The organism is Hymenobacter negativus (assembly GCF_016056375.1).
GTDB classification, from domain to species: domain Bacteria; phylum Bacteroidota; class Bacteroidia; order Cytophagales; family Hymenobacteraceae; genus Hymenobacter; species Hymenobacter negativus_A.
Genome location: NZ_JAEDAE010000011.1, coordinates 56630 through 114300, shown reverse-complemented (window position 1 = coordinate 114300; position 57671 = coordinate 56630). Strand labels below are relative to the sequence as shown.

Sequence of the window (57671 nt, the reverse complement as noted above, 5' to 3'; positions counted from 1 at the left end):
AACATAAGCGCCTTGAAGAAGGCGTGCGTGAGCACGTGGAACAGGGCCGTAGAGTAACCCATCACGCCCAGCGCCAGGAACATATAGCCCAGCTGCGAAACGGTGGAGTATGCCAATACCTTCTTGATATCGTTCTGCGCCAGACCGATTGTAGCGGCAAACAGCGCCGTGGCCGCGCCCACGATGGCGACCACCTGCAACGTATCGGGCGAGAGGGTGAACAATACATTAGCACGCAGCACCATGTAAATACCAGCCGTCACCATCGTGGCGGCGTGGATAAGGGCCGACACCGGCGTGGGGCCAGCCATGGCGTCGGGCAGCCAGGTGTAGAGCGGCAACTGAGCCGACTTGCCCATTGCGCCCACAAACAGCAGCAGCGTGATGGCCGTGCAGATGCCCACGCCATACGTTCCGAACTGGCCAAGCGAAGCTTTCTGGAACACTTCGGCGTACTGCACCGAGTTGAAGGTCAGATAAATCAGAAAGATACCGAGCAGGAAGCCCAGGTCACCGATGCGGTTGATGATAAAGGCCTTCTTCGCGGCGTTGTTGTAGGCGGTGTTCTTGTTCCAGAAACCGATGAGCAGGTAGGAGCACAAGCCCACGCCTTCCCAACCAATGAAGAGGATAACAAAGTTGGCGCCCATCACCAGCAGCAGCATGCTGAAAATGAATAGGTTCAGAAAGCTGAAGAATTTGCCCACGTTTTCGTCGTGGTGCATGTAGCCGATGCTGTACACGTGAATCAGGAAGCCCACGCCCGTCACGAGCAGCAGCATAATCAGGCTGAGCTGGTCAATCTGGTACTGGAAGGGAATCTGCAGCGAGCCCACGGTAATCCAATCGAACAGCTGCACGGTGTACTGATACTGGAAATTCAGGAACAGCATCACCGCAATCAGGAACGAGCCCAGCACGGTCGCGCTGCCGATAAGGCCGGCCACAGTGCCGGAAAGCTTCTTGTTCAACAGTCCATTTAGCAGAAAGCCCAGAAAGGGCAGCAGCGGAATCAGGACGTAAATGAACGTAGAATAAGGGGCGTTGGCGCCGGGGAGAACAGTTTCTTGCATGAGAGAATGACTGAGCGACGGAGTGACTGAGTGATAGGACAAATGCAGTGGCGACCAACTGAGAAGAGAAACGGACTGACGTAAACACTCAGTCACTCTGTCACTCAGTCGCTCGGCTACGCTACCACTTCAGCCGGCTCAATAAATTGACGTCGGTGGTCTGGAAGTTGCGGTAAATCATGACGATGATGCCCAGGCCCACGGAGACTTCGGCAGCGGCCACGGCCATGATGAAGAACACGAAAATCTGCCCGTTGGGGTCGGCGCGGTAGGCCGAAAAGGCTGTCAGCAGAATATTCACCGCGTTGAGCATCAGTTCGACGCACATGAAGATGATGATGGCGTTGCGCCGCACCAGCACGCCCGTGACGCCGATGGCAAACAGGGCCGAGGCGAAGAAAACGTAGTACTGAAGCGGAACGGTCCGAATGACTTCGGGGATGGTCTGGGAAACGGTTGGGTCCATACAGGAAGGGCCGGTGAATGGGCAACGTGCAGCCGGCCGGCCGGCAAAGGTACCCTGAAAAACGAAAAATCAGGGGGTGAATTTGCATAGTGAAAACTTTGTAGTGCGCATTCCGGGGGCGCTTGAAATTGTCTGGCGATGCGAAGCACCAAGTTTGCGCGGCGTCGCTACGGAACATTCGCCAAAAAGATTAAAGTAATTTCACCGGGCCCGCGTCTGTTTGTTCAGAATGACAACCATGGCACTTTCGCTCCCCACTCCCCTCCTGCCGATGACGGCTTCGCAGCAAGACCGCCAGATTGCCGAAGCCGTGCGCCAGCAGCGCCCGCGCCTGCTGCAATTCATCCGGCGGCGCATTCCCGACGAAGCCGAGGCCGAAGACCTGCTGCAGGACGTCTTCGCCGAGCTTGTAGAAAGCTACCGGTTGCTCAAGCCCGTGGAGCAGGCGGCGGCCTGGCTCTTCCGGGTGGCCCGCAACCGCATCACCGACCTCTACCGCCGCAAGCGGCCGGTGAGCCTGGAAGCGGCCTTCGGTGCCGCCGAGGCTTCCGATGACGGCGAGGGCCTGTTGCTGGCCGACCTTCTGCCGGCCCCCGACGACTCGCCCGAAAACCGCCTGCTGCGCGAAACCCTCATGGATGCCCTTAGCGAGGCCCTGGCCGAGCTGCCGGCGGCCCAGCGCGAAGTATTTGTGTGGCACGAGTTGGAAGACAAAACCTTCCGCGAAATGGAAGAAGAAACCGGCGTACCGCTCAAAACCCTGATTTCTCGCAAGCACTACGCCGTGCTGCACCTGCGCAAGCGCCTGCAAAAGCTTTACACCGAATTATTCACCGACTAATTGGTGGATTGGTGGATTAGCGGGATGGTGAATTGACGTTCTGCCGGCCCGTGCTGGCGGCGCTATCATCCCGCTAGCTCACCACCCTACCAATCCACCATCCCACTATCTCACCCATCATGGACCGTAAATTCTGGCTGCTGCGCGGCCTCCGTTTCTTTTTCTTCGCGGCGCTGTTTCTCGTCGTTATCGGCTTTGCCACCCAGGCCCTTTGGAACTGGCTGATGCCCTCCCTATTTCACTTGCCCGCCATCACCCTAGGCCAAACTTATGGCCTGCTGCTGCTGAGCCGCATTTTGTTCGGTTTCAAGCCCGGCGGGCGGCCCGGCGGCTGGGCCCGCAAGCGCCGCGAGTGGAAGCTGCGCATGGCCGGCCGCATGGAGCACCTCAGCCCCGAAGCCCGCGAGAAATTCCGCCAGCAGATGCAAAACCGCTGCGCCGCCTGGGGCCGTCGCCCCGAAACCACCGCCGATGCCACGGCGCAGCAACCGGCCTAACGGCCAGCCCTGCAAAATTATTTTTGCCGCGCGGCTCCTTTCGAGGGGCCGCGCTTTTTTATTTCGATTTTATTTAGACATTTGCCTAATCATTGAAACACCACCGTATGAATGCACTCTTCAAAGCCCTGAACGACCCCACGCGGCGCGCCATTCTGGAGCGGCTGCGCAGCGGGCCGGCCACCGCCGGGGCCATTGCCGAGCAGTTCCAGTTCTCGGCCCCCACCATCAGCCACCACCTCGACCTGTTGCGCCAGGCCGACCTCGTCACCAGCCAGAAGCAGGGCCAGTTTGTGGTCTACACCCTCAACATGACCGTGTTTGATGAATTGCTGGGCTGGCTTTATCAGTTCAAATCCTAATTTTCCCCACTCCTTTTTTCGCGGTACTCATGAAAAAGAATCTGCTCCTGTGGCAATTGCTCACGCTCGTAGCCGTGCTGGCCCCGTCGCTGTACCTGCTCTATGTGTGGCCGCAGCTGCCTGCCCAGGTGCCCTCGCACTTCGATGGCAGCGGGCAGGCCAACGGCTACACCAGCCGCGACCACATGTGGCTGCTCACGCTGGGGGCGCCATTGGGCATGGCCCTGTTTTTCAGCGTCCTGCCCTACCTGGACCCCAAGCGCCGGCTCGACAGCAACAGCGTGAACTTTCAGAAGCTGCGCCTCGCCATGGTGGTCATGCTGGGCGGGCTGGCCTGCTACGGCCTGTACATGGCGCTGCACCCCGGCACGCAGGGCCGCGGCCTGATGGTGCTGCTGGGCCTGTTTCTGGCCTTTATGGGCAATTACCTCACCACTGTGCAGCCCAATTATTTTGTGGGCATCCGCACGCCCTGGACGCTGGAAAGCCCCACCGTGTGGGCACGCACGCATCGAGTGGGCGGCATCGGCTTTTGCCTGGTCGGGCTGCTCATTGCCGGGCTGGCGCTGATGCTGCCCACCCAGCACATGCACCTGGTGATGGTGGGGCTGTTGCTGCTCACGGCGGCATTTTGCTACGGCTATTCCTACGTCATTTTCCGGCAGGAGGAGCGGCTGCGCAACATGGCCTAAGGCGGCACTCGCTACGGCAGGCTTAGCGCGCCAGCCATTTACTTATTATAAAGCTCTTAGCCAGAAGCCTCCGCAATTGTATTGCGGAGGCTTTTTAGTTGATTATCAATTAATGGTCAACTATTAATTGCGCTTATCCAATAATAAAAGTGAATTTATTATTACAAATACTTGCAACATACAATGATTTTATTGTACGTTTGTATCCTCCAATAAATAATGTCATTAGTGCAATACGCTATGAAATCCGGCCTCACTTCCACCGTTGTAGCCATTGTTTTTTTGCTGACTGCCATGCCCAGCCAGGCGCAATACGCTTACACGCAATCAGGTGGCAAGCCGGAAGATGCCACCAGCACCGACCCAGAGGAAGGCGCCAAAACCGCTACTACCAAGGTCATCCATGGGGTGGTGCAAGGCCGGAAAGGCGCATTGCCCGGGGCTACGGTATGGCTGCACGGCACCCGCACCATTGTGGTAACCAACTCGGAAGGCGAGTTTGAGTTGCGTGTGCCCAGCAACGTAAAAGAAGTGGAGCTGACCTGCGGCTACGGTGGCCTGCGCGAAGAAGTGGTACGGCTGGGAGCCGTGCAGGCGCTGGGCTCAGTGTACCTGCTTCGCGAAATAGCCCCGGCGGCCAACTAATTATTTCCCATCCACTTTCCGATTTCTACGGTTTACCATACCTTTTTTCTGCAACTCGTTTTTGAAGAAGCCCTGGTCTTTGAGGCCGGGGCTTTTTGGTTTTGGGGGCCAGTCAATCCACTGATTTGGCAAATCCAGTCATTCGCCGGGAGATTGGCGTTGTTGAACGAGGCAGGCATTTACCCCATAAATACAATACGACATTTGTATCATTCAAAACCACCTGATACTTCTTCACTTACTGCAATGCGCTTCTTCTCTGTACTCGCCGCCACCGTTTTCGCTTGTGTTGTCAGCCTGACTTCGTTTTCGGCACAAGCCCATCAGCGTTTCACCAACACGGCCGATGCCATGGTAAACGCTGATAATGATGGAGATATCAAACCGGAGAAAACGCTGCTCATCGGCAAAATCACCAATCCGGCAGGTCCGCTGCCCGGTGCCGTGGTTATCCTCACGGGCACCAAGCAGATGGCCGTGACCAATGCCGACGGCGAGTTTGAGTTTGAAGTGCCGGCCAACGCCGGAGCCCTCGATGCCGTGGTGACCTACGCCGGCTACGCCGACGAGAAAATGACCCTGAACGCGGCCGCCACCGAGTCGACGGTGAGCCTGACCAACGCCCGCGTTATCGTGGTATCGCGCAAGCAGCAACTCAAGCGTTACCTCAAAACGGCTCACAAACAAGTGAAACACGACCTGCGCCTGGCCCGCCAATAAGAAGCCAAAAAGGCTCTAAAAAACGAAAATCCCCGGCCAGCGCGGCCGGGGATTTTTTGTGCGTTCGGTATTTGATTGGCCGCGACTGATGCCGGCTACTGGCCGCCCTGCTTGCTGCCGCCACCCTTCACATCGTCGTTCGAGATGGACTTGCGCTGCTTGGTTTGCTGAGCCTGGCCGAAGCGGTAATTAAAGCTGAGACGGAACGAGCGTTGGTAGGCGTAGTTGCGGTTGGTTTCGCTGAAGGTGGGCGTGTCGGTGGTGTTGCGGTAGAGCCAGTAGTCGTTGAAGGGCGCAGCGAAATTCAGCACCAGGTCGGCCTTGTCATTGAGGAAGGTTTTCTTGGCTCCCACCTGGTAATAGAGGTTGGCCGAGCCGCGGCCCTGCAAGTCGGGCGAGGGCAGCGAGCCGAACATGAACCCCTGCAGGGTGAATTTTTTGGGCAACTTGTAGGAGGTGTTGAAATTCAGGCTCGCCGTGAAGCCGCGCCGCTCGATGCCCAGCGAGGGACTGCGGCGCACGATGTACTGAATATCGGGCCCGCCGCTGATGTCCCAGCCCTTGGCCGGCTTGGCCGAGCCGTAGAAATTCAGCTGGTAATAGGCGTTCGAGGCCACGTTGGCGTAGGTCTGGCGGGTTACGCCGTTGGCGTCGGGGCCGAGGCGAATGGACTCGATGGCGTTGCCGGTGCGGCGCATGGAGGCCGCGACGTTGAGCGAGCCGGCTTTGCCGTTGGTGTTGAAGCTCAACTCATAGGAATCGGTGAGTTCGGGGTTCAGGCCGGGGTTGCCGTACACGAGGTTCTTCGGGTCGGAGCGGTCTATGAAGGGGTTGAGGTAGTCGATGTAGGGCCGGGTGATGCGGCGCGAGTAGGCGGCGCGCACGCTGTTGTTGTCGCTGAAAGCGTACTGGGCGTTGCCGTTGGGCAGCAGCGTGAGGTAGCTGCGCACGAAACTGGTGTCGTTGGTGCGGAAATCGGCGGAAAGAGCGGTGCGCTCCAGGCGACTGCCTACGCTCAGGGTCAGCTTCTTGGTGAGCTTATTGGTGTAGGTGGCGTAGGCCGACTGCACGTTCTGGTCGTAGCTGAAATCGGTGGAGCGGCCGGGTAGGCGCACGAAATCATCGGTCACGCCCCGGGTCAGGCCGTCCACGTTGGCCACCGAGCCGGTGCTGCGAAAAATGCCTTTAAGGCCGGTTTCGAGGGTTTGCTTCTCGCCAAAGGGCTGGGTGAGGTCGGTTTGCAGGGTTACTTCCGAGCCCGGGGTGCGGCCCCGGCTGCGCTCGCGGTAGCTGGCGCTGCCCACTTCCAGGTTGGTGTAAGAGTTGAGGTACTGGTCGAAATCGTAGCCAAAGGTGCCGTCGTTGCGGGCGTACTGGCCCAGCACGCTCCACTCCTTGCGGGGCAGGGCGTAGGTTTTGGTGTAAGTACCGGTCAGCTCGCCGTTAAAGCCGCTGAACTTGCTGTTGGTGGCGCGAGTGAAAAGCTGATTGGTCTGTGGCTGGGTGGGCGACACGTAGTCGTTCAGCAGGTTGTTGTAGTCGTGGCCGGCGTAGCGGTTCACCGAGGCCGCCAGCGACAGGCTCTGGTGCTCGTTCAAGTCGTAGTCGAGGCCCAGCGAGCCAAACATCCATTGCCCGCCGTAGTTGCCCACGCCCTGTTGGGTCAGGGTCGAGCCATCGGTTTTGCCGAAGCGTACCCGCTCCGACTTATTGGGCCCGTACCAGCCGCCGGTGCCGCCCGAGGAAGTGAAGCCCAACTTCTTGGTCTTGAAATTGAGCGAACCGTTCACCCCCGAATTTCGGCTGCCGAGCGAAGTACCGATGCGGCCATTCAGTCCCTGCTCCACGCCTTTCTTCAGCACGATGTTGATGATGCCGGCGGTGCCTTCGCCGTCGTACTTGGCGGGGGGCGTGGTAATGACTTCCACCGACTTAATCTGCTCGGCCGGAATGCCCTTCAGGGCTTCGGCCAGGTTGCTGGCCAGCGTGGGCGAGGGCTTGTTGTTCACCAGCACCTTAAAGTTGCTGGAGCCGCGCATTTTCACGTTGCCGTCGCCGTCCACGGCCAGCAAGGGGGCTTTGCGCAGCACGTCGGCAGCGGTGCCGCCGGCATTGGTGGCGTCCTGGTCGGCGTTGTACACCATGCGGTCGGGGCGGATTTCCACCACCGGCTTCTGGCCGATGATGACGGCCTCGGCCAGCGCGGTGCCGGCCGTGGGCAAGCGGAAGGTGCCCACATCGGTGGCCCCGGCCGTCACGGTCACGGAGCGCGTCTGGGTGCCGTAGCCCACGTAGCTCACCCGCAGCCGGAACGGGCCGGGTGTGAGCTTGGTGAGCGAGAACTTGCCGGCATCGTCGGCGGCCACGCCCGTAATGGCCTTGTCGCCGGTAGCGGGCAGCAGCACCACGGTGGCGTAGGGCACGGGCTCTTTCTTGAGGGAATCGAGCACGGTGCCGGTGAGCGAGCCGGTGCCGGCGGGCAGCGCCGGAGCGGCGGGGGTTTGGGCGGCGGCCGGCCGGGTGGCGGCCAGGAGCAGGCACAGCAGGCCCGCCGCAACGTGTTGCGTAAATAGTCTCATCGGTGCAGGAAGGAAAGGGAAAGAAGGTGTGTGCCCTAACAGATGGTCCGGCCGGGGTCGGGGTTGCCTGTCGGCGGTATTAAATTGAGGTGAAGGCGCGAGGAGTATCGGCCCCGGGGTCCAAACGTTACATGGTCCCATATTATTTGTTGGGGAAGTGCTGCCCCCGGCGCAAGACCGGCAGACGGGCTATGATTGGGCTCAAAGGTCTGGCCAGGCAGGAAGCCCCGCGCCCCACATCCTAAGTTGGGACGTGCCAATGGCGGATTTGGGACGGGTGAGGCAGGTAGTGCAGAAGCGCAACAGCTACTGCCACAAACAAGACAATCTTGTTATATTAACAATATTGCAGTCAGAATCAAGCCAAAACCCGAGCCAACTCATGGAGTGTATGATTTTGGCATATAAGGTGTTTAGTTAAACGGTGGGTCGTAACTTTACCGGTGCCAAGCCCGCGCGTTGCCGGCATATAATTCAATTAACTACGTGAAGCACTTCTTTCGCACCACTGCAGATATGGCTGCAGCCGGGCTTTTCACGCTTATTCTTTTGTTGCTGGTACCGGGCCGGGCCGGGGCGCAGGCGCTGCGCGGCACCATCGCGGCGGGCAGCAGCTACTCGCTCAGCATTCACGCCGACGGCAGCCTCTGGGCCACCGGCCGCAACAGCAATGGCCAGCTTGGCACGGGCACCACCACCAACAGCACCGTCTGGGTGCAGGTGGGCCACGATACCGACTGGGTGCAGGTGGCAGTGGGCACCAACCACAGCCTGGGCCTGAAGGCTAACGGCACCGTCTACGCCTGGGGCGTGAATACCTACGGCCAGCTCGGCGACGGCACCACCACTCAGCGCCTGGTGCCTACGCCCATAAGCGGGGGCGGGGGCTACACCCAGATAGTGGCGGGCACCTACCATAGTTTGGGGTTAAAAGCCGACGGCACGGCCACCGCCTGGGGCTACAACGGCGACGGCGAGCTCGGCGATGGCACCTCCACCAACCACTTGGTACCCAACCAGGTAAGTGGTGGTGGCCTATACACTCAATTGGCCGCGGGCACTTACCACAGCCTGGGGCTGAAGGCCGACGGCACGGCCTATGCCTGGGGTTATAACGGCGACGGCGCGCTCGGCGACGGCACCACTACCCTACGCAACAAGCCCACCCTGGTGAGCGGGGGCGGACTGTACATCCAGCTGGCGGCGGGCACCTCCCACACCTTGGGCTTGCGGGCCGATGGCACGGCCTACGCCTGGGGCCGCAACATCACCGGCGAGCTTGGCGATGGCACTACGACCCAGCGCCTGGTGCCCACCCCCGTGAGCGGAGGCGACCTGTACACGCAGTTGGCGGCGGGCGCCAACTTCAGCCTGGGACTGCGGGCCGACGGCACGGCCACTGCTTGGGGCCATAACGCCGGCGGCGCGCTCGGCGATGGCACCACCAATCAGCGCCGGGTGCCCACGCCGGTAATCGGAGAGGGCCGGTACATCCAATTGGCCGCGGGCCAATACCACAGCTTGGGCCTGATGGCCGACGGCACCGCTTACGCCTGGGGCTATAACGGCAGCGGCGAACTGGGGTGTGGCAACACCACGCAGCGCAACACGCCCACCGCCACGGGCACGGCCCTGCCCACGCGCAGCACGGCCGCGGGCGCCTCCTTCGGCCTGGCCGTGCGGGCCGACGGCACTCTTTGGGCTTGGGGCGACAATACCTTCGGGCAGCTGGGCATCGGCACTGAGGGCTCCGCCACCAACCGAAACAGCCCCGTGCAAGTGGGCACTGATAAGGATTGGGTGCAGGTGGCCGCCGGTTCCTACCACAGCCTGGCCCTGAAAGCCGACGGCACCGCTTACGCCTGGGGTTGCAACGGCAACGGCCAGCTCGGCAACGGCACTACCACCAACCACAGCGTGCCCACACTGGTGGGCACGGCTACCGACCGCTACACCCAGCTGGCGGCCGGCTCCTTCCACAGCCTGGGCCGGCGGGCCGACGGTACGGCCTACGCCTGGGGCCAGAATGGCTTCGGCCAGTTGGGCGACGGTACCACCACCGGCCGCACCGTGCCTACCGCGGTAGGCGCCGCCACCGACCGCTTCACCCACCTGGCGGCCGGGGCTTACCATAGCCTGGGCCTGATGGCCGACGGCACCGCTTACGCCTGGGGCTGCAATGGTTCCGGCCGGCTCGGCGACGACACGACTACAAACCACAACGTACCCACGCTGGTGAGCGGAGGCGGTATTTACACCCAATTGGTAGCGGGCCAGTACCACAGCTTGGGCCTGATGGCCGACGGCACCGCTTACGCTTGGGGCTGCAACGGCAATGGTCAGCTCGGCGATGGTACTACTGCCGACCACGGCGTGCCCACGCCAGTGGGGACGGCCACCGACCACTACACCCAGCTGACGGCGGGCGGGGCCCATAGCCTGGGCCTGCGGGCCGACGGCACCATATACGCCTGGGGTCGCAACGCCGAAGGCCAGCTTGGCGACGGCTCCACTACTAACCGCACCACTCCTGCTCAGGAAGCCACCCTGGGCACCAGCTGGACCTCACTGGCACCGGGCCCAACAGCCTACTTCTCGCTGGTTCGCACCCCCTCGGGCTACAACTTCGCCAGTACCGGCCAGAACCCCAGCGGCCAGCTCGGCGATGGGACTACCACCAGCGCCAGCCGCTTCGACCGGCTGAACCCGCTGCGCTCCTTGCAGCCCCTGCCCGTGGAGCTGGTCAGCTTCAGCGCCCGCCGCACCAGCCCCACCGCCGTGGCCCTGGCCTGGGCCACGGCTTCGGAGAAGAATAATGCCGGCTTCGCGGTGGAGAAATCCGCCGACGGCCTGGCCTTTGCCCGTCGGGGCTTCGTGGCCGGGGCCGGCAGCAGCACGGCCCCCCACGCCTATACCTTCGCCGATGCCGATGCCCCCGGCGCCGCTTATTACCGCTTGGCCCAGACCGACGCCAACGGCGCGGTGACGTATTCGCCCGTGCAGTTCGTGCCCGCCCTCGATGCACCGGCCACGCTGGTGCTGGTGCCCAACCCTGCCCACGGCGCGGTGCAGGTGCTGGGCGTACCGGCTGGCACCCAGCCGGTGGTGTACAACAGCCTGGGCCAGCTGGTGCGCCCCGCCGCCCCGGCCCTCGATGTGAGCGGCCTGCCCGCCGGGGTGTACGTGGTGCGCGCCGGGAGCCAGGCTGCCCGCCTCGTGGTGGAGTAGCACGGTTTCGGTCTTGCACCCAGCCCTTGCTATGCCGTAGCTTTGAGATAAGCCGGTTGCCGGCCGGCTCTGTCCCGCTCCTTCTTCATGCAGCACCTCCACCGCACCCCGCTCGACCAGCTTTTTGTCATCGACATCGAAACGGTGCCCTGCGTAGACTGCCACGATAGCCTCGATGAGATGCTGCGCCAGCTTTGGGAGCATAAAAGTGAGAGCCTGCGCCGCCAGCAGGGCTACACCGGCCGCCCCCAGGCCGCCGAACCTTTCCCCGAGCACCTCACCGCCGCCGGCCTGTTCGAACAGGCCGGCATTTATGCCGAATTCGGCAAGGTGGTATGCATCTCGGTGGGCTATTTCGTGTTTGACAAGGAGGATGAATTGTGGCGCTTCCGCGTGAAAAGCTACGCCGACCACGACGAGAAGCAGCTGCTGCGCGACTTCGCCGGGCTGCTTGCCAACAAGCCGAAATTCCTGCTCTGCGCCCACAACGGCAAGGAGTTCGACTTTCCCTACCTCGGCCGCCGGCTGCTTGTGAACGGCCTGCCCCTGCCCCCGCAGCTGGACATGGCCGGCAAAAAGCCCTGGGAAATTCCCCACCACGACACCATGGAACTGTGGAAGTTTGGCGACCGCAAATCCTACACTTCCCTGAATCTGCTGGCCGCCCTGTTCGGCATTCCCACCCCCAAAGACGACATTACCGGGGCCGATGTGGCGCGGGTGTACTGGGAAGAAAACGACCTGGCCCGTATTGCGCACTATTGCCAGAAGGACATCATCACCACGGCCCGCATCCTGCAAAAATTCCGGGGCGAAGAGCCCGTGCGCGACGAGCATATTGTGTACGCCGACGCAACCCCGGTGCCCATGCGGCGGGTCATCTGAGGACGAAGCGTTTTTTAACCGTCCTCAACCCATTTGCGCATGAATTTCTCTTTCCCGTTGGCCCGCCTGGCGGTGGTGCTGACCACGCTGGCCCTGCCCGCCTGCCAGCAAGCCTGCCCCCTCAACATGAGCCCGCCGCCCACGTTCATGTTGGCTTTCAGCACCGACACCACCAAAAGCAGCGGCCTTGGCTTTCGCCGGGCCGAGGTGCGCTCGGCCTACCTGGTGCATTACCGCACGGCCGATTTTCAGCAGCCGCTCGATACGCTCCGCCAGCCCGGCCCAAATGTTTCGCCGGGCAGCACGAAGCCGGAGTTGGCCATTTATTATCCGGCCGGGCACCCACCGCAGTTTGCCGTGCCCGACTATGCCACCGCGCAGGCCGGGCAGAGCTGCCGCCTGATAGTGCCGGCGGCCAACCGCACCTACGACATCGGCAACGTGGTGCTGCAGCAGGAGCCCGGCGAAACCCGTTGCGCCGGCTACCGCATCACCCGCCGCGAGGCCACCGTGAACGGCCAGCTGCGCGATGGCCTGAATGCTCCCCCCGAACTCACCCGCTAATCGGGCCGCTGGCCGCCAGTGGCCTCGGCCGTCATTCCGGGCTTGCTTAGCTTTGAGCCGGCTGCAGTATCCTGGGGTATTGCAGCCGGCTTTTTTTCGACTTTTCCTGATTCCTGATGCGCTTTTCCGTTTTTATGGCTGCGCTGGCTTCGGCCGCAGCCTTTGTTTCTCCCGCTCACGCCCAAACGGCCGGACACGGCTCCAGCACTGCTGTCGGCAACGCCTTCGTGCGCGACAGCCTGGCCAGCTATGTGCAGCGCGGCCTCAAGCTTTGGAACATCCCCGGCCTGGCCGTGACGGTGGTGAAGGACGGACAGGTGGTGGTATCGCAGGGCTTCGGCGTGAAAGCCGTGGGCAAGCCCGAGCCCGTAGACGGCAACACGCTCTTCCTCATTGCCTCCAACTCCAAGCTCTTCACCGGCACCGCCATTTCGCAATTGGTGGAGGAGAAAAAGCTGAAGCTCGACGACCCGGTGCGCCAGTACCTGCCCGATTTCCGGCTTTACGATTCCGTCAGCACCCGGCTGGTTACCATCCGCGACGTGCTGGGCCACCACATGGGCACCAAAACTTTCCAGGGCGATTTTACCTTCTGGGATTCTAATTTGAGCCGGGCCGAAATCCTGCAAAAGGTGCGCTACCTGAAGCCCACGGGCCTGTTTCGGCAACAGTACGGCTATAGTAACTACGGCTTCCTTACGGCGGGCGAAATCATTCCCGTGGCCACCGGCGGCACCACCTGGCAGGACTTCGTGCAGCAGCGCATCCTCACCCCGCTGGGCATGGCCAACACCTACCCCAGCACGGCCGGCGCCAGCCAGCGGGCCAACATTGCCTTGCCCTACACCACGGCCTTCGGCCCGCTCACGCGGGTGCCGTTCGACGAGGTGGACAACTTTGGGCCGGCCGCCGGCCTGGTTTCCAACGTGAACGACCTGGGCCACTGGCTGCGCTTCCAGCTCGACAGCGGCAAATACAACGGCCAGCGCATCATGTCCTGGACCACGCTGCGCCGCACCCGCGAGGGCAACACGCTGATGAGCAGCAATAAGTCGCCCATCTACCCCAGCCACTTCCGCACCTACGGCCTGGGCGTCACGTCAGCCGACTACAACGGCCGCCAGATTTACTGGCACACCGGCGGCGCCAACGGCTTCGTCACCAACGTGTGCTTCGTGCCCGAGGAGGGCCTGGGCATTGCCGTGCTCACCAACCAGGATAACCAGAGCTTTTTCGAGGCCCTGCGCTACCAGTTGCTCGACGCCTACCTGGGCGTGCCCTACGTGGACCGCAGCCGTCAGTCCTACGGATTCGCCAAGGCCGGCAACGCCGAAACCGCCAAGAGCGTGGCCGACCTCGCCGCCCGCGTGGCCAAGAAAAACAAGCTAGCGCGCCCGCTGAAAGACTACGCCGGCACCTACACGCACCCGGTGTACGGCACCATCACGGTGGAGCCCAAGGGCAAGCAGCTGCTCGTGCGCTTCTCGCACCACCCCGCCCTCACCACCACACTGGATTATATGGACGGCGACACCTTCCGCAGCACCTTTTCCAATGCCGCTTACGGCATTTTCGCGGCCCCTTTCACCGTGGAGAACGGGCAGGTGAAAACCTTGGAAATCCGCGTGAATGATGGGCTGGAGCAAGACCCGTATGTGTTCGCGAAGCAGTAGCGCGGCAGGCGTCGGCCACGCGTTTGGAAGGTAACTTTGCAGGGATTTGTGTTCGCATCCCTCTCGTTATCCATTTCAGTTTATGCGTCTTTTTTACGTGTTTGGTTTGGCCCTGGGGCTGGCCAGCGGGCCTGCCCTGACAACCTCCGCACAGCAGCTCGACCCCGGTTTCGCGCCCAGCACCATCACCAGCCCGGGGGGCGGGGTGCAGGCCATGGCGAAGCAAGCCGATGGCAAGGTCGTCGTCAGCGGCGATTTTCAGACCATGAACGGGCAGGCCGTGAGCCAAGTGGTGCGCCTGAATGTCGACGGCAGCCCGGACCTGGCTTTCCGGACCCAAACCGGCAGCGGCCCTAACCAGATTGTTTCGGCGGTGGCCGTGCAGGCCGATGGCAAGATTGTGCTGGGCGGCCAGTACGGGCTTTCGCACTACAACGGCGTGCCGGTGACAAACCCCGTGCGCCTCAACGCCGATGGCAGCCTCGATGCGTCGTTTGTGCCAGGCGGCACGGGCTGGACGGGCGAAGTCCGCAGCGTGGTCGTGCAGCCCGACGGCAAGATTCTGGTGGCCGGCAGCCTGTATTCCCGCTTCAACGGCCAGCCCACCCACGGCCTCATCCGCCTGCTGCCCAACGGCACGCTCGATACCTCGTTCAACACCGGCTCCGGGTTCGCTGGCACCTTCGGCGACCAGCTAATAGCGGAGCTGGCATTGCAGCCCGATGGCAAGATTGTGGCCGCCGGCAGCTTCGCCACGGTGGACGGCTACGCCCAGGCGGGGGTAGCCCGTCTGAACGCCAACGGCAGCTTCGACCCCTCGTTTACCTCGCCGCTGCCCGCGCAGGGCATTGTGCTGGGCCTGGCCCTGCAACCCGATGGCAAGGTGCTGGTGGGCGGGGCCCAGCTCGCCAGCAGTGGTACCGCCCAGCTCCTGCGGCGCTTGCTGCCCAACGGCACCCCCGACGCCACTTTCCTGGGCGGCCCCGACAGCGGCATCATCATCGACCTGAACCTGCGGGCCGATGGCAGCCTGCTGGTGGTCGGGTCCTTCGGCAGCTACAACGGCGTGCCCCGCAGCGGCCTAGCGCGGGTGTCGACCAACGGCACGCTGGACACTTCCTTCGCCAACTCCGCCACCGGTAGCTACAACACGCTGTTGAAAGCGACCGAGCTCAACAACGGCCAGTACCTGATTGGCGGCTACTTCGACCAGGTGGGCGGGCAGACCACGGGCGGCCTGGCGCGCCTCACCGTGGCGGGCCAGCCCGATGCCAGCTACAACCAGCCGCTGGGCTACCTGCCCAGTGTGCCCGCCACGCCCCTCACCAACGGCCAGCTGCTGCTGAGCCTGCCGTTGGCCCGCTTCAACGGGCAGCTGGTGGGCAACAGCGACTATCGCACGTTTCACCGGGTGAATGCCGACGGCACCTACAACGCCGCCGTGGCGCTGCCGGCGGGCACGCCCCGGCCCAACAGCAGCACGCCCTACGCCTACCGGGCCATTGCGCAGGCCGACGGCACCTTCTATGCCGCGTACCAGAGCAGCGACAGCACCGCCGTGCTGCGCCGCATCCTGACTACGGGCGCGTTCGACCCGGCCTTTGCCGCCACCGAGCTGCGCTGGAGCAAGCCATATCCGTATGATTTCGCGGGGGTGAGCATTGCCGTGCACCCGGCCGGCGGCTTGCTGGTCACCGGCACTTTCACCAAGGTGAACGGCCTGGCCCGTCCCTCCGTGGCACGCCTGCTGGCCAATGGCACGCCCAACACCCAGTTTGCCCCGCCTGCCACCGCCGCGTGGCAAGTGCCCAACCCGGGCATGGGCAGCACCGCCGGCTTCCGCGAAGCCGTGGGCCTGGCCAACGGCCAGACGCTGGTGCTCTGGAACGACGCCAACCGCAGCTACCTGGAACGCCTCAACGCCAACGGCAGCACCGACAACACGTTCTCGATTGGCACGGGCGGCGGGGCCACTGCGTCCTTCGGCATCCTGGGCCTGGCCAGCGGCAAAATCCTAGTTAATGGCGACTTCACCACCTTCAACGGGCAAGCCGCGCCCAACGGCCTGCTCCGGCTACTGGCCACGGGCGCGCCCGATGCCGGCTTTGTGGCCGCCCGCGCTTCCCGCTACACCGTGGAGCAGCCCGACGGCCGCCTGCTCATCGTGGCCCCGGGCACCAACCCGCAAAACGTGAACATCACCCGCCTGTTGGACAATGGCAGCCTGGATAGCAGCTTCCAGCCGGTGCCGGTGCTCAGCGGCACTCGCGCCCCGGCCGCGCCGATGCTCTACCTGCAACCCGGTACCCAGGCCATTGTGCTGAGCGGCGATTTCACCAGCGTGGCCGGGCAGCCGCGCTATGGGCTGGCCCGCCTCGTGAACGTGGCTCTGGCCACGCGCGGGGCCACAGCCGTGCCGCTGGCCGAGGCTTTCCCCAACCCGGCCCACGAGCAGCTCAGCCTGCGCCTGCCCGCCCCGCCCACCGGCCCCGTGCTGCTAGCCGACCTGCAGGGCCGCACGGTGCGCCGCTGGTCGCTGGCGCAGGCCTGCGGCACGGTGCCGCTGGCGGGCTTGGCCCCGGGTGTGTACCTGCTGGGTATTGCCACCGCCGCCGGCCAAAGCTGGCAGCGCGTCGTCATCGAATAACTCCCAATTAATACCAACAAAAAAGCCGGCCTTCCGCAAGGAAAGCCGGCTTTTTCAGTTGCAATGCGGGCAGCTGTTAGTTCTTCAGCGTGGCCAGGTCAATCACGAAGCGGTACTTCACGTCGCCTTTCAGCATGCGCTCATACGACTCGTTGATGTCCTTGATGTCGATGACTTCGATGTCGGACATGATGTTGTGTTCGGCGCAGAAGTCCAGCATTTCCTGGGTTTCGGCAATGCCGCCGATGAGCGAGCCCGCGATGCGGCGGCGCTTGCTGATGAGGTTGAAGGCGTGGATGTGCGGGGCCTCGGTGGGCACGCCCAGCAGAATCATGGTGCCGTCGCGGCGCAGCAGGTTCACGTAGGTGGCCAGGTCGAGCTGGGCCGATACAGTGTTGATTATGAAGTCGAAGTAGTTGCTTACCGACTTCATTTGGTCCTTGTCTTTGGTCACCACAAACTTGTGAGCACCCAGCTCTTTGGCATCGGCTTCCTTATTGGGCGAGGTGCTGAGCACGGTGACTTCGGCGCCCATGGCGGCGGCCAGCTTCACGGCCATGTGGCCCAAGCCGCCGAGGCCCATCACGCCCACACGGTGGCCGGGGCCCACCTTCCACTGGCGCAGGGGCGAGTAGGTGGTGATTCCGGCGCAGAGCAGCGGCGCCACGCGGGCCAAGTCCAGCTTTTCGGATACTTTGAGGGTGTACTTCTCGTCCACAACAATCTGGCTGGAGTAGCCGCCGTAGGTGGGCGCGCCGCTCCCGATTTCGCGGCTGTTGTAGGTGCCCACCATGCCGGTAGTTTCGCAGTACTGCTCCAGGCCCTCCTGGCAGCTGGGGCACGTGCGGCAGGAGTCCACCATGCAGCCCACGCCGGCCAAGTCGCCCACTTTGAAGTTCTTGACATGGTCGCCCACCTGCGTGATGCGGCCCACGATTTCGTGGCCCGGCACCATCGGGAAGATGGAGCCACCCCACTCATCGCGCACCTGGTGCAGGTCGGAGTGGCACACACCACAGAACTGAATATCAATCAGTACGTCGTGCGGGCCAACGTCGCGGCGCTCGAAGTTGAAAGGCTCTAAAGGAATGTTAACGGCCGGAGCGGCGTAGGCTTTCGTTGGAAGCATCTTGAGTAAATGTTGGGGTATTAAAATAGTAGGGTGCGGGGCCTGCCCCCGCCCGCCGTTCTCGCCGAAACAACGTCACCGTTCAACGACGGGCGGGGGCAAGCCCCGCACCCTACAAAATATTCAACCTGCCATTGCGGGTAAGGTTTGCGGCAGCTGCTGCCCAGTCAGCGCTTTGGCCACCAGTTCCTTCATGCGGCGCTGCGATTCGCGGGCGAATTTGCGCTGCAGAATTCGTCCAAACAACTTGAACCCCAGCCAGTAGAACGGATTGCGAATCTGACCGGGTTGCGACACAGCGTGGATGCGAAACTGCACCGCGCCAGTGGTCAGGTTTTTGTGAATAGTGAAGTCGATTTGCCCTTTCTCGAAGTGGCCTTCGAGGGTGCGGTAGCCGTAGCCCCACACCCGTTCGGGCCCGCCGGGCGTGGGGCGGGCCTCCTCGTCGGTTACCTCGCTCACGCGCACGCCGAAGTAAAAGTTGAACACCAGAAAGTGCGCCCGCAGCACCATGATGCGCTTTTCGAGCGGGGCGCTGGGGTCGAAATAGCCGGTGATGAGGTCGGGCGGCGGGAAGGCATAGCGGCGCAGCACATCCTGCGCGGCAGCAAAGGAGCCGGCCGCTTCGGGCGGGCCGGGCGCTTCGGCGGGCAGGTCGGTTTCGTAGTCGTCGAGGCGCCAGCCGGTGGCGCTGGTGTACTCGTTCTGGCGCGAGAAGTCGTAGTTGACTTTGGCGTTGGCGTAGGAATCGAGGCGGGCGCGGTACTGCTCCCAGGCGGGCGGTTTGGCCGCTGCCGGCACGGCGGCAACTTGGTTACTCATGGCGGGTGTGCTGAACGTGGCCGGCCTCGTCGTGCCGGAAAGTTTCGACTACTACGTCGTGCAGCGCCTCACCGCCACTGGCCGCCGCCACGCGCCGGCAAAACTCCGTCCAGGTAGCCTCCTGCAGCAGCTTGCCGCCGCCCAGCGTGTCGTAGGCAAAGGCCACCAGCCCATCGCGCGAGCGAGCCGAGGAGCGGATTTCGAACCGCAACACGTCCGGCGACTCGTCCAGGTAATGCGTTTCGAAGCGAATGCGGCCGGCCTCGGGGTGGCCTTCCAGGGTGATGAACTCGAAGGACGTGGCGCTAACTTCGGTAACGCGCACGCAACCGTCCCACGGCCCCAGAATGGTGATGCTGAACTCGTCGCCAACCTTTAGCGCACTGTCGTCGCCCTCCTTCTTCTTGAAATTGGCCAGCGCATCGGGCGAGAAGCGAGGTACGTCGGCCTGCACCTCAGCCATAAGCTGGGCTGGGGACTTACGGGCGCGCTGCACGTCAATAAAATAGCGGCGCTCCAGCAGTGGGCCGGAGCCGGTGGAGGCGGGTTGTTCGGAAGTGGAATCAGACATGGCCGACGAAGAAACGTATGCCCCTCATACGCCCCACGCCGCCGTAGGATGCTACTGCTGAGCTATCCAAAGCCTAAGCAGCCCGCATTTACGGCACCCAACCCTCAACACTAAGCTCATAACCCTTCGCAAATGGCCTACTACCGCCCGCCCGGCCCCCCACCCGACCCGGCCCTTGTCAAAAGCCTCACCGAGCAGCAACACGAAATGCGCCAACGCGTGCGTGCCGAACCGTTGGCCGGGGAGCCACGCCTGATTGCCGGCTGCGACTCCTCGTTTCCTACGCCCGACACCATTCTATCGGTGTTCGTGGTGCTGAAATTTCCTTCGCTGGAGCTGGTCGAAAAAGTGTACAACTACGGTCCCGTGGACATGCCTTACGTGCCCGGCTTCCTCTCTTTCCGCGAAGCGCCGAATGTGATTCACGCCTTCGCCAAGCTCGAAAACAAGCCCGACGTCATCATGGTCGACGGCCACGGCATTGCGCACCCGCGCCGCATGGGCATTGCCGCGCACCTGGGCGTGCTGCTCGATATGCCCACCTTCGGCGTAGCCAAGCAGAAGCTGACGGGCGTTTTTCAGGAGCCTGGCCCCGAGCGCGGTAGCATTTCGGAGCTAATCGATGCCAAATCCGGCGAGCTCATCGGCGAGGTTATTCGCAGCAAGGACAAGGTGCTGCCGTTGTTCGTGAGCCCCGGCCACCGCTGCGACCAGGCCACCGCCACGCGCCTCACCCTGGCCTGCCTGCGCGGCTACAAGCTGCCGGAACCCACGCGCCTGGCCGACCACTGGGCCGAGCAGTTCAAGAAGGAAGTGCGGTAGAGACGCAACAGTTTGCGCCTCGTCGTTGAACGACTTGCGACTGCAACGTCCGTCGTGTCATCGTTCAACGAGGAGACGCAAACTGTTGCGTCTCTACGCCTTTTTGCAGCATCTCTAACGATTCTGCAGCGCCGGATGGTAGCTCCAGCAACTCTGCTACTGCCTGAAACACGGCCTGCTTTCCCTGCTCCCGCGCCATAACACCCGCATCAGTCGGCAGCTGCTGTGACTTGGAGAGTTTCTGGCCGGCGGCATCAGTCAGCAGCGGGTGGTGGAAAAACTGCACCCGCTCCGCATTGAATACTGCCGTTTCGGAGAGCTGGCCGGCTAGCCAAAGCTGCGCGGCCGTGCTGGCCTGCAAGTCCAGTCCGCGCACAATAAGGTTGGTGCCGAGGCGCAAATCATCCACTACCGACGCGACCTGATACGCGGCCACGCCGTCTTTTTTCCGAATCACAAAGTCGGGCATCAGCGCGCCGAGCGGTACGCTGGTTTCGCCCTGCCAGGCATCGGGAAGAGCTATTTCGGTACCGGCCGGCACGTGCGCCCGCCAGGCCGCGCCCAGAGTTTCGAGGGCTACCGCAGCCTCGGTGCCGCCAGTGCGGGTGCGCTGGCTGGCCTGCACCAGGCCCGGCTGTTGGGCCAGGCGGCGCAACACGCGATTGTATTCGGGCAGGTGCAGCAGCTGCGAATGGTGCCGCAGAAAGTCATCGGGGCCGCTGGGGCCGTGGTCGTAGTCGATGCCCAACCAGTCGATGACGCGGAAAATGTTATCCAGATAAGCCGGGCGCAGGCGGGCGCGGTCGAGGTCGTCGATGCGCAGGTGCAGCGTGCCGCCCGCCCGCCGCGTGAGCAGCCAAGTGAGCACGAAGTTGACGGCATTGCCGAGGTGCAGGTAGCCGCTGGGCGTGGGCGCGAGGCGCGAAACCACGGTCGTGTTATCACTCAATAAACTGGGCATCAGTCCAACAACAATTCCATCTGCACATCGGCCCGGGCGTAGGGCGAGGGGTTGGGCTCGGCCAAATCCTGAAACCCGAGCTTGCGATACAGCGCCAGCGCCGGGGCCAGTTTGGCGTTGCTTTCCAGATACACGCGGCCACCACCCAAGTTGCGCACCCGCTCTATAGCAGCTTGGCCCAGCAGATACCCAATCTGCCGGCCCTGCGCGGCAGGCGACACGGCCATTTTGGCCAGTTCGTAGCTGCGGCCATCGGGCATCTTTATCAGGGCACAGGTGCCCACTACCTGTCCGCCTACCTCAGCCAGCAGAATGCAGCCCCCCGGCTCCAGAATGTATTCCTCGGGATGGTCAAGGGCTTTCAAATCGGCAGGCTCAAGCGTGAAATAGTGCGAAATCCATTCCTCATTAAGCTGCCGGAAAACGGGCTGGTCACCCGGCCGGAAGTCGCGCAGCATCACCGGCGCGACGGCTTGCGGTGCCCATAACGCTTGCTGCAGCACCACGCGGTAGCCGTCGGGGTCTTCGAAGGTGCGGCCGTGCGCGTCCCAGTACGGGTTATACGATGGCACCGGCGCAAAGCCAGCAGCCTCCATACGCTGCACGGCGGCTTGCCACTTCTGGGCATCGGGTAGGTAGAAAACGAGCAGGTTGTCGGCCGTGGGGGCGCGGCCGACGACGTGGTTAGGCTGGTGCGTGAACTCCAAGTGGTACGGAGCCTGCGGGTGGCCTAGCATAAGGCCATCGAAGCCATTGTGGGCCGTGAAGGAGCCTATTTGTAGCAAGCCCAGGCCGTCGCAGTAGAAACGGCGCAGGGCCGCCAGGTTGTCGGTGGGCCGAGCCACGCGCAGGATGGGAGTTGTCATAGGTATTGCGCGAAGTCGTAGCGTGAGCTCTGTAGTTCGCATCCCCGCGCCTTGACAACGCCTGTTGTTCGGGAACGCGCACCACAAAGTTAGCTTCGTTGCCCTGCGGGGCGCGCTACGACCTTAAACCTGGGACAGTCTAGCCAGTCAAGGTGAATATCCAACTGCTGAGGTTCTTTGTGCCGATGAGAAACGCCTTACTCCTAACGAGCCTGCTGATTCTTCCCCTGTTTCTGACAGCCAATCAGTCAAAAGCTCAAACCGCCAACCTGTACTTCCCGCCCGTCACGGGCAGCACCTGGGCCACCACCACGCCTGCCAGCCTGGGCTGGTGCCAGGCACAACTGGATTCGCTCATTGCATTTGCGGGCCGCAAAAGCAGCAAGTCGCTATTAATACTGAAAGATGGCCGCTTGGTGGTGGAGCATTACTACGGCACTTACACCGCCGATTCGGCCTAGTACTGGGCCTCGGCGGGCAAGTCGCTCACGGCTACGCTCGTGGGCCTGGCCCGGCAGGACGGCCTCCTGAGCCTGACCGACAGCACCTCCAAATACCTCGGCCGCTGGACCAGCGCCACCCGCCCGCAGCAGCGCCAGATTCAGCTGCTGCACCAACTCACCATGACCACCGGGCTCGACGACAGTCCGCCCACGCCCTGCGACAACGAAAGCTCCACGCCCGGTTGCCTGCTCTACCTCGCGCCGCCCGCTACGCGCTGGGCCTACCACACCGGGGCCTACCGCACCCTGCAAAATGTATTGGTGCAAGCCAGCGGCGTTGCCAACATGACTACCTACACCAGTCAGCGCCTGGGCACGCGCATTGGCATGACGGGCCTGTGGGCCAACGACGTATTCTACAGCAAAGCCCGCAGCATGGCCCGCTTCGGCCTGTTCATCCTGGCCCGGGGCATCTGGAATGGCACCCCAATCCTGACCGACACGGCCTACTTCCGCCGCATGACCACGCCCAGCCAGACGCTGAACCGCAGCTACGGCTACCTCTGGTGGCTCAACGGCCAGCCCAGCTACAAGCTGCCCGGCTCCCAAATCACGCTGCCCGGCCCGCTCATCCCCTCCGCCCCCGCCGACCTCATTGCCGCCCTCGGCAAAAACGACCAGAAGATTTACGTGGTGCCCAGCCTGGGCCTCGTGGTGGTGCGCCAGGGCAACACCGCCGGAGCCAGTCGCCTGGCCGCATCGTCCTTCGACACCGAGCTGTGGACGAAAATCATGGCCGCCGTGTCCTGCCGCCCCACGGCCACGGCGGCTGCCGCCGAAGCTGCCGGTTTCCTCGTCTTCCCTAATCCCGCCACCGAAACTCTCACCCTGCGCCAGCCGGCCTGGTCCGCTACTGCCGTGCGCCTACTCGATGCCCTGGGCCGCGAAGTGTTGCGCCAGCCCACGGCCGGAGCCGAGACGTCGGTTTCCGTCGCGGCGCTAGCTCCGGGGCTCTACGCGGCGCAGTGGCTCGATGCCAGCGGGCGCGTGCTGATGAGCCGCAAAGTGGCCCGACAGTAGAAGTTGCACAAAAACGGTGGTGCCTTCCTAGTCCGTGCGTAAGTTTGCGGTCAATTTGCGGGTGGGTTCCCCCACCCTGCAACGCGCCCAACCCGCCTGCTGATGCTGACTGCTGTACTGCTTTTTCTCCCTTTAGCCGCCGCCCTGCTGCTGCTCGTCGTGAAGGGAGCCGCCGCCCGCGCCCTCGCCTTCGGGGCCTCGCTCCTCGAATTCGCCATCGCCGCCTACGCCGCGTTCGACTTCACCCGCCACGGCTCGGCCAGTTTCAACCTCAATTACAACTGGATTCCTTCCGCCGGCATCAACTTCCACATCGGTCTCGATGGCCTGAGTTTGTTGATGGTGCTGCTCACCACGTTCCTGGTGCCGCTCATTTTGTTGAGTGCCTTCAAGCGCGACTACGACAACCCGTCCACGTTCTACGCCCTCGTGCTGTTCATGCAAACGGGCCTGCTCGGCGTTTTCGTCTCGCTCGATGCCTTCCTGTTCTACTTCTTCTGGGAAGTCGCTCTCATTCCGATTTACCTGCTGGCCGGGGCCTGGGGCGGCGAGCGCCGCATTGCCGTCACCCTTAAATTCTTCCTCTACACCGTGGTCGGCTCGCTGCTGATGCTGGCCGGCTTCGTGTACCTCTATCTGCAAACCGGCCCCGCCGCCGGCTCGCTGGCCCAGCACTCCTCGGAGCTCACCGCTTTCTATAACCTGAAGCTCAGCGCCTCGGAGCAGTCGTGGCTGTTCTGGCTGATTTTCGCGGCCTTCGCCGTGAAGATGCCCATCTTCCCCTTCCATACCTGGCAGCCCGACACCTACACCGAAGCCCCCGCCCCCGCCACCATGCTGCTCTCGGGCATCATGCTGAAAATGGGCATCTACGGCACCATGCGTTGGCTGCTTCCGGTCGTGCCGCTCGGCGTGAGCCAGTGGCAGAAGCCGGTTATCATCCTCTCCGTCATCGGCATCATCTACGGGGCTATCATCGCCATTCGCCAGCGCGATGTGAAGCGCCTCATCGCCTACTCTTCGCTCAGCCACGTGGGCCTGATGGCGGCCGGCGTGTTCTCGCTCACCCAAATCGGCCTGCAAGGCGCGGTGGTCCAGATGCTGGCCCACGGCGTGAACGTGGTCGGCATGTTCTTCATCGCCGACGCCATCGAGCGCCGCACCGGCACCCGCTTCATCCCCGACCTCGGCGGCCTCACGCGCCGCACGCCCGTCCTCTCGGTTTGCTTCCTCATCATGCTGCTGAGCACGGTGGCGCTGCCGCTCACGGGCGGTTTCGTGGGCGAATTTCTGCTGCTGGCCGGCGTGTACCAGTACAATGCCTGGGTAGGTGCCGTAGCCGGCCTCACCATCATTTTCTCGGCCGTGTACCTGCTGCGCATGTTCCAGCGCGTGATGCTCGGCCCCGATTCGTCCTTCTCCGAAACCATCACCGACCTCACCGGCGGCGAGCTACTGGTGCTGGTGCCGCTCATCGCGCTGGTGTTCTGGATTGGCTTGTTTCCGAATACGTTCCTGCACATCTCGGAGCCGGCCGTTACCAATCTGCTGACGCTGGTTGGCCGATAGTTTTTTTGTGGGGTGACGGATTTGTCATCCTGAGCGTAGCGAAGGACCTTATCACGCTCGCATAGATTTGAAGTAGTAATCCAACGAAGCGACCGTGATAAGGTCCTTCGCAAGCTCAGGATGACAGTTCGTAGCTGTTGTTCCGACTCCCAGAAAGCCCATGACCTCCATCATTCTCCTCTCCGTCTTCGGCATCCTCAACCTGTTTCTGGGCTTTCTGCGCTCGAACAAGGTGCTGCTGCCCGGCGCCATGCTGTTGCTGCTGGCCGTGTTCGGGGCCAACTTCGCCGACTGGAACGTGGCGCACGCGCCCTACTTCAACCACATGCTGGTGGTGGACAACTACACGGTGGCCTTCACGGGCATTGTGCTGCTGACTACCATTCTGCTGCTGCCCTTCTCGCGCAGCTACGTGACCTCGGGCGAGCCCAACCTAGCCGAATACTACGCGCTGCTCCTTTTCTCGCTGGTAGGGGCCATCATGATGATTGGCTACGACCATCTCCTTATGCTGTTTGTGGGCATTGAAATCCTGAGCATCAGCATGTACGTGCTGGCCGGCAGCAGCAAGCGCGACTCGCGCAGCAACGAGGCGGCCCTGAAATACTTCCTGATGGGCGCGTTTGCCACGGGCATTCTGCTGTTTGGCATTGCGCTGCTGTACGGCGCTACGGGCACCTTCGCCCTCTCGCAGCTGGGCGCAGCCGTGGCCAGCCCCGCCAACGCCAGCCTGCAGCCGATGCTCTACATCGGCATTCTGATGATGATTATCGGCATCGGCTTCAAGGTCTCGGCCGCGCCGTTCCACTTCTGGACGCCCGACGTGTACGAAGGCACGCCCACCTTCTTCACCGCCTTCATGAGCACGGTGGTGAAGACGGCCGGTTTTGCCGCTTTCCTCAAGCTGCTGGCGGTGGCGCTGCCCGCCGCCCAGGGTTTCTGGATGCCCACCATTCAGGCCATGTGCGCCCTTACGCTGCTGCTCGGCAACGTGGGCGCGGCGGCTCAAACCAACACCAAGCGCATGCTGGCCTACTCCAGCGTAAGCCACGCCGGCTATCTGCTCATTGGCCTCGTGGCCAGCAAGGGCATCCTCACGGGCGATGCTGCCAGCGGCATTTTCTTCTACTCGCTGGCCTATTCTATTGCTACGGTGGCCGCTTTCGGTGTGCTGAAACTGGTGGCTGAGCACCGCCAGGAAGACCGGTATTCCGGCCTCAACGGCTTGGGCAAGACCAACCCGCTGCTGGCTTTCAGCATGACGGTGGCGATGCTTTCGCTGGCCGGCATTCCGCTCACGGGGGGCTTCTTTGGCAAGTTTTTCTTGCTCGCGGCGGCCGTGGGCCAGGGCTACATCGGCCTCGTGGTGTTCGCGGTTATCATGAGCATGGTGGGCCTGTATTACTATTTGCGGCCAATTATCGCCATGTACATGCAGCCCGCTCCCGAGGGTGCCACACCCGTGCCGGTAGACGGCATCCAGACGGTGACGCTGGTGGTGCTGGCGCTGCTGAGCATTGCGCTGGGCGTGGTGCCGGGCTTTATGAGCGGCATTTTGTAAGCGAAACTTCGGATTGATTTGACGGAGAAAGCGGCCTGCGGGTCGCTTTTTTTGTGCCCGGCGGCGCGGAGGTTGGCCCACTGCCTCGAAACCATGGCCCATTGCCTCGCGGTGCAGGCCAGACAAACCACAACAGCGGGATAGCGCAAGGCATTGCATTTCTGAATACCCGCACCTTGGGCACACATTAATCTCATTCATACCTTCCATATGAAAAAGAAACGTTTACGCCCATTCTCCGCTGCCGCTTCAATAAAGTGGTGCCACTGGCCCGCTTCGTATAGGCCAGTTACCAACGCGATAAGGCTGACTTTGTGGGCCTGCTGCCCGACGACTACACGGCAGCTTTCGACACGGATTTTACTAAGAAGCTGGGCGCGGTGGAGAAGCTGGTGCGGCGGGAACAAAAGGGGGACGAGGCGGTGGGGAAATAGGCAGCGGCGTAGCTTTGCGGCCATTAACCCGTCTTTTTTCACTTATTTCTTTCCATGAAATTCTTTTTTTACGCGCTTTCCCTCACGGCCCTGCTGGGCGGCTCGGCGGCCCACGCCCAGATTACCCCCGAAAAGGTATATACGGGCGAGGGCGAGATGATTCGGCTCAGTACTGGTGATTACAAGTACCAAATGACGGTACGTAATTCGGCCGCGGTCATCACCCGGGTGATGGTGTACAACCTGAACCACTCCGTCTACAAGCAGTTGAACGTGCCCGTCATTGGCACGACCCACGAGGCGCAGGGTGTGCAGTACGTGTCGGATGCCCTGTTCGACACCAACCCGGCCACGCTGGAATACCTGGTTGACTACGGCACCACCCAGCAGGGCCTGATGCGCAAGTCGATTATTCTCTCGGAAACGGGCAGCCAGCTGGCCGTATTCGACTCGACCAACTACTACATGACGGTGTATAACACGCCGGCCGGCACCAAGCTGGTGTCGAACATTCAGGTATACAACAGCGCTACCAACAGCATTACGCGCCAGTATAGCCGCGTGTATGGCCTGCCGGGCCGGCTGGCGCTGCGCGCCGCCACGCCGGTGCTGCCCGATGCCGCCGGTGCCTACCCCAACCCTGCGCAAAGCACGGTAGCCCTGCCCTACGTGGTGCCCGCCAACACCACCGGCACCCTGCAAGTGTTTGACGCGAGCGGCCGGCTGGCGGCCTCCTACCAGGTAGATGGGCACGTAGACCACCTGGCGCTCAGCACGCGGGACCTGCGGCCGGGCGTGTACGTGTACCGGGTGGCCACCACGGCCGGTACCACGGCCGGGCGGCGGTTCGCGATTGAGTAAGCCGGCGTGGCCCGCTGGTGCGTCGGCGGGACGGATACAGAAAAAGCAGCCCATTGGGCTGCTTTTTCTGTTTATTTGGCTTTCCGCTAGTCAGTTTTCGTTATGATTCGTGTCCTGCGTCACCTTTGGCTGGTCTGGGCCCTCAGCATCTTTAGCAGCTGCGCGGCCCGGCCGCCGCACGAAGCCGGCCCGTTCCGCCCCGGCGAGCTGGTGGAACTGACCCGGCTCGACCCGACCATCCGGCTGGATATTCGCTACGCTACCAGCCACAATTTCATGGGCCGGGTGCTTTATCCGCAGGCGCGGGCGTTTTTGCAGCGCCCCGCCGCCGAGGCGTTGGCGCAGGTAAATGCCGAGTTAAAACCGTTGGGCTATTGCCTGCTGGTGTTCGATGGCTACCGGCCCTGGCGCATCACCAAACAGATGTGGGACCACACGCCGGCCGATAAAAAGGAGTTTGTGGCCGACCCGCGCAAAGGCTCCCGTCACAACCGTGGCTGCGCCGTCGACCTCAGCCTGTGGGACATCACGGCCAACCAAGAAGTGGCCATGCCCGGCGAGTATGATGAAATGAGCCCTCGCTCCTACGCGGCTTACGCCGGCGGCACCCCCGAGCAACGCTCCCACCGCGACCTGCTTCGTAGTGTGATGGAGCGCAATGGCTTCACGGTGTTGCCTGCTGAGTGGTGGCATTTTGATTATCAGAACTGGAAATCTTATCCAATTGAGGATATTCCGTTTGAGAAGCTGTAGCAGGTTAAGGGCAAGGGCAACCGTCTGATTGGTCATCTTGCTGGCGCGCGTCTGCGACGTGCTGCCGACTGGGCTCGCGCTTACGGCTCGGGGATTGAAGGCATTTGCAGCCGTAATTACGGCCCGAGCCATAGGCTCGCAGCCAGCGGCACGCGTCGCAGACGCGCGCCAGCGACTATCGTAACAGTTAATGCCCCGCTAAAACTTTCGCGCCGGTTTCGCCTTTTTCTGGCGTAACTCGTTTCCCTGACCTGAACCCTGCTTCTTAACCCCTCTTTTCTGATGAGCGCAACTCCCGCTTCCAAGCCTTCTTTTGGCATGATTGGCCTCGGTACCATGGGCCGCAACCTGCTGCTGAACCTGGCCGACCACGGTTTTCCGGTGGCCGGCTACGACAAGGACGCCACCAAAATCGACCTGCTGGCCAAGGAAGGCGCGGGCAAGCCGGTGGAAGGCTTCAATGACCTCGCCACCTTCATCAACGGCCTGCAAACGCCGCGCGCGGTAATGATGCTGGTGCCCGCCGGCCCCATCGTAGATAGCGTGATTGCCGAGCTGCAGCCCCTGCTCGCTCCCGGAGACATCATCATCGACGGCGGCAACTCCCACTTCACCGACACCGAGCGCCGGGCCAAGGCGGTGGGAGCGGCCGGCTTCCACTTCTTCGGCATGGGCGTGAGCGGCGGCGAGGAAGGGGCCCGTTTCGGCCCGAGCATGATGCCCGGCGGTGACAAAGCGGCCTACGCCGTGATGCAGCCCATGTTTGAGGCCATCGCAGCGCAGGTGGACGGGCAGCCGTGCGTGACGTATATCGGCCCCGGCGCGGCCGGTCACTTCGTGAAGATGGTGCACAACGGCATCGAGTACGGCCTCATGCAGCTCATTGCCGAAACCTACGCCGTGCTGAAAACTAGCCTAGGGATGGACAACGCGGCCATCGGGCAGGTGTTTACTAAATGGAATGAGGGGCGCTTGCAGTCGTTCCTGCTGGATATTACGAAGGATATTTTCGGTTTCATCGCTCCGAATACCGACCACCTGCTGCTCGACGACATCAAGGACGAGGCCCGGGCGAAGGGCACCGGCAAGTGGACCTCGCAGGTAGCCATGGATTTGGAAACGCCGCTGCCTACCGTGGACACGGCCGTGGCCATGCGCGATTTATCGAAGTACAAGTCCCTGCGCGAGCAGCTGGCAGGGCTGTATGGACCGGTGGCCGGCCCGCTGCCGGTGGAGCGCGAAGCCTTCCTGGCGCAGTTGGAGCAGGCGTTCTACTTCAGCATGGTCATCACCTATGCCCAGGGCATGCAGCTGCTTTCGAAGGCGTCGAAAGACTACTCCTACGACCTGAACCTGGCTAATATTGCCAAAATCTGGCGCGGTGGATGCATCATCCGCTCGGGCTTTCTGAATGACATTTTCAACGCCTACCAGCACACACCCGACCTGGCCCACCTGCTGCTCGATGGCCAGGTGCAGCAACTAGTGAGCGAAGCCGTGCCCGGCAGCCGCGTCGTGGTGGCGGCCGCTGCCACCGCTGGCCTGGCCCTGCCCGGCTACATGGCTTCGCTGAGCTACTTCGATACGTTCCGCACGGCGCGAATGCCTTCCAACCTCATCCAGGCCCAGCGCGACTACTTCGGCGCGCACACTTACGAGCTGATTGGCAAGGAAGGCGTGTTCCACACGCAATGGACGCCGGAGCATGAGGACGCTGCCAATAAAAAAGACACGAAGGTGGAAGAGCATGGCCCGGAGAAAGAGCCAGTGAAGCCTAACAACTAGGTTTTTGCCTGTCATCCTGAGCGCAGCGAAGGACCATATCATGGCTGAAGAGCTTGCAGTAATCAATGCGAGCGTGATAAGGTCCTTCGCTGCGCTCAGGATGACAGACTTTCCTTTTCCCCTCTCATCTCCCCTAATACCCGCTCCCTCGGCAATGAATAACAACACTAATATCAAGCCCACGGTCTTCGTCATTTTCGGCGGCACGGGCGATTTGAACGCCCGCAAGCTGTCGCCGGCGCTCTACAACCTGTTTCTCGATGGCTGGCTGCCCGAGCAGTTTGCCATCATTGGCACGGGCCGCACCAAGCTCACCGACGAAGAATTTCGCACCAACCTGCTGGCCGACCTCAACCAGTTTTCGCGCAGCGGCAAGGCCAAGAAAGAGGCCTGGGAGAAATTTGCGCCGCACATTTTCTACCAGGTTTCCGACGTAAAAACGCCGGCGGCCTACGAGGAATTTGGCCAGCGCATCGCCGCTTTGGAGAAGGAATGGAATGCGCCGGCCAACGTGATTTACTATCTGGCCGTGGCTCCCGAGTTCTTCCCCATCATTGCCACGGGCATTGCCCAGAGCCACGCCGACGACGACCCCACGCGGGTGCGCATCGTAATTGAGAAGCCGTTTGGGCACGATTTGGAGTCGGCCCGGGCCTTGAACAAGCTGCTGGCCGAACACTTCGAGGAGCGTCAGATTTACCGCATCGACCACTACCTGGGCAAAGAAACGGTGCAGAACATCATGGCCTTCCGCTTCGCTAACGCCATCATGGAACCGCTCTGGAACCGCAACAGCATCGAGCACGTCCAAATTTCGGTGACCGAGCAGTTGGGCGTGGGCGAGCGCACCGGCTACTACGACGGCTCGGGCGCGCTACGCGACATGATTCAGAACCACTTGCTCCAGCTGCTGTGCTTGGTGGCCATGGAGCCGCCCGTGAATTTCACGGCCGACGAAGTGCGCAACCGCAAGGTGGACGTGTTGCGCGCCATGCGCCGCTTCACGCCCGAGGAAGTGCGCGAGTCCGCCGTGCGCGGCCAGTACGGCGCGGGCTGGATTGAGGGCAAGGAAGTGCCGGGTTACCGCGAGGAAAAGGACGGTAACCCCACGTCCAACACCGAAACCTTCGCGGCCGTTAAGTTTTTTGTGGACAATTGGCGCTGGCAGGGCGTACCGTTCTACGTGCGCACTGGCAAGCGGCTGCACCGCTCGGCGTCCATCATCAGCATTCAGTTTAAGGATGTGCCGCACGTCATCTTCCCACCCGAGACGGGCGAGAGCTGGCAGCAAAATCGCCTCGTTATCAGCATTCAGCCCGAAATGAGCATCCGCCTGCAAGTGCAGGCCAAGCGCCCCGGCCTCGACATGATGCTGAACACCGTGGACATGGTGTTCGACTACCAGGGCACGTATTCGGCCGAAGCGCCCGAAGCCTACGAAACGCTGCTGCTCGATACCATGCTCGGCGACCAGACCCTGTTTATGCGCGGCGACCAGGTGGAGGAAGCCTGGGATTTGGTGATGCCCATCCTGAACGCCTGGCAAGGCCGCGCCAGCCTGAATTTCCCCAACTACTCGGCCGATTCGTGGGGCCCGGAAGTGGCCGAGGCGCTTATTGCCCGCGACGGCTTCCACTGGTTCACGCTGCCCCTCAACGGCAAAAAGAAATAGCCATGCCCCAGCACGTTTTCGCTTCCGTGGAGGAGGTTTTGCACCGCCTGGCCGACTTTTTTGTGGAGAAAGCCACGCAGGCCGTGGCGGCACGGGGCCGGTTTTCGGTGGCGCTATCGGGCGGCAGCTCACCTAAGAAATTGTACGAGCTGTTGGCCTCGCCCGCCTACCGCGAGCGGGTGCCGTGGGCCCAGACGTATTTCTTTTTCGGCGATGAGCGCAACGTGCCGCCCACCGACGCGCAGAGCAACTACCTCATGGCCAAAACGGCCCTGCTGGCCCCGCTGAACATCGCCGACAGCCATGTTTTTGCCGTGAATACCCTGCTGCCGCCCGCAGAGGCAGCCCATGCTTATACCCAAACCATCAACAGCTTTTTCGGGGGTAAAACCGCGCAGTTTGACCTGATACTGCTGGGGCTGGGCGACAATTCCCACACAGCTTCGCTGTTCCCGCACACGCCTGTGCTGCATGCCACCACGGCCGATGTGAAGGCCGTTTTCGTTGCCGAAGTCGATGCTTACCGCATTACGCTTACGGCCCCGCTCATCAATCAGGCCCGCGCCGTGGCCTTTCTGGTTTTCGGGGCCGATAAGGCGGCAGCCGTGCGGCGGGTGCTGCTGGGCGAGCGGAATATTGAGGAATACCCCGCTCAGCTCATCGCACCGGCCGCCGGCGCGGCGGACTGGTTTATTGATGAATCAGCGGCAAAAGAGTTGGAACGGTAATCAGTAGCACGCACTTCGTAATCCAAGCTACGGAGCAGCCGCGTGGCGGCGACCGGCGTGTAGAATCTTGGTTTGCAAGGGAAAAAGCCGCATAGCGGTGGCAGAACACCGGAAGGTCTGTCGCTGCTACGCGGTTTTACCGGGTAACCCAGCTAACTGCTACAAACCTATCGCCGCTACGCAGCTACTCCACAATTTGAACTGTAAAGTCCGCGCTACGCCACTACTCGCCTCCAACAGCCGGCGCAGCATCGCGGGCGGTGAGTGTGGCTCCCACGCTGGCTATCACAATGAAGCCCACAGCCAGCCACTGACCGAAAAGCAGCCGCTCGCCCAGCAGCAGCCAGCCGGATATAGCCGCTGCCACGGGCTCCAGGCTCATCAGAATGCTAAACGTGCGCGTGGGCAAGGAGCGCAAGGCCTGCATTTCCAGCGAAAATGGCAGCACACTAGAAAACAGCGCCAGCAGCCCGCCCAGCAGCAACAGGTGCGGCGTAAGGCCCAGCAAGCTGCCACTGGCCACGCCAAACGGCAGCACCGGCAACGCCGCAAACAGCATCCCAATGGCCACGGCCTGCTGCCCCGGCAGCACGGCCGCCGTGCGCTGGCCCAGCACAATATACACGACCCAGCACGCACCGGCCGCCAGCGCAAAGGCCAGGCCCAGTAAGTCAATCCCCTGCCCGTGCCACGGCGCAATCAGGCCGATGCCGGCGGCCGCCAGCAGGGCCCACACGGCATCACCCCAGCGGCGTGAGCCCGCCAGCGCCAGGCCCAGCGGCCCCACGAATTCCAGCGTAACGGCTAACCCGAGCGGAATGCGCGCCAGGGAACAGTAGAAGAGAAAGTTCATGAGACCCAGCGCCAGGCCGTAGGGGACCACCGCCCGCCACTGCGCTGAACTCAACTGCCCCAGCTTCGGACGCACTACCAGCATAAGAACCAGCGCCGACAGCCCAATGCGAAGGCTGGCAGTTCCGGCCGCACCCACCAGCGGAAATAGCCCTTTGGCAATAGCAGCGCCGCCCTGCACGCTCACGATGGAGAGCAGCACGGCCGGCACCGCCGGGAGCGTAAACCTTCCCGAATCAGCCATTACGGAAGGGTCGAAAAGGCCGCCGCCGGCACCGCCGCCTGGCCCGGACGCAGTACCTGTGCCGCACCGTTCTGCACGATAATGGCTGCGCGTGCCAAGCCCAGGAATAAGCCGTGCTCTACCAGGCCGGGAATGGTTTTCAGCTCCCGGGCCAGTTCATCTGGATTTTCAATTTTCTCGAAATGACAGTCCAGCAGCAGGTTACCCTGGTCGGACTGGGCCAACTCCGCAGAATTTAGCTTATCCACGCGCACCACGGGCGCGCCGCCAAAGGCCTCCACCGCATCCATCACCCAGGGCAGGGCGAAGGGCACCACTTCCAGCGGCAGCGGGAAACGGCCGAGCTGAGCCACAGCTTTCGAGGAATCGGCCACGATGAGCAGGTAATCGGAAGCGGTGGCAATGACTTTTTCGCGCAACAAGGCCCCTCCCCCGCCTTTGATGAGCTGCAGCTGTGGGTCGAGCTCGTCGGCCCCGTCCACGGTCAGGTCGAAGCGCAGGCCGCGCCGGGGCTCCAGCATGGGGATTCCCACGCGGCGCGCCAGCTCGTCGCTGGCCCGCGACGTGGCGGTGGCCTGGATGCGCAAGCCCTCCTCACGCACCCGCTGGCCGAGTAGCTCAATGAATGGCGCGGCCGTGCTGCCAGTGCCCAGCCCCACCACCATACCATCGCGCACCCAGCCGGCGGCGGTAGCGGCAACGAGTTGTTTTTCCTGGGCAAGCTGCAACTGAATTTCGGGGTTTAACATGAAGTTCGGAGCGTTTGATTAAAACCAGAAGCGCCCCCACAGCCTGGCTGCGGGGGCGCTTCGCCAACTATCTAAAGCCCGAAATTACGGGTTTGTCGACCACATGCCTGCCTCCTTAATAAAAATGCGGCGGTTCAGTTTCAGCTGCGACACCATGAACTCGGCCAAATCTTCGGGCTGCATCACCTTCTCGGGATTTCCGTCGGTGAGCTTGTTTTCGAGGGCCAGCGGCGTGGCTACGGTGCTGGGCGTGAGCGCCGACACGCGGATATTGTGCTTGCGCACTTCCTGCATCAAGGCCTCCGTGAGGCCCAACACGGCAAACTTGGAGGCGCTGTAGGCACTGCTACCAGCCGCGGCCCGCTGCCCCGAAGTCGACGAAATATTGATGATGTCGCCGGTTTGGCGCGCAATCATCACCGGCAGCACGGCGCGGGTCACGTAGTAGGTGCCCAGCACGTTCACCTGAATGATGTGCTCCCACTGCTCGGGCTCCATCTCCAGAAACTTAGCGAAAGTGCCGATGCCGGCATTGTTAATGAGAATATCAATCGGGCCCAACTCCTGGTGGATTTTGGCCACGGCAATGTTCACGGCGGTGCGGTCGGCCACATCGGCCACGGCCGTAACCACAGTACCGCCAGCGGCAATAATCTCTGCCGCTACGGCTTGCAGGTCGCTTTCGGTACGGGCCAACAGGCCCACGTGCACGCCTTCGGCGGCCAGCGCCAGCGCTACCGAACGGCCAATGCCTTTGCCCGCGCCAGTGACGAGGGCGACTTTTCCTTGCAGGGATTCCATATGTATAGAAACGTTGGTTGAGGAGGTGCTACAACCGGGAAAGGGGGCAGAAGGTTGGAAAAAACGATGTAGAGACGATAATTGCGTCTCGGCGTTGTAACGGCAATGTCCCCCAAAAGGAGTGCACGACGAGACGCAATTATGCGTTTCTACATCGAATTACATCCCGTGCAGGTGCTTGGTAAAGTCGCCGTACATCACCCAATCTTCCCAGCGCTTGCGGTGCGGGGCCACCTTGCCGCGCAGGTATTTCTCAATCATAAGGCCAGCCGCGGGCGCCGCGCTAGTCCCCCCAAAACCGCTGTTTTCGATGAACACGGCAATAGCAATTTTGGGGTCTTGCACCGGCGCGAAGGCGGCAAAAGTAGCGTGGTCGAAGCCGTGGGGGTTTTGCACGGTGCCGGTTTTGCCGGCCATCGTGATGCCGTATTGCGAAAGCGAAGCCAGGTTGCCGGTGCCGCCGTTGCCGTCCACCACCATCTCCATGCCGGGGATGATGTATTTGAACAAGGTCGTATCGACGGCCGTGTAGTGCTTTTGCTGGAACTCCGGCAGCGGGCCGCCATTGCCGATGCCGCGCACGAAATGCGGCGTGTAGTACCAGCCCCGGTTGGCAATGGTGGCCAGCACATTAGCCATTTGTAGGCCCGTAATGCCGATTTCGCCCTGCCCGATGCTGAGCGAATACACGTTGCGGAAGCTCCAGCGGTGCTGGCGGTTTTCCTTCTTATTGAAAAACTTGTGGTCGTAAAACTCCGGCGACGGAATCAGGCCACGCTTTTCCTGGCTCATGTCCACGCCCAGCTTCTCGCCCAGGCCGAAGGATTTCACCATTTTCTGCCACTGCGCCAGCCCGATGTGGGCATCGTCGTACTTATTCGGGGCCTGCCCGCGTTGCACCACCGCCCGCAGCACCTGGTAGAAATACGGGTTGCAGCTGTTTTTGATGGCAATGCTCACATTGGCCGGGTACTCGTGGCGGTGGGTGCAGCGCACCAGCTTCTGGTTGCACTCAAAACCCGTGCTGGGCTGCACCACGCCCAGCTGCAAGGCCACCAGCTCATTCACTAGTTTAAAAACCGAGCCGGGCGGGTACGTCGCCATCAACGGCCGGTCGAACAGCGGGCGGTCGGGGTTGTTGAGCAGAGCCATGTAACGGTTGCCCGAACCCTTGCCCGTCAGCAGCTGCGGCTCGTAGTGCGGAGCCGATACGAAGGCCAGAATTTCGCCCGTTTTCGGGTCGATGGCCACAATGGAGCCGCGTCGGCCCGCCAGTAGCTTTTCCCCATAGGCCTGCAATTCAGCATCAATGCTCAGGTGCAAATCCTGCCCGGCCACCGACAGTGTGTCGAACTCCCCACCCCGAAACTTGCCTTTTTCGATGCCTCGCACGTTCACCATCTTGTACTGCACGCCGCGCCGGCCCATCAGTGTTTGCTCATAGAACGACTCCAGGCCCGAAATCCCCACGTTTTCGCCCGGCTGATACTTGGCGTACTTGGGTTTTTCCAGAAAAGCCGGCGTGATGGCGCCCACGTAGCCCAGCGCGTGGGCCAGGTTGGGCGTGCGGTAGGCCCGCGCCATGCGCGTCTGGGTCCGGAAGCCCGGGAAGTCGCCCAGCTTGTCCAGAATAACGGCCAGGTCGGCCGTCGTCAGGTTTTGCAGGATGGGCGACGCTTTCACGCGCGAATACTTTTTGGCCGCTACCAGGCTGGCGCGCAGGTCTTCCAGCGGTATTTGCAGCAATTCGGCGAGGCGGAGCGTATCGAGCTGTTTCACTTCGCGGGGCACCACCATCAGGTCGTACACGGGGGTGTTTTGCACCAACGGCACGTTTTTGCGGTCGTATATCAGCCCGCGGTAGGGTGTCTGCACCAAGCGCTGCAGGGTGTTTTTGTCAGCGGCCAGCTTGTACGTCCCGTCCAGCACCTGCATAAAAAACAGGCGGGTGAGGAAGATGAGCGCCACCACCAAAAAGATGCCCTGCACCACGTACTTACGGCCTTCGAGGTACTGCATAGTTCACGTTCGTCATCCTTCGCTGTGTTCAGGATGACAGAAATAAAATAGATTAGTTAGCTCCGGCCCCTCCGCACCGGGAAAAACAAAAGCTGCACAATCAACAGCGAAAGGCCGGTAAAGAGTGCGCTCACCAGCATTTTTCCCAGCGTGGTGCCAAAATGCCGGAAGCTGCCCAGTTCCAGCAGGAAAAACGCGGCGTGGTGCAGCAGCACCAGCAGCGTGAGGTACACGCCAAACCATTGCCAGCCCATCTGGTGCACGTTCACCGAGTCGGCGCTGTCGTAGCCGTCGCGCGGCGTCAGCAGGCGCAGCACCCACGGCCGCAAAAAGCCCAGCAGCACCGCCGCCGCCGCGTGCAGCCCGCCGGTATCATAAAAAATATCCATGGTGAGCCCCATGCCGAAGGCCAGCAGCAGCTGCACCACAATGGGCGTGGCCAACGGCAAAAACAGCAAAAAGCCCAGGTAGAAAAAACACCAGCCCAAATCAAACAGCACCAGCCGGCTGATGAGCATCACGTGTACGCCCGCATACAGCAGGAAACGCAGCACCTGCACGAAAATGAACCGCAGGCCGTTCATGGGCGCGCCCCTCCTTTCGGCAGAATGCCCGTGTGGGTTTCCACGGTGTCGCGCTCGGGCTTATTGCGGTTGGTCACGATGTACACGTAGGTCAGGTTGGCAAAATTGACGCCCAGCTTCACCCGGATGGTCCAGAAGTTCTTGTCCGGCTCCTTCACGAAGGAATCGATGGTGCCGATAAAAATGCCTTCGGGAAATACCGAGTTGTAGCTCGACGTCACCACCGTGTCGCCCTTCACCAGCTTGGTCTCGCGCAGCACGTTGTCGAGCAGCGCGTGCGTCGGGTCATCACCTTGCCACTTGATGGTGCCAAACGTGCCGTCGCGCTTGATTTTGGATGCAATGCGGGTTTGCGAATGCAGCAGGCTGGTGACGGTGGCATAATGCTCGCTCACCACTTTCACGCGGCCCACCACGCCGCCGGCTGCCACCACGCCTTTGCCGGGCACCACACCGTCGGCACGGCCCACGTTTAGCGTGAGGTAGTTGTCCACATTGTGCAGCATGTTGTTGATAACGCGGGCCGGAATGAGTGGATAACTCGGGTCGCGGGCCGGCACCCGCTGCTGCCCGAGCAACAGCGTATCGGGCTTGGCGGCGGGCCGCTGGTAGCGCACGCGCTTCAGCGAATCGGTGCGGGCCGGGGGCAGCGCCACCGAATCGGCCTCGCGGTGCGCGGAGTCGGCCGGGTACAGCTGCTGGCGGAGCGCGGCGTTTTCGGCGGCCAGCTGCTGGTTCATTTCGGCCAGGTGGAAGTAGTCCAGAATCTGAGTGCGGCGGGCCAGCACCGTGCCCGCGTAGGTATTCGCCGAATTAAAAAACGCCGCCCGCTGATACGAATTACTGGTAATAAATAAATACAGGCTAATAATTTCCAGTAAGCCAAATACCAGCGCCCCGCGAAAGCGAAATAGGAAAAGAAATAAATTCCGCACGGGGTTACACCGAATTAATTAATTGGCAATTGAAAGACTAGCAAAAGAACGTCATGCTGAGCGTAGTCGAAGCATCTCTACCGTAGTAATAAATAATTACTCTTCACAGTAGAGATGCTTCGACTACGCTCAGCATGACGTTCAATTATTATCCTATAATTACGTCAGCAGCACGCCTTTAAAGGCCTGGATATCCTTAATAGCCTTGCCGGTGCCGCGCACCACGGCGCGCAGCGGGTCCTCGGCAATGTGAATCGGCAGCTTGGTTTTGGCGGCCAAACGCTTGTCCAGCCCGCGCAGCAATGCGCCGCCGCCGGTGAGGTGAATGCCGTTTTCGTAAATATCGGCCGACAATTCGGGCGGCGAAATTTCGAGGGCTTTCAATACCGCTTCCTCGATTTTTGCCACCGATTTATCGAGGGCAATGGCAATTTCCGAGAACGTTACTTTGATAACTTTCGGAATGCCCGTCATCAGGTCGCGGCCGCGCACTTCGTGGTCGGCCGGCGGCACGTCGAGTTCGGTGAGGGCCGCGCCTACTTCAATTTTGATGCGCTCGGCCGAACGCTCGCCGATGAGCAAGTTGTGCTGCCGGCGCATGTAGTCGAGGATGTCCTGGTTGAACACGTCGCCGGCCGTTTTAATCGACTGGTCACACACGATGCCCGACAGCGCGATAACAGCAATTTCGGTGGTGCCGCCGCCGATGTCGATAATCATCGAGCCCACGGGCTGCTCCACGTCGATGCCGATGCCAATGGCCGCGGCCATGGGCTCCTGAATCATCCAGACTTCCTTGGCCCCGGCGTGCTCGGCGGAGTCGCGCACGGCGCGTTTCTCCACTTCGGTGATGCCCGAGGGGATGCAGATGACCATGCGGTGCGAGGGCTGAAACAGCCGGTTCCGCGTATCAATCATCTTAATCATGCCCTTAATCATTTCCTCGGCGGCGTGGAAATCGGCAATTACGCCATCTTTCAGCGGGCGGATGGTGCGGATGTTATCGTGCGTTTTTTCGTGCATCTGTTGGGCCTGGCGGCCCACAGCGATGACTTTATTGGTGGTGCGGTCTTTGGCGATGATGCTCGGCTCATCCACCACGATTTTGTCGTTGTGAATGATGAGCGTATTGGCCGTACCCAGGTCGATGGCGATGTCGCTGGTCAGGAAATTAAAGAAACCCATTGAGTTAGCTGCAATAAGGCGGAGCCCGGGTATAGGGTCGGGCAGAATAATGCGCAAAGGTACGGAAGGTTTGCGCGGGGTTGGTGAACGGGATTATGGGATTCTGCTAAGGAAGCCAACTGAGGACGACTGTCATTGCGAGGGCGCAGCCCGTGGCAATCTGCCCTGGCAAAACCAGACACGCCCTTTCACCACAAAGCCCCGGCACTGCGCAGTACCGGGGCTTTGTGGTGAAAGGGCCTTGTCACAGTTTAAGCGTTTGTCACAGTATTAGGTTGGTCGCTGAGAAAAGGACGGATTGCCACAAGCTGCGCCCTCGCAATGACAGGGCCGCCGCCCACTTCCCCCTAGTGCTTGAAGTGACGCACGCCCGTGAGCACCATGGCCATGCCCAATTCATCAGCAGCTTTGATGCTATCAGCATCTTTAATGGAGCCGCCGGGCTGCACCACGGCGCGGATGCCGGCCGCACCGGCAATCTCCACGCAATCGGGGAAGGGGAAGAAAGCGTCCGAAGCCATCACGGCGCCGTGCAGGTCGAAGCCGAAGGCGCGGGCCTTCTCAATGGCCTGGCGCAGCGCATCGACGCGGCTGGTCTGGCCCACGCCGGAGGCCAGCAGCTGGCCGGCGCGGGCCAGTACGATGGTGTTACTCTTGGTGTGCTTGCAGATTTTGCCGGCGAAAACCAGAGCGGCCGTTTCCTCATTGGTCGGGGCCGACTGGGTAACGGTACGGAAGTCGGCGGCCGTCTCGGTCTGGCGGTCAGCATCCTGCTCGATGATGCCGTTGAGCAGGGTTTTCACCTGCTTCCTCGGAAACTCAACGGGCTTTTGCCGCAGCAGAATCCGGTTTTTCTTGCTCTGAAGTACGGGCAGCGCCTCGGCGGCGAAGCCTGGGGCAATCAGCACTTCAAAGAACAGCTGATTGAGCTCAGCGGCGGTAGCCGCGTCCACTTCCTTATTCACGATGATGACGCCGCCAAAAGCGGACGTCGGGTCGCAGCTCAGGGCGTTCACGTAGGCCTCGTGCAGGGTAGCGGCTTGAGCTACGCCGCAGGCGTTGGTGTGCTTGAGGATGGCGCAGGCGGGTTCGCCATCGGTGAATTCGGCCATGAGGGCCACGGCGGCGTCCACGTCAACGAGGTTGTTGTAGCTCAGCTGCTTGCCGTGGAGCTGGTCGAAAAGGGCCGATAGGTCACCGTAGAAGGTGCCGGCTTGGTGCGGGTTTTCGCCGTAGCGCAGCGGCGTGGCAGGCTGGGCGCTGAGGCGCAGGGCAGTGCCGGCTACGGCCGTGCCCTGGCTCATGTATTGGAAAATTTCGGTGTCGTAATGCGAAGTGGAGGCGAAGGCGGCGGCAGCGTAGTGGCGACGGTCTTCGAGGTCGGTAGCGCCATTTTTGGCGGTGAGCAGCTCGGTCACGGCTGCGTACTGGTCGCGGCTGCTGACTACGAGCACGTCGCGGAAGTTTTTGGCGGCGGCGCGCAGCAGTGAAATGCCGCCGATGTCAATTTTCTCGATGACATCTTGCTCCTCGGCGCCGCTGGCTACGGTTTCTTCGAATGGGTACAAATCCACCACCACCAAATCGATGGGCGGAATGGCGTGGTGCTCGGCTTCGGCGAGGTCGCCCACGTCGTGGCGGCGGTGCAGGATGCCGCCGAACACCTTGGGGTGCAGCGTTTTCACGCGGCCACCGAATACTTCGGGAAAGCCGGTGAGGTCTTCCACGGCAGTTACTTCGGCTCCTTCATCTTCGAGGAATTTCTGGGTGCCACCGGTGGAGTACAGCGTGACGCCGTGCTGGCGCAAAACCTGCACCAGCGGGGCCAGTCGGTCTTTGTGATACACGGAAAGCAACGCGGCGCGAATGGGACGGGACGACATAAAACGGGCGAAAAAGCTGGGCACAATTGCCGCCACGAAGGTACGCCCGGGCTCAGCCTGCAGCCCGCCGGTCGTGTTACCGAATTGTTACGACCGCGCCCGGGGTCTTTTAAATCAGCTTTAGCAGAACACTATGCGGCGTTGAAAAGTATAGCAAAGCTCCGCTGTTATTCTCCCTCCATTTATGTTGCTAGCTGCCGCCGCGCCTTCGTGCCCGCCTTCCTCTGAAACCACCAAAGCGTTTGAAGCGGCAATGACGCCTGCACAGGCCGAAGCAGCTGCCGCGCAACTGGCTCCGCGCTTGTTCGCTCAGGCCGCCGCGACCGATGTGGAAGGCGGTTTTCCGACCCGGGAATTTAATTGGCTGCACACAGCCGGCCTGCTTACGGCGGCGCTGCCGGCGGCCCTTGGCGGGGCGGGACTGCATACACCGGCGGCCACGCTGGCGCTGCTGCGCGTGCTGCAGCACGTGGGGCGGGGCAATCTGGCGGTAGGGCGCGTGTACGAGGGCCACGTAAATGCCCTGCTGCTCATTCAGCAGCTAGCCACGGCCGACCAGGTGGCCCGCTACGCCGCCGATACCCACGCCGGCCACTTATTTGGTGTGTGGAACACGGAGAATCCAGCCGATGGGGTGCATCTGGAGGCTCTGCCCAACGGCCGCTACCGCCTGCGCGGGGCCAAGACGTTTGCTTCGGGCGCGGGCCATCTGGCGCGGCCGCTCATCACCGGGGCGCTGCCCGATGGGCAGGGCTGGCAGCTGTTTGTGCTGCCAGCCGATGCGCAGCCGCCCGTGCTGGACCGCTCCTTCTGGCAGCCGCTGGGCATGCGGGCCACCGCCAGCTTCCGGGCCGATTTGACCGGGCTGGAAATTGGTGCGGAGGACCTCATCGGCCCGCCTAATGCGTATTACCAGCAACCGGCTTTTAGCGGTGGGGCCATTCGGTTTGCGGCCGTGCAGCTGGGCGGGGCCGAAGCCGTTTGCGACGAAACCATTGCTTTTCTGCGCAGCCTGGGCCGCACCGATGACCCCTACCAGCGCCAGCGCCTCGGCGAAATGGCCATTCTGCGGGAAAGCGGCCGCCAGTGGCTGCGCGGCGCAGCCGAGAATGCCGCCCGCGCTGACGCGGCCGCCCCCGCAGGTGCCGAAACCACCGTTGCCTACGCCAATATGATGCGCACCGCCATCGAAACCATCAGCCTGGACATGCTGCGCCTGGCCGAGCGCTGCGTGGGTGCGCGCGGCCTGCTTCGCCCCCAACCCTTCGAGCGCCTGCACCGCGACCTCACCCACTACCTCCGCCAACCCGCCCCCGATGGCGCGCTGGCCGATGTGGGCCGCTTCGTGCTGGATGGTAAGACGTTTTAGTTGATTGTTTTTGCTGCTGTCAGTTGTCAGATTTTTTCCGCGTGCTTCCTTTTTCCGAATATCTAGCCCGCGCCGCCAGCTTTGTGGCTGAGCTGCTGGGCTCCACCGTAGTCATCGCCCCGCATCCCGATGATGAGGCGCTGGGTTGCGGGGGCCTGCTGGCCTTGCTGCGTCAGGCCGGGCAGCCAACGGCGGCCGTGCTGGTGAGCGATGGCACCATGTCGCACCCCAACTCTGAGGTGTTTTCAGCACCGGCGCGGCGGGCCGTGCGAGAGGCCGAATTTCGCCACGCCCTCACCATTCTGGGGGCAGCTGAAACGGAGCCGCTGCTGCTGGGCCTGCCCGACGGCCGGGTGCCAAACAGCCCAACCGAGCCGGGCTTCACGGCGGCTGTAGCGCAGCTGCGGGAGTTTCTGGAGCGCCAGCAAGCAGCTACGGTGCTGGTTCCCTGGCGACGCGACCCCCACCCCGACCATCGCGCCACCGCCCGCCTGGTGCAGGCCGCCCTGGAAGCTATGCCGCAACCGCCGCGCCGCCTCGAATACGTGGTGTGGGCCTGGGAGCGCGCCGCACCGGAGGACCTGCCCACGGCGGCCGATGCCGTGCAGGGCTTCCGGCTGGACATTGCGGCGGCCCTGGGGCAGAAACAGCAGGCCATTGCGGCGCACCGCTCGCAGGTAGCGCCCGGGGTGTTTACGGATGATGCCGGAGGGTTTTTATTATCGCCGGAAATGCTAGCGCATTTCGCCGGGCCTTATGAAGTCTATTTTGAAGCGCTTGAATTATGAACGAGAACCAGCCCGATACCTTGCCGCCGGAGTATTTCGACCACGTGTACCAGGCCAACCGCGACCCGTGGAACTTCGAAACCAGCCCTTACGAGCGGGAGAAATATGCCACCACGCTGGCCGCCCTGCCCCGCCCACGCTACGCCGAGGTGTTTGAAATTGGCTGCTCGCTGGGGGTGCTCACAGCGCAGCTGGCCCCGCGCTGTGGCCATCTACTGGCCGTGGACGTGAGCGAGGCGGCCCTGGCTCAGGCCCGGGCGCGGTGTGCCAACCTGCCACAAGTCGAAATTCGGCAGCTGCGGGTGCCCGAAGAATTCCCCAGGCAGTCGTTCGACTTGATTATGCTCTCGGAAGTCGGCTATTATTGGTCGCCAGCCGACTTAGCCCGCGCGGCAGATTTGTTAATAGCCGGCCTGAACCCCGGCGGCCAGCTGCTGCTAGTGCACTGGACGCCGCCCGTGCACGACTACCCCCTGACCGGTGACGACGTGCACGAATTTTTCTTGGCAAGGACCAATGAAAACGGCCCGCTGCGTCACCTCACCGGCCAGCGGCACGAAACTTACCGGCTTGACTTGCTGCAAAAACGCTAAGCCAGCGGTTGCCACTCCGCCACCACGCCGCTCCGAATGAGCCGGGGCAGCATCAGCAGCGCCCGCGACAGCGGCACCAACGCCGTGGTCAGGTTGGGGCTGTGAGCCAGCGCCCATTCCCACAATGCTCCAAATGTGGCCGCCCGTTGCATTTGGGCCAGCACGGTGGCCACGGGCAGGCCCAGGCGGGCCATTGCAGCATCCAGCTCGGCTCCCGGGCTACCAGCCCAGCAGGCACGTAGTTGGCGGCGCAGTTGCCACCTCCGCATTAGCTGTACGGGGTTTTCCACGTGCGGCTCGCGCTGCTGCTGGCTCATGCGTAGCCATTCGCTCAGCTGCCAGGACAGGCCCACTTCTACCCGGCCCTGGCGGCGGGCCGAGGTGAGCACGCGCACCCGCGGGCTATGGCGCAGGGCCAAATCGTGCCGACGCAACTGCTGGCACAGGGCTTCGTCTTCCAGAAAACGTACTTCGGGCAGGCCGCCCACCTGGCGGTAGGCCCGGGCTGTGAGGGCCAGACTGGCCCCGAAATGCTGGTGATGCCGGGGCCACCGGTCCAGTGGCGCGGGGTCAATAAGGTCTTCGAGGCGAGCGCAAAGCAGCCGATAAGCCGCATCGTGCGCCTGGATGCGCCGGAGCGCCGCCGGACCGGCATCGTCGTTGCTGGTAATAATGCGGCCGCCTACGGCATCGGCCCCGGCGGCTATTTCGGCCTGAATGGCTGCCAGCCAGGTGGGCGCTACCTGCGTATCGGCATCGGTGCTGGCGATGATGCCGGCAGGCTGGCCCACCTGCTCTAACCGGGCGCAGGCCTCGTCCATCAGCAGGCGGCGGGCGCGGCCTACGTGGGCCGTAGCGCCGCGCAGGCACAGCTCGGCTACGTGCACCACCAGTCCGGGAAACTTCCGGGCTTGGCGGCGCACCACGGCCGCAGTGGCATCCTGGCAGTTATTGGCCAACACAATGACCTCGAAACTATCCGGTGGCAAAGGCTGGCCGTGCTCGGTGACCTGGGCGACCAAGGCCGCCAGCGCGGAGGGCAACGTGGCGGCCTCGTCTTTGGCCGGAATGATGACGCTGATGCGCAGGCTGGCGCGGGGCGGGGGCAACTGCTGGCGCAGGTGCACCGCGCAGTGGTCACGCGCGGGAACGAGTGGCGGTAGCAGGGAAGGAACGGGGGCGGTAGCGGTGGCCTCGTGGGCAGCCAGGAAGCGCGCGGGAGTAGCGTGGTCCATCGAACCAAGTGTACGCCGGGCTGTAGCGAAAGGATAAGGCTCAGCTTGCAGCCGGATGCGCCGCCAGGGCTACTGCCAGGTTTACGTCTCAGGCAGTCGTCAAACAGTCAGTGCAATAACGCAAACTGCTGTTTCGGTTATAAATTCTGCTGGCCCATAAAAAAACCTCCCCTGCATGCAGGGGAGGTTTTCGAAAAAAACACCGTTTCTAGAACGCTTCGCCGATGGCAAAGAGGATGCCCGGCGAGCTGCCGGTACCGGCGGCGTAGTCGAGGCGCAGGTTCACGCGGTCGCGGCGGATAAAGTTGAAGCGGATGCCCGCCCCGCCGGCGTATTTCGTGTCGCTGAGGTTAAACTTATCGATGTAGTTGTTTACGTTGCCAACGCCGCCGAATACCGCTCCATCGATGCGCCAGAACAGTTTCTGGCGAATTTCGGCTTGGAACATAATCATCTGCCGGTCGCGGAAGCGCTGCTCGTAGATGCCACGCAGCAGGTTAGCGTTATTGTAGAGCGTACCACCTAGGTTGGCGCCCAGGCCGGCCAGCTCGCGGAACGGCACATCGCCGGTGTGGAACTGGCCGAGGAACTGCGCGGCCAGAATGGTGCGGTTGGAGCCGATGGGCTGAAAGTGGCGGGCATCGAGCTGGTAGCGCACAAAACGGTAGTCCGACCCCAGGCCCGTGCCGTTGAACGTAGCCCCAAAATCAAGCAAGTTGCCGTGGAAAGCGGCCAGCGGCACATCGCGCGTATCGTAGGTGATGACCGGGCCGAGGCCCGAAATCTGCGTATTCTGCCGCTCGCGCGCCGTCAGTCGCCCCTCGTTGTAGAATATGCTGGGGGTCTTATTATCGGTGGCAGTGGCCGGGCCGTGCACGTCCGTGATTTTGGTGAAGCGGTACTGCGCGCCAAAAAATAGCTTGGGCGCAATCTGCTTCTGAATCCGTTGGTTGATGATGAACAGCTTATAGTCGGTTTCCGACTCGTTGGCGCTGGAAGTATTCGGGCCCTTGCCGTAGTAATACAGCAAAATATCGTAGGCGCTAATTTCACCATTCAGGTAGAATTTCTCGCCCGGCGTGTACACCGAGTGCACCAGCTGAATGAGTGACTGGCCTTCGGTAGTAGTCCAGTACTGCACCCGGGCGTTGGATGGCCGGGTGAGGGTATCGGCCGAAAACCGCCCACTGAGCAGCGCCCCCAGGCCGTAGCCGAGGCCGGTTTCGGCCTGGTAAAACAGCACCGGGATGGGCAACAAGGTAAGATTACTGCCTTTACCCAGCTGGCCGAAGGACTTCGTGCTGCGGGCCTCCTGCCCGGCCATTGGCACGAGGCCAACGGGGCGCGGCGCCGCCTGAGGCGTGGTGTAAACCGAATCGGGGGGAGCAGCCGGCTGGGCGGCAGCGGTAAGGCTCAGCCCGGCGAGGGCCAGGGCTGCGAGAGAAAAACGCATGGGAGCGAGAATGAAAAGCAAATGAATTGCTCTATCAACGGATTATGGCCCACTACGGTTGGCAACTGCAGTAGCCGGGCCGGCCAAAGGCCTCTTCTTCCCCGCAAATGCCGGCTTTTGCCGGGCTACTGGTCGCGCAATAGTAAGCGCTCCACCACCTGCCCCAGGCCCAGGTGCCGGGCCACCAGCTCGGCCGCGTCGGCGGGGCGCACTTTGCCGTAGGCCGTGCCTTCGGGATATACGATGAGGGCCGCGCCAGGGCCTTTTTTGCAGTGTTTGCAGAGGTCGAGGCAGTTGCAGGTCTGCACCCGCACGCGCTCCCGCTCCCCGCCTGTCAGCAGCTTTTTCAGACCCTGAATCTTCAACTCTTTTTTCAGGGCTTTGGCCACATCCTCTCCTACTCCGGATTTCTGATTGGTGCACACAAAAAGGCGGCGAACGGTGCTCATGAGCGAGGGTATGAGGGTAAGAGGGTATGGAGGCAGGAGTTGACAGAAAGCGCGGCAGATAGCATAAGAGGCAAGAAATGCCGTCTCCTCCTACCCTTCTGCCCTTCTTACCCTCCTACCCTAATTCGGGCCGTGCCAGTGGCGGTTCTGGAGCTTATACGCGGCCAGCTCGCGGTTCGACCACAGGGTTTGGTACACTTGCTGGTCGTGCAGCAGCTGGGGGTCTTTTTCCATGAAGGCCAGCAACTGCTGGAGCAGCTCGGCCGTCTCTTCTTTCAGGAAGTAGTACATCCAGTTGTCGAGCCGGCGCACATTCACCAAACCTGCATTCTTTAAGTACGATAATTGCCTACTGGTTTTGGTCTGGGTGAAATCCAGCACCTGCTCCAGGTCGGCCACCACCATTTCCTGGTTGCGCCACAGCAAATGCAGGATGCGCACGCGGCTTTCGTCGCCCAGCGATTTAAAAAGTTGCTGACCAAAAGCAACCGTGAAATGTTTCAAGCGCATCTGCTGTCTGAGAAGCGGGAAGTTCGCCCGTCGTTCTTTCTGCCCAAAGTTACCCTCGGCCCCGAACGTGGTGCCGTATATTTGTTCTTCCGCTATCTGAATATGCCTGATTTCTTGCGCCTTCGTCGCTTTTCCTTTTTTCTGGCCGCGTCCTTACTGGTCCTGCTGCTCGCCGCGCCGGGCGCGCACGCTCAGGGCAAGCGCAAGGTGATTCAATTCACCGGCATCGTGGCCACCGGCGACAGCCTGTTGGGCGTGCCAGGCGCCACCATCTACGTGCCCAAAGCGGGCCGGGGCACGGCCTCAAACGTGTACGGCTACTTCTCGATGGCCGTGCTGGCCGGCGACAGCATCGTGATTCGTTCGTTGGGCTACGCCAACCAGACCATTGTCATCCCCAAGGATTTCCAACGCCAGAGCTACTCGGTTATCGTGCAGCTCAAGGAAGATGCCACCGTGCTGCCCGAGGTGCGCGTGTTTCCCTACACCACCGAGCGCGACTTCAAGAAGGCCTTTCTGGCCTTGCGCCTGCCCACCGAGCGCGGCAGCGCGGCAGCCGACAATTTAAATCAGGAGCTGATGAACCGGATTTTCCGGACCCAGCCCATGGGCGCGGTGGCCAACTTCCGCCAGACGATGAGCAACCAGCAGCTCGACTACGACCGCCACATGGGCATGGCCCCCAACCAGTACTCCAACAACCCGCTGCTCAACCCCTTCAGCTGGCTGCAACTCATTCAGCAGGTGAAGAAAGGCGAGTTCAAAAAGAAGAACACCGACGACGATTATTAAGCTCGACCAGCGCGGCAATAATAGTTCGGGCGGGGCAACCCCGGCCTCCCTTTAGCGGTTTACTTAGGGTTTGACCTTTGCTCAACTCTATGGATACCAACCTCCCTGTTTCAGATAAGCCCCGCGTCGTCATCGTGGGCTGTGGCTTTGGCGGCCTTCGCCTGGCCCAGGCCTTGCGCAAAGCGCCGGTGCAGGTTGTGGTCGTCGACCGCAACAACTACCACAACTTCCAGCCGCTGTTGTACCAGGTGGCCACCGGCGCCCTGGAGGCCGACAGCATTGCCTACCCCATTCGGAAGATTTTTGCGGGGCAGAGCAACTTCTTCTACCGCATGGCCGATGTGCAGCGCGTAATGCCTGACACGAATACCTTAGTAACCAGCGTAGGGCATATTCAATACGACTATCTGGTGCTGGCCACCGGCTCACTTACCAACTTCTTCGGGTTGGAAAGCATTGAGCGCAACGCGATGCAAATCAAGAGCATTCCGAATGCCTTGAACCTGCGCAGCTTCATCTTTCAGAACTTCGAGAAAGCCCTGCTCACCAGCGACCCAGTGGAAAAGCAGGCTCTGCTGAACATCGTGGTGGTGGGCGGCGGCCCTACGGGCGTGGAAATCAGCGGCTCGCTGGCCGAGATGCGCAAGCACGTGCTGCCCAAGGACTATCCGGAGCTGGATTTGCGGGCCATGCAGATTTTTCTGGTCGAGGCTGGCCCGGCGCTGCTCGGGCCGATGTCGCCGGCTTCGCAGGCCGATGCCAAGCGCTACATGGACGACCTGGGCGTGCTAGTGCGCCTCAACACGTCCATCAAGCGCTACGAGGACGGCAAGGCTTATTTCTCGGATACCGAGTTTATCCCCACCGAAAACCTGGTGTGGGCCGCCGGCGTGAACGGGGCCGAAGTGCCCGGCCTGCCCGCCGAAGCCGTGACGCGCAACAAGCGCATTACCGTGAACGGCTGGAACCTGGTGCAGGGCCAGTCCAACATTTTCGCCATCGGCGATGTGGCCAACATGGTGACCGAAGACATGCCCAAGGGCCTGCCCATGCTCGCGCCCGTGGCCCAGCAGCACGCCGACCACCTCGCGGCTAACCTCCAGCGCCTGCTACGCCTCGAAAAGCCCCACGAATTCGTGTATAACAACAAGGGTTCGATGGCCATCGTGAGTCGCAACAAGGCCGTGGTCGACCTGCCCAAAAACATTCACTTTAATGGCTTCTTCGGCTGGCTCACCTGGCTGTTTGTGCACCTGATGACGCTGGTGGGCTTCCGCAACAAAGTGGTAGCCTTCGTAGACTGGGCTTTCAGCTATTTCAGCTCTGACCAAGCCCTGCGGCTCATCATCCGTCCCTTCAGCCGCCGCGACGTGAAGGACGACCAAGGCAAAAAAAGTGCGGAGCACCGCACCGCTACCACCGAGTACAATGCCACTCCGCCCGCTATTCAGGAGCCGGCTTAGGGTATTTGTTATAAAACAGACGGCCCGCAAACAAACTGTTCGCGGGCCGTCTGTTTTTATGAATGAGGCTTAAATCTATTCCCCTGCCGGGCCGGCAATGACCACCTGCATGGCTTCGGGCGCGAAATAGATGCGGGCCAGAGCGCGCAGGGCTTCGGCATCGGCAGTTTCAACCTGCTGCACGAATTGGGTGTAGTAGTCGGCGGGCAGGCCCAGGAATACGATGTTTTTGTACTTATCGCACTGCTCAAACACGGTGGACAGTTCGTTGGCAAACTTGCCCAGGATGTAGTTCTTTACCGTTTCCAGTTCCTCTTCCGGAATCAGCTCCTCCTGCAGGCGGCGCAGCTCCAGCACAATCTCGCTTACGGCGAAATCGGCGCTTTCGCCCTTCACATCGGTGCCAATGACCAAGGATGTACCGAACTCACGCGGGGCCACGCTGGCGTAGATGCCGTAAGTCAGGCCCTTGTCTTCGCGGATGTTGCGCATCAGGCGCGAGCCGAAATAACCGCCAAACACGTTCACCAGCAGCTTGAGGCGGTGGGTATCGGGGTGCGTGGGCGCGGGCCAGTGCCGGCCCATGCGGATGGATGCCTGCAAGCTGCCGGCCACGGCCACCCGGTCGGGCAGCGTGGAAATGATGGGTTCGTCAATGGCGGGGGTGGCGGCCGGTATAGTTTCACGGGCGTGAGCCGAGCCGAAAGCGGCGGCCACTAACTCCTGCTCAGCCGCTACATCGCCGCAGAGGAAGATTTCGGCATTGCCAAACGAATACATGGCCCGATGAAACGCCTGGGCTTCTTCCACCGTCAGGGCCTGGTAAGCGTCGGCATCGAAGGGCCGGCCGTAGGGCGTGTGGGCCCCAAAAAGCAACTCATTGAACCGCTCCGAAGCCAGGTAGCTGGTCTTTTTGCGCTCGACGCGCACGTTCTGGATGGTGCGGGTTTTGAGCTGCTCCAGCTCGGCGGCCGGGAAAGCGGGGTTGCTGAGCACGTCAACCACCAGGGGCAGCAGCGTGGGCAGGTGCCGGGTGAGGCAGTAGAGCGTGAGCGTGGAACGGTCGAACCCGGAGTCGCACTCCAGCGACGCGCCATAGAAGGCCACTTCGTCGGCAATCTGGCGGGCGGTGCGGGTGGTTGTGCCTTCCAGCAGCATGCGGGCGGTGAGGGAGGCCAGGCCGGGACGGTTTTCGGCCAGCTTACCGGCCCGGAACACGGCTTGCAGGCGCACCACGGGCTGGGCATTGTTGGCCAGCACGTGCAGGCGCGCCCCGCTGGGCAGGGTGCGCACCTCGGCATCGGGCAGCACGACGCGGGCCAGAGGCTGAACGGGAGGGGCTACGGTGCGGTCGAGCACCGAAGCGGAAATTGAAGAAGTAGGCATATGCAATAATAACAAACTCCCCTTCCCGGCCGGGAAGAGGAGCTGTAGGACAACCAAAAAAGCGTGGGTTAGTTCGAAGGCGTTTCGCCACTGGTGCCACCGGCCCCATTCTCGTCGAAGGCGTCGGCCAGCTTGTTCAGGTTAAAATGCAGCGACACCCGGATGGTCTGGGCCAGGGGGTTGGCCTGCGAGTTGCTGCCCGTGGGCACCAGGTAAGTACCGTCTATGCCGAATACCTGGTAGCGCACGCCCAGGCCCAGGCTCACGTACTGACGGCCACCCTTCTCGGGGTTTTCGTAGAAATAACCGCCCCGGGCGTACAACAGGTCGTTGTAGTTATACTCCAGACCGGTCGAGAGGTTGATTTCGCGCAACTCTTCCTTGAAGCCCCCAGGCGCGTCGCTGAACGAGTTGAACATGGCGCTCACAATGTTCTGATTGTTGCGCCGGGCGTTTTCGTCTACAATATCTTGGCGGTTGTCGGGCACGCCGTCGATGTAGTACGGCGAGGGCACCAGCAGCTTGCTGGCATCAAACGCCAGCGTGATTTTGTTGTACTGGTCGATTTCGCGGGTGATGGCCGTGCCCAGCTTCAGCGTGGTGGGCAGGAAGCTCGGATTAGTGGGGTCCTTATAGGTTATTTTGTTGCCGATGTTGGTAATCGTGCCCCCAAAGGAGAAGTTATAGATACCCGTGCCGATGGTGGCATCCTTGGTATAGTAGGCACCGAGGTCGACCGCGGCGGCGTTGCCGGGCTTGGCATCGTTGCCGCTATAGGCCCCCACCAGGTTGGAGCGGATGTAGCGGGCCGAAGCCCCCACGCCAAAATGGTCGGTGAGTTGCAAGCCGTAGGACACCGACAGCGCGTATTCTTTCGGGTTGAAAGAGCCAGCCGGCAGGTTGGTGCCGGTGCGGTAGTCAATCTGGCCCAAATCGAAATACATCAGCGAGCCGCTGAAGGCCGAGCGCTGCCCCACCTTGGCGTAGCCCGACAGGTACGACAGGCTCATGTCGTCGGTGATGTTGCGCAGCCAGGGCGAGTATGAGATGGAAGCCGCGTACTTGTAGGGCACAAAACCCAGCTTGCCGGCATTGAAATAGCCCGCATTCGCGTCGGGCGAGGTGGCCACCCCGGCCTCTCCCATCGACGAAGCCCGCGAGTCGGGGCTGAGCGTGAGAATGGGCACGGCCGTGGTAATGGCGTGGGGGGTAACTTGGCCCTGAGCAGTGGCCGCGATAGCCAGCAAGCCAGCTGAAAGCGCCACGCGCGAACGGAAAAAGAGAGGCTGCATAGAGTGGAAAAAGGGAGCCAGGCGCGGCCCGGGCGCAAATAAAAGCGGATTAATTGAGGATGACGAGTTTTTCGTATTTCGAAGCCACCGAGTTGTTGCGCTGCGACCGCACGGTGAGGCGGTAAACGTACACGCCGCGGGCCAGCTGGTCGTCGTAGTCGTCGCGGCCGTTCCAGGTAATGCTCTGCTGGTGGGCTACGGTGCTAGGCACGATGGCATTGAGGGTACGCACCAGGTGGCCGGCCACGGTGAAAATCTGCACTTGTACGTCCAGATTGTCGGGCTCGCTGCCGGCCTGGTTGTGGTCGAAGAAGAACGTAGTGGAGTGAGCAAATGGATTGGGGTAGTTGAGGACGTGGTCGAGCGCCAGCTTCACGTCCTGGGCCACTACGAATTCAATCTCTTTCTCGGACGAGTTATTGTAAGTATCCCAGGCTTTGACGGTGAGCGAGTGTGGCCCCGTCGAAAGGTCCTTGAACAGATTCTTCACGCTGCCCGAGGTAAAATCGCCAACGTTGGCTACATAGCTGTCGTTCAGCACCAGCAGTTTATTGGGGTCGTGGTCGAGGATGGCCGTAATGTCGTGGCCAATACCGGTGCCGGTGGTATTGATGCCGTTTTCGTCGGCCAAGTCAGCCAGCAGCGTGGTGGTCTGGCCCGTGAGGCCGCCAAATGCAAACGCCCTGCTGTCCATGAATAAGCTGATGCGCGGCGGCTGGTTATCCTCGGGCGCATTGCGGGCCGCGCCGCCCATCAGCCGGGGCTGGTAGCCATTGGCGTCGACGACGTGCGTACCATCGGAAGCGTAGAGGCTGATTTTACCCATACCTACCTGATAGTTGATGTCTTTGGGCACTACGAACACCAGACTGAACTTGCCATTAACCACATCGGCCTGCCCGCCGTAAATTACGCTTTCCTGGATGCTGACCGGCGACGGAATATCGCCGGGCTCGTTGCCCAGGGTCATCACGGTGGTCGGCTTGTCATAAATCGTGACCTGCGCCCGACCGGTAAAGGTTGAGTTCGGCGTGCCATTGTTCAGCAGCTGGCCGTGCAGACGAATGCGGGCGAGGGCGTGCAGGGTATCGGCATTCACCCAATCTTTGCCCACGCGCTGGCGCACGCTGTCGAGCGCCACGGTTTGCTTGGGATAGGCCAGCGTCATGCTAGGGTCGGCCAGCAGCGTGTAGTTGCGGTTGTTGATGCCGCCGGCTTGGTAGTCGTTCTTGCTCATCATCACAATGGTGCCGATGTTCGGCATCTTGCCATTGATAGGCTGGAGCACCCGGTTGAAGTAGCGCTGGTTGAGGCCGGCGTTGAGGCCGGCTTCGACCACGCGGGTGGTGGTGAAGAGGCCCACGGCTCCGCCCGTAGCGTTATCGGTGAGCGACTGCTCGCCGGCTGAGGTGAAATCAGGGTTGTCGTAGGTGCTGAAATCGCAGGTGCCGGTGGTGAAGAACGTGAGGTTGTTGGGGTTGCGCAGGGCCAGCACCGAGGCGTTGGTCACAATCTGCTCATCGGCCAGGCCTTTGGGGCCACCGTGGCCCAGGTAGTTCACAATCAGCGAGCCCTGCTCCACCGACTGGTCAATGGCGCGATTGGCATCGGGCGAGCGTTGGCCGGCGGCCACGGCCTGCTGGGCATACAGGTCGAGGTACACTTTGTGCACGTTGTAGACCGGCGCGGTAGTTTGGATGATGTTGGCAATGCCATCAGACCCGATGCTGCTGTCAATGAAGATGTTGTTGTTGCCGTCGTCCGATACCAGCGTAATGCGGTTGCGCCACTTGCCGTAAGCAGCGGTGGCATCGTAGCCAATCACCTTATCCACCACCTGCTGGGCCTGGGTGGTGTTGCGCAGGTCGCCCTTGGGCATGCGTACCGGCAAGCGGCCTACGCCGATATCAAATAGCTCGCTGCCAATGTTTTGCTCGTCCCATTCGCCCTCGTTGTCATCCAGCAGGGCGTAGAAATCGTCGGAAGAATAGCTGGCCTGGCCATAAAACCCGGAGGAGAAATACGGCGCCTGCGACTCCCGCGACTCGTAAGTAGGCACGTAGTTCTGGTTGAAAGCATCGAAATCAGCATCGGTTTTGAAGGGTACCCGCTGGTCTTTCCACCATTTTGGCTCGGCCGTCTTGTCGTTGTAAGGGTCTGATTTGTAGTCATACGAGGCATCGCCCAGCAGCAGCAGCTGCATGTTCTTGCCAGCCGGGGCACGGTCGTACAGCATCTTCATAAAGTCGCGGATGGCCGACACGTCCTGCCCGCCCGAACCAAACTCGTTGTATACCTGGCTGGGAGTCACCACTGCTACCTTCAGGCCGTCGTGCGTGGTGCGGTGGGCGGCCAGCTGATTCGCCTGCGCCATAAACGCCGGATGCGTCACGATAACGAGGTCCAGCATGGGTGCCCCCGCAGTGGCGTTGAGCGCGTGTAGGTCCTGGTTAGCCACCTTGCCGAAGGCCCGCACCGGGTGGTCATTGAAGTCGCCGCCGGGTTGCAGGGCCACGAACTCGCGCACCGTATCAGCATTTGCGATGAAGCTACTGCTGCCGGCTTCGAACGTCATGGCTTGCGGGTGGCGCGGATTGGTCACGTCCCACACCACCGCTCCGGTGGGCAGGCCAGCAAATACGTAGCGGTTCTGCGCCCGGGGCCCAACGTTGGTCAGCGTCCGGAATTCCATTTGCGCGCCGTTGAGCTTGAGCAGGCGCTCGGCATTGATTTCGAAAAAGTCGAGGTAGCCGCTGGCGCTGGGGTCGCTGCTGTTGTAGGTCAGGGCCAGGCGCAGTTCAGTACCCGGCGCGCTCAGGCTCACCTGATTGGTTTCAGAAGTGATAATTGCGTCGGGTGTGTACTGCTGGCCGGTACGGGCAGGAATGGACTGCGTAGCCAGCGACTGTCCATTCAGCGTGAGCTGGAAAGCACTGGCTATCGAGGAACTGGCTAACAGATTGGTGGTAACACGCACGGGGCTATTGGCCACCAAATCGCTGACGCCGCCCAGCACAAACTCCTGCCGGCCGCCCACCTGGAAGCCCTCGCCCACCCAGTTGCGGCCCGAGTGCAGCAGGTTCACTAGGTCGTGCTCGTAAAAGTCGCGGTAGGTGAAATTGGTGATGCTCGTGGGCGAGCCCGTGGCCGGCACGGCCGCCTTGGTAGTTACCCGCAGGCCCGGCCGCGCGTCTACCTTCACGAAATAGTAAGCCGTATCGGTGTAAATGTTGTTGCGGTGCCGGAACATGTCGCCCTGCGCCGCCCAGGTATGTGCCCCGGGCGAATAGAACAGGAAGTATTCGTTGTCCTGGAGCACAGCATCATTATCACCAACGAACAGGATGTTGTTTTCTGCCAGGTCATCGGGCCGGTACACGGCGTTGGCCTGTGGCAAGATACCCATGGCATTCCCGTATAGGTGCAGGTTGTTGGGATTGAGGCCCGCCGGCAGGCCTAGCTTAAGCAGAGCGGCTTTGTCGAGCTTGTAGATGCCACTTTTGGAGTTGCCACTTTCGGCCACGCCCAGCTTGTACCAGTCGCCGCTTTGCAGCACCGAATGGCTGGCGTAGTTCCGCGTAGAGGCGGTGCCCCGGGCGGCCACGCCGGCGCCGGTGGGCGTGTAACGGTAGTCGAACGAAACCAGGCGCTCGGGCTGGCCGCTCTGGGGGCCGCGCCGCACGGGCCGCAGGCGCAGGAACGTGACGGCCTGCTTCATCTCGATGCCGGTGACGAGCTGGGCTTCGGGGCCGGCCGGTAGCTGGCTCACGTTGTAGAGCTTGGCATCGGCGGCCGAAAACGGCTCGTACACCATGTTGAGGAATTCGCCCTGGCGCACGGCCCCGTTCAGGCGCATGCTGAACCAGCCTACCTGGTCATCCAGCACCAGCTGGGCTTCGCTGAAGCCGGGCACTTTCAGCTTGCGTGAGCTCAGGGTGGGTACCTCAATGTAGCCGCCCCACTTCACTACGCCATGGGCCGTGGCAGCATCCGACTGGGCCCGCGCTGCCGGAGCCGCTGCCCCCACGATGATTCCCAAGAATGCAACAAAGAGGAAAGAAAGACGCATACACCTTTATAAATTGAGACCTGTTCCCTGTCTGCTCAGTTCGTCACGTAGTGGCTCCCGCAACAGCACCACCGGGCGGCGGGTTCACCTG

Annotated in this window: 49 protein-coding genes and 2 pseudogenes (1 of these 51 cut by a window edge); 27 read left to right on the top strand and 24 right to left on the bottom strand. The window is 61.9% G+C overall.

Going from position 1 to position 57671, the window contains the following annotated elements; genetic code table 11:
- Window positions 1-1073 carry the 5' portion of an NADH-quinone oxidoreductase subunit L gene (nuoL, locus tag I7X13_RS19080; RefSeq protein WP_198076703.1) on the bottom strand. Its footprint begins 880 nt before the window's first position, so the window shows 1073 of its 1953 coding nt (coding positions 1-1073); its start codon is at window positions 1071-1073; its stop codon lies beyond the left edge, outside the window.
- Window positions 1074-1194: 121 nt separating this feature from the next.
- Complete coding sequence (nuoK, locus tag I7X13_RS19075; protein ID WP_190922755.1) at window positions 1195-1539, bottom strand: NADH-quinone oxidoreductase subunit NuoK; 345 nt, start codon at window positions 1537-1539, stop codon at window positions 1195-1197.
- A gap of 238 nt (window positions 1540-1777) precedes the next feature.
- On the opposite strand from nuoK, the gene I7X13_RS19070 reads away from it, so the two are divergent.
- The 6 genes from I7X13_RS19070 to I7X13_RS19045 all read left to right on the top strand — a co-directional run bounded on the left by I7X13_RS19070 (window position 1778) and on the right by I7X13_RS19045 (window position 5296).
- Entirely contained in the window at window positions 1778-2380 is a 603-nt protein-coding gene (locus I7X13_RS19070) for an RNA polymerase sigma factor (RefSeq protein WP_198076702.1), read from the top strand.
- Between the two features lie 119 nt (window positions 2381-2499).
- Window positions 2500-2877 carry a hypothetical protein gene (locus I7X13_RS19065; RefSeq protein ID WP_198067190.1) on the top strand — a complete coding sequence of 126 codons (378 nt, stop codon included), beginning with the start codon at window positions 2500-2502 and terminating at the stop codon, window positions 2875-2877.
- 107 nt (window positions 2878-2984) lie between these two features.
- Window positions 2985-3239 (top strand): autorepressor SdpR family transcription factor, encoded by a 255-nt coding sequence (locus I7X13_RS19060; protein ID WP_198067191.1) that lies wholly within the window; start codon window positions 2985-2987, stop codon window positions 3237-3239.
- 29 nt (window positions 3240-3268) lie between these two features.
- Window positions 3269-3931: an SdpI family protein gene (locus tag I7X13_RS19055; RefSeq protein WP_198076701.1), complete on the top strand. Its 663-nt coding sequence runs from the start codon at window positions 3269-3271 to the stop codon at window positions 3929-3931.
- Window positions 3932-4171: 240 nt separating this feature from the next.
- Window positions 4172-4576, top strand: a complete 405-nt coding sequence (locus I7X13_RS19050) for a carboxypeptidase-like regulatory domain-containing protein (protein ID WP_198076700.1) — start codon at window positions 4172-4174, stop codon at window positions 4574-4576.
- Between the two features lie 246 nt (window positions 4577-4822).
- Window positions 4823-5296: a carboxypeptidase-like regulatory domain-containing protein gene (locus I7X13_RS19045; RefSeq protein ID WP_198076699.1), complete on the top strand. Its 474-nt coding sequence runs from the start codon at window positions 4823-4825 to the stop codon at window positions 5294-5296.
- 95 nt (window positions 5297-5391) lie between these two features.
- On the opposite strand, the gene I7X13_RS19040 is transcribed toward I7X13_RS19045, so the two are convergent.
- Together I7X13_RS19040 and I7X13_RS22055 are read right to left on the bottom strand one after the other, a co-directional pair.
- Window positions 5392-7086, bottom strand: coding sequence for an outer membrane beta-barrel family protein (locus I7X13_RS19040; protein ID WP_394368605.1), 1695 nt, complete (start codon window positions 7084-7086; stop codon window positions 5392-5394).
- Window positions 7087-7182: 96 nt separating this feature from the next.
- A pseudogene (locus tag I7X13_RS22055) lies at window positions 7183-7875 on the bottom strand (carboxypeptidase regulatory-like domain-containing protein); the annotation flags it as partial.
- Window positions 7876-8424: 549 nt separating this feature from the next.
- Between I7X13_RS22055 and I7X13_RS19035 the strand changes: the two are divergent.
- The 5 genes from I7X13_RS19035 to I7X13_RS19015 all read left to right on the top strand — a co-directional run bounded on the left by I7X13_RS19035 (window position 8425) and on the right by I7X13_RS19015 (window position 16872).
- The gene (locus I7X13_RS19035) at window positions 8425-11103 is read left to right on the top strand and encodes an RCC1 domain-containing protein (protein WP_198076697.1); all 2679 of its coding nucleotides are present in this window, start codon (window positions 8425-8427) and stop codon (window positions 11101-11103) included.
- Between the two features lie 87 nt (window positions 11104-11190).
- Window positions 11191-11988 (top strand): 3'-5' exonuclease, encoded by a 798-nt coding sequence (locus I7X13_RS19030; RefSeq protein WP_211531854.1) that lies wholly within the window; start codon window positions 11191-11193, stop codon window positions 11986-11988.
- 39 nt (window positions 11989-12027) lie between these two features.
- Complete coding sequence (locus tag I7X13_RS19025) at window positions 12028-12552, top strand: hypothetical protein (RefSeq protein ID WP_198076696.1); 525 nt, start codon at window positions 12028-12030, stop codon at window positions 12550-12552.
- Window positions 12553-12668: 116 nt separating this feature from the next.
- Window positions 12669-14225 (top strand): serine hydrolase, encoded by a 1557-nt coding sequence (locus tag I7X13_RS19020; RefSeq protein ID WP_198076695.1) that lies wholly within the window; start codon window positions 12669-12671, stop codon window positions 14223-14225.
- 82 nt (window positions 14226-14307) lie between these two features.
- Window positions 14308-16872, top strand: a complete 2565-nt coding sequence (locus tag I7X13_RS19015; RefSeq protein WP_198076694.1) for a T9SS type A sorting domain-containing protein — start codon at window positions 14308-14310, stop codon at window positions 16870-16872.
- 76 nt (window positions 16873-16948) lie between these two features.
- Here I7X13_RS19015 and I7X13_RS19010 read toward each other — a convergent pair whose 3' ends face one another.
- From I7X13_RS19010 to I7X13_RS19000, 3 genes are all read right to left on the bottom strand, one after another.
- Window positions 16949-18001: an NAD(P)-dependent alcohol dehydrogenase gene (locus tag I7X13_RS19010; RefSeq protein ID WP_198076693.1), complete on the bottom strand. Its 1053-nt coding sequence runs from the start codon at window positions 17999-18001 to the stop codon at window positions 16949-16951.
- A gap of 123 nt (window positions 18002-18124) precedes the next feature.
- On the bottom strand, window positions 18125-18823 hold the full coding sequence (locus I7X13_RS19005; RefSeq protein WP_198076692.1) for a DUF1990 domain-containing protein: 699 nt from the start codon (window positions 18821-18823) through the stop codon (window positions 18125-18127).
- Window positions 18816-19394, bottom strand: coding sequence for a DUF1990 family protein (locus I7X13_RS19000; protein WP_198076691.1), 579 nt, complete (start codon window positions 19392-19394; stop codon window positions 18816-18818). Before I7X13_RS19000 ends, I7X13_RS19005 begins: the two co-directional genes overlap by 8 nt.
- Before the next feature lie 132 nt (window positions 19395-19526).
- On the opposite strand from I7X13_RS19000, the gene nfi reads away from it, so the two are divergent.
- Window positions 19527-20216, top strand: coding sequence for a deoxyribonuclease V (gene nfi, locus I7X13_RS18995; protein WP_198076690.1), 690 nt, complete (start codon window positions 19527-19529; stop codon window positions 20214-20216).
- Window positions 20217-20280: 64 nt separating this feature from the next.
- Here the strand turns inward: nfi and I7X13_RS18990 are convergent, their stop codons facing one another.
- Entirely contained in the window at window positions 20281-21165 is an 885-nt protein-coding gene (locus I7X13_RS18990) for a glutamate--tRNA ligase family protein (protein WP_233454853.1), read from the bottom strand.
- An 11-nt stretch (window positions 21166-21176) separates the two neighbouring features.
- Window positions 21177-22043: a GNAT family N-acetyltransferase gene (locus I7X13_RS18985; RefSeq protein WP_198076688.1), complete on the bottom strand. Its 867-nt coding sequence runs from the start codon at window positions 22041-22043 to the stop codon at window positions 21177-21179.
- Window positions 22044-22228: 185 nt separating this feature from the next.
- Between I7X13_RS18985 and I7X13_RS18980 the strand changes: the two genes are divergently transcribed.
- The 10 genes and pseudogenes from I7X13_RS18980 to pgl all read left to right on the top strand — a co-directional run bounded on the left by I7X13_RS18980 (window position 22229) and on the right by pgl (window position 32929).
- A complete protein-coding gene (locus I7X13_RS18980; protein WP_198076687.1) occupies window positions 22229-22504 on the top strand; it encodes a hypothetical protein in 276 nt (91 codons plus the stop codon).
- Window positions 22505-22519: 15 nt separating this feature from the next.
- Window positions 22520-23197 (top strand): annotated as a pseudogene (locus I7X13_RS21800) (serine hydrolase domain-containing protein); the annotation flags it as partial.
- Window positions 23198-23278: 81 nt separating this feature from the next.
- Window positions 23279-23566, top strand: coding sequence for a T9SS type A sorting domain-containing protein (locus tag I7X13_RS21795; protein WP_262895120.1), 288 nt, complete (start codon window positions 23279-23281; stop codon window positions 23564-23566).
- Window positions 23567-23668: 102 nt separating this feature from the next.
- Window positions 23669-25135 carry a complex I subunit 4 family protein gene (locus tag I7X13_RS18970; protein WP_198076685.1) on the top strand — a complete coding sequence of 489 codons (1467 nt, stop codon included), beginning with the start codon at window positions 23669-23671 and terminating at the stop codon, window positions 25133-25135.
- A 160-nt stretch (window positions 25136-25295) separates the two neighbouring features.
- The gene (locus I7X13_RS18965) at window positions 25296-26696 is read left to right on the top strand and encodes an NADH-quinone oxidoreductase subunit N (RefSeq protein WP_198076684.1); all 1401 of its coding nucleotides are present in this window, start codon (window positions 25296-25298) and stop codon (window positions 26694-26696) included.
- A 488-nt stretch (window positions 26697-27184) separates the two neighbouring features.
- On the top strand, window positions 27185-27991 hold the full coding sequence (locus I7X13_RS18960) for a T9SS type A sorting domain-containing protein (protein ID WP_198076683.1): 807 nt from the start codon (window positions 27185-27187) through the stop codon (window positions 27989-27991).
- Window positions 27992-28093: 102 nt separating this feature from the next.
- A complete protein-coding gene (locus I7X13_RS18955) occupies window positions 28094-28744 on the top strand; it encodes a M15 family metallopeptidase (protein WP_198076682.1) in 651 nt (216 codons plus the stop codon).
- 282 nt (window positions 28745-29026) lie between these two features.
- Window positions 29027-30529 (top strand): NADP-dependent phosphogluconate dehydrogenase, encoded by a 1503-nt coding sequence (gene gndA / locus I7X13_RS18950; RefSeq protein WP_233454852.1) that lies wholly within the window; start codon window positions 29027-29029, stop codon window positions 30527-30529.
- Window positions 30530-30683: 154 nt separating this feature from the next.
- Window positions 30684-32201, top strand: coding sequence for a glucose-6-phosphate dehydrogenase (gene zwf, locus I7X13_RS18945; protein WP_198076681.1), 1518 nt, complete (start codon window positions 30684-30686; stop codon window positions 32199-32201).
- Window positions 32202-32203: 2 nt separating this feature from the next.
- Window positions 32204-32929, top strand: coding sequence for a 6-phosphogluconolactonase (gene pgl, locus I7X13_RS18940; protein ID WP_198076680.1), 726 nt, complete (start codon window positions 32204-32206; stop codon window positions 32927-32929).
- A 223-nt stretch (window positions 32930-33152) separates the two neighbouring features.
- Here the strand turns inward: pgl and I7X13_RS18935 are convergent, their stop codons facing one another.
- The 8 genes from I7X13_RS18935 to purH form a co-directional block, all read right to left on the bottom strand.
- Window positions 33153-34025, bottom strand: a complete 873-nt coding sequence (locus I7X13_RS18935) for an EamA family transporter (RefSeq protein WP_198067212.1) — start codon at window positions 34023-34025, stop codon at window positions 33153-33155.
- Window positions 34025-34774 (bottom strand): ribose-5-phosphate isomerase RpiA, encoded by a 750-nt coding sequence (gene rpiA / locus I7X13_RS18930; RefSeq protein ID WP_198067213.1) that lies wholly within the window; start codon window positions 34772-34774, stop codon window positions 34025-34027. The genes I7X13_RS18935 and rpiA overlap by 1 nt, the downstream gene beginning before the upstream one ends.
- An 84-nt stretch (window positions 34775-34858) precedes the next feature.
- Window positions 34859-35575 carry a 3-ketoacyl-ACP reductase gene (locus tag I7X13_RS18925; RefSeq protein ID WP_198067214.1) on the bottom strand — a complete coding sequence of 239 codons (717 nt, stop codon included), beginning with the start codon at window positions 35573-35575 and terminating at the stop codon, window positions 34859-34861.
- Window positions 35576-35734: 159 nt separating this feature from the next.
- On the bottom strand, window positions 35735-37594 hold the full coding sequence (gene mrdA, locus I7X13_RS18920) for a penicillin-binding protein 2 (RefSeq protein WP_198067215.1): 1860 nt from the start codon (window positions 37592-37594) through the stop codon (window positions 35735-35737).
- Between the two features lie 56 nt (window positions 37595-37650).
- Window positions 37651-38178: a hypothetical protein gene (locus I7X13_RS18915; RefSeq protein WP_198076679.1), complete on the bottom strand. Its 528-nt coding sequence runs from the start codon at window positions 38176-38178 to the stop codon at window positions 37651-37653.
- Complete coding sequence (mreC, locus tag I7X13_RS18910) at window positions 38175-39113, bottom strand: rod shape-determining protein MreC (RefSeq protein ID WP_198067217.1); 939 nt, start codon at window positions 39111-39113, stop codon at window positions 38175-38177. The genes I7X13_RS18915 and mreC overlap by 4 nt, the downstream gene beginning before the upstream one ends.
- A gap of 159 nt (window positions 39114-39272) precedes the next feature.
- On the bottom strand, window positions 39273-40298 hold the full coding sequence (locus I7X13_RS18905) for a rod shape-determining protein (RefSeq protein WP_198067218.1): 1026 nt from the start codon (window positions 40296-40298) through the stop codon (window positions 39273-39275).
- Between the two features lie 347 nt (window positions 40299-40645).
- Window positions 40646-42181 (bottom strand): bifunctional phosphoribosylaminoimidazolecarboxamide formyltransferase/IMP cyclohydrolase, encoded by a 1536-nt coding sequence (gene purH / locus I7X13_RS18900; RefSeq protein ID WP_198076678.1) that lies wholly within the window; start codon window positions 42179-42181, stop codon window positions 40646-40648.
- Between the two features lie 184 nt (window positions 42182-42365).
- Between purH and I7X13_RS18895 the strand changes: the two genes are divergently transcribed.
- The 3 genes from I7X13_RS18895 to I7X13_RS18885 are packed head-to-tail and all read left to right on the top strand — an operon-like array spanning window position 42366 to window position 44931.
- The gene (locus I7X13_RS18895) at window positions 42366-43550 is read left to right on the top strand and encodes an acyl-CoA dehydrogenase family protein (RefSeq protein ID WP_198076677.1); all 1185 of its coding nucleotides are present in this window, start codon (window positions 42366-42368) and stop codon (window positions 43548-43550) included.
- Window positions 43551-43591: 41 nt separating this feature from the next.
- Entirely contained in the window at window positions 43592-44338 is a 747-nt protein-coding gene (locus tag I7X13_RS18890; protein WP_198076676.1) for a PIG-L deacetylase family protein, read from the top strand.
- Window positions 44335-44931, top strand: coding sequence for a class I SAM-dependent DNA methyltransferase (locus tag I7X13_RS18885; protein WP_198076675.1), 597 nt, complete (start codon window positions 44335-44337; stop codon window positions 44929-44931). Before I7X13_RS18890 ends, I7X13_RS18885 begins: the two co-directional genes overlap by 4 nt.
- On the opposite strand, the gene I7X13_RS18880 is transcribed toward I7X13_RS18885, so the two are convergent.
- The 4 genes from I7X13_RS18880 to I7X13_RS18865 form a co-directional block, all read right to left on the bottom strand.
- Window positions 44928-46166 carry a glycosyltransferase family 2 protein gene (locus tag I7X13_RS18880; RefSeq protein ID WP_198076674.1) on the bottom strand — a complete coding sequence of 413 codons (1239 nt, stop codon included), beginning with the start codon at window positions 46164-46166 and terminating at the stop codon, window positions 44928-44930. The genes I7X13_RS18885 and I7X13_RS18880 overlap by 4 nt on opposite strands.
- Before the next feature lie 208 nt (window positions 46167-46374).
- Window positions 46375-47619 carry a BamA/TamA family outer membrane protein gene (locus I7X13_RS18875; RefSeq protein ID WP_198076673.1) on the bottom strand — a complete coding sequence of 415 codons (1245 nt, stop codon included), beginning with the start codon at window positions 47617-47619 and terminating at the stop codon, window positions 46375-46377.
- 125 nt (window positions 47620-47744) lie between these two features.
- Complete coding sequence (locus I7X13_RS18870) at window positions 47745-48068, bottom strand: (2Fe-2S) ferredoxin domain-containing protein (protein ID WP_198067225.1); 324 nt, start codon at window positions 48066-48068, stop codon at window positions 47745-47747.
- A 120-nt stretch (window positions 48069-48188) separates the two neighbouring features.
- The gene (locus I7X13_RS18865) at window positions 48189-48578 is read right to left on the bottom strand and encodes an ArsR/SmtB family transcription factor (protein WP_198076672.1); all 390 of its coding nucleotides are present in this window, start codon (window positions 48576-48578) and stop codon (window positions 48189-48191) included.
- Window positions 48579-48680: 102 nt separating this feature from the next.
- Between I7X13_RS18865 and I7X13_RS18860 the strand changes: the two genes are divergently transcribed.
- Window positions 48681-49370 carry a carboxypeptidase-like regulatory domain-containing protein gene (locus I7X13_RS18860; RefSeq protein WP_198076671.1) on the top strand — a complete coding sequence of 230 codons (690 nt, stop codon included), beginning with the start codon at window positions 48681-48683 and terminating at the stop codon, window positions 49368-49370.
- Between the two features lie 89 nt (window positions 49371-49459).
- On the top strand, window positions 49460-50833 hold the full coding sequence (locus I7X13_RS18855; RefSeq protein ID WP_198067228.1) for an NAD(P)/FAD-dependent oxidoreductase: 1374 nt from the start codon (window positions 49460-49462) through the stop codon (window positions 50831-50833).
- Window positions 50834-50908: 75 nt separating this feature from the next.
- On the opposite strand, the gene I7X13_RS18850 is transcribed toward I7X13_RS18855, so the two are convergent.
- From I7X13_RS18850 to porU, 3 genes are all read right to left on the bottom strand, one after another.
- Window positions 50909-52219, bottom strand: a complete 1311-nt coding sequence (locus I7X13_RS18850; protein ID WP_198076670.1) for a M16 family metallopeptidase — start codon at window positions 52217-52219, stop codon at window positions 50909-50911.
- A gap of 68 nt (window positions 52220-52287) precedes the next feature.
- Window positions 52288-53511 carry a type IX secretion system outer membrane channel protein PorV gene (porV, locus tag I7X13_RS18845; RefSeq protein WP_198076669.1) on the bottom strand — a complete coding sequence of 408 codons (1224 nt, stop codon included), beginning with the start codon at window positions 53509-53511 and terminating at the stop codon, window positions 52288-52290.
- Window positions 53512-53560: 49 nt separating this feature from the next.
- Window positions 53561-57580: a type IX secretion system sortase PorU gene (porU, locus tag I7X13_RS18840; protein ID WP_198076668.1), complete on the bottom strand. Its 4020-nt coding sequence runs from the start codon at window positions 57578-57580 to the stop codon at window positions 53561-53563.
- Between the last annotated feature and the right edge of the window lie 91 nt (window positions 57581-57671).

Bases quoted from the DNA above. Each gene is read 5' to 3' on its own strand.
- I7X13_RS18855 (WP_198067228.1), top strand. From the start codon at position 49,460: ATGGATACCAACCTCCCTGTTTCAGATAAGCCCCGCGTCGTCATCGTG.
- I7X13_RS19005 (WP_198076692.1), bottom strand. From the start codon at position 18,823: ATGAGTAACCAAGTTGCCGCCGTGCCGGCAGCGGCCAAACCGCCCGCC.
- I7X13_RS18905 (WP_198067218.1), bottom strand. From the start codon at position 40,298: ATGGGTTTCTTTAATTTCCTGACCAGCGACATCGCCATCGACCTGGGT.
- I7X13_RS18915 (WP_198076679.1), bottom strand. From the start codon at position 38,178: ATGAACGGCCTGCGGTTCATTTTCGTGCAGGTGCTGCGTTTCCTGCTG.
- I7X13_RS18955 (WP_198076682.1), top strand. From the start codon at position 28,094: ATGATTCGTGTCCTGCGTCACCTTTGGCTGGTCTGGGCCCTCAGCATC.
- rpiA (WP_198067213.1), bottom strand. From the start codon at position 34,774: ATGTTAAACCCCGAAATTCAGTTGCAGCTTGCCCAGGAAAAACAACTC.
- I7X13_RS18885 (WP_198076675.1), top strand. From the start codon at position 44,335: ATGAACGAGAACCAGCCCGATACCTTGCCGCCGGAGTATTTCGACCAC.
- zwf (WP_198076681.1), top strand. From the start codon at position 30,684: ATGAATAACAACACTAATATCAAGCCCACGGTCTTCGTCATTTTCGGC.
- porV (WP_198076669.1), bottom strand. From the start codon at position 53,511: ATGCAGCCTCTCTTTTTCCGTTCGCGCGTGGCGCTTTCAGCTGGCTTG.
- I7X13_RS21795 (WP_262895120.1), top strand. From the start codon at position 23,279: ATGGCCGCCGTGTCCTGCCGCCCCACGGCCACGGCGGCTGCCGCCGAA.
- I7X13_RS18895 (WP_198076677.1), top strand. From the start codon at position 42,366: ATGTTGCTAGCTGCCGCCGCGCCTTCGTGCCCGCCTTCCTCTGAAACC.
- I7X13_RS19070 (WP_198076702.1), top strand. From the start codon at position 1,778: ATGGCACTTTCGCTCCCCACTCCCCTCCTGCCGATGACGGCTTCGCAG.
- gndA (WP_233454852.1), top strand. From the start codon at position 29,027: ATGAGCGCAACTCCCGCTTCCAAGCCTTCTTTTGGCATGATTGGCCTC.
- I7X13_RS19030 (WP_211531854.1), top strand. From the start codon at position 11,191: ATGCAGCACCTCCACCGCACCCCGCTCGACCAGCTTTTTGTCATCGAC.
- mrdA (WP_198067215.1), bottom strand. From the start codon at position 37,594: ATGCAGTACCTCGAAGGCCGTAAGTACGTGGTGCAGGGCATCTTTTTG.
- I7X13_RS19025 (WP_198076696.1), top strand. From the start codon at position 12,028: ATGAATTTCTCTTTCCCGTTGGCCCGCCTGGCGGTGGTGCTGACCACG.
- I7X13_RS18860 (WP_198076671.1), top strand. From the start codon at position 48,681: ATGCCTGATTTCTTGCGCCTTCGTCGCTTTTCCTTTTTTCTGGCCGCG.
- I7X13_RS18965 (WP_198076684.1), top strand. From the start codon at position 25,296: ATGACCTCCATCATTCTCCTCTCCGTCTTCGGCATCCTCAACCTGTTT.
- I7X13_RS19015 (WP_198076694.1), top strand. From the start codon at position 14,308: ATGCGTCTTTTTTACGTGTTTGGTTTGGCCCTGGGGCTGGCCAGCGGG.
- purH (WP_198076678.1), bottom strand. From the start codon at position 42,181: ATGTCGTCCCGTCCCATTCGCGCCGCGTTGCTTTCCGTGTATCACAAA.
- nfi (WP_198076690.1), top strand. From the start codon at position 19,527: ATGGCCTACTACCGCCCGCCCGGCCCCCCACCCGACCCGGCCCTTGTC.
- I7X13_RS19050 (WP_198076700.1), top strand. From the start codon at position 4,172: ATGAAATCCGGCCTCACTTCCACCGTTGTAGCCATTGTTTTTTTGCTG.
- I7X13_RS18870 (WP_198067225.1), bottom strand. From the start codon at position 48,068: ATGAGCACCGTTCGCCGCCTTTTTGTGTGCACCAATCAGAAATCCGGA.
- I7X13_RS18875 (WP_198076673.1), bottom strand. From the start codon at position 47,619: ATGCGTTTTTCTCTCGCAGCCCTGGCCCTCGCCGGGCTGAGCCTTACC.
- I7X13_RS18980 (WP_198076687.1), top strand. From the start codon at position 22,229: ATGAGAAACGCCTTACTCCTAACGAGCCTGCTGATTCTTCCCCTGTTT.
- pgl (WP_198076680.1), top strand. From the start codon at position 32,204: ATGCCCCAGCACGTTTTCGCTTCCGTGGAGGAGGTTTTGCACCGCCTG.
- I7X13_RS18880 (WP_198076674.1), bottom strand. From the start codon at position 46,166: ATGGACCACGCTACTCCCGCGCGCTTCCTGGCTGCCCACGAGGCCACC.
- I7X13_RS19065 (WP_198067190.1), top strand. From the start codon at position 2,500: ATGGACCGTAAATTCTGGCTGCTGCGCGGCCTCCGTTTCTTTTTCTTC.
- I7X13_RS18935 (WP_198067212.1), bottom strand. From the start codon at position 34,025: ATGGCTGATTCGGGAAGGTTTACGCTCCCGGCGGTGCCGGCCGTGCTG.
- I7X13_RS19045 (WP_198076699.1), top strand. From the start codon at position 4,823: ATGCGCTTCTTCTCTGTACTCGCCGCCACCGTTTTCGCTTGTGTTGTC.
- I7X13_RS19000 (WP_198076691.1), bottom strand. From the start codon at position 19,394: ATGTCTGATTCCACTTCCGAACAACCCGCCTCCACCGGCTCCGGCCCA.
- I7X13_RS18850 (WP_198076670.1), bottom strand. From the start codon at position 52,219: ATGCCTACTTCTTCAATTTCCGCTTCGGTGCTCGACCGCACCGTAGCC.
- I7X13_RS18960 (WP_198076683.1), top strand. From the start codon at position 27,185: ATGAAATTCTTTTTTTACGCGCTTTCCCTCACGGCCCTGCTGGGCGGC.
- I7X13_RS18985 (WP_198076688.1), bottom strand. From the start codon at position 22,043: ATGACAACTCCCATCCTGCGCGTGGCTCGGCCCACCGACAACCTGGCG.
- porU (WP_198076668.1), bottom strand. From the start codon at position 57,580: ATGCGTCTTTCTTTCCTCTTTGTTGCATTCTTGGGAATCATCGTGGGG.
- I7X13_RS18970 (WP_198076685.1), top strand. From the start codon at position 23,669: ATGCTGACTGCTGTACTGCTTTTTCTCCCTTTAGCCGCCGCCCTGCTG.
- I7X13_RS19020 (WP_198076695.1), top strand. From the start codon at position 12,669: ATGCGCTTTTCCGTTTTTATGGCTGCGCTGGCTTCGGCCGCAGCCTTT.
- I7X13_RS18865 (WP_198076672.1), bottom strand. From the start codon at position 48,578: ATGCGCTTGAAACATTTCACGGTTGCTTTTGGTCAGCAACTTTTTAAA.
- I7X13_RS18925 (WP_198067214.1), bottom strand. From the start codon at position 35,575: ATGGAATCCCTGCAAGGAAAAGTCGCCCTCGTCACTGGCGCGGGCAAA.
- I7X13_RS19010 (WP_198076693.1), bottom strand. From the start codon at position 18,001: ATGCTTCCAACGAAAGCCTACGCCGCTCCGGCCGTTAACATTCCTTTA.
- I7X13_RS19060 (WP_198067191.1), top strand. From the start codon at position 2,985: ATGAATGCACTCTTCAAAGCCCTGAACGACCCCACGCGGCGCGCCATT.
- I7X13_RS19055 (WP_198076701.1), top strand. From the start codon at position 3,269: ATGAAAAAGAATCTGCTCCTGTGGCAATTGCTCACGCTCGTAGCCGTG.
- nuoK (WP_190922755.1), bottom strand. From the start codon at position 1,539: ATGGACCCAACCGTTTCCCAGACCATCCCCGAAGTCATTCGGACCGTT.